Raw genomic sequence first — 57,671 nt, forward strand, 5'->3', positions numbered from 1 at the left:
CAAAAATCTTATTAAATTTAAAGTATAAAGAAATCGGGGTTCATCTGGGTTAACGTGCTGAAAGATTTGTACACCCCAACATTTGACTTAGAACCTTTTTTCTTCATAATCTGCGCTTGACAGCGGCAGCGTCAATTATGCAAAGGCGAAAATGATGGAATTATTACAACTCTTCGTCATCAAGGCCAAGCATTTCATCATACGCAATTTTTACTGCTTCATAAACAAAAAGGGCAGCAATAGCATGTGGCACGACTATGCGCTTGCCTAAATCGTTTGGTAATAAACCACCGCGCATGCGTGTTGAAATATACGTATACGCTAAATCTGCTAGTGGGTTTTCGGAATTAACAACTTCGCTAGCAACTGCTGCAAATGGAATAAACTGATTATTTAATTGCAGTGCTAAGGCTAATGCATCCTCATCGTGTGCACTACGTGTAAAAATGCATACACGATCAGCTTCCGTAATCACTGTATCTTTTGTCCAAGGGACTAACTTCGTAAAACGTTCCACAGCTTGGCATGCATTTAATTCGACAACTTGCATTTCGCCAAAACATGCGAAATAGACATTGCCTTCACCAATACCCGCTTGTGCAAGTAATCGCGCTGTTTCTTCAATAGCTTCCTCTTCATTTTGTGTTATTCTTTGTAATAATCCACTTAATTGTGTTGTTAGAATTTTTGACATGATCCCACCTCAATCAATATTATAGGTATGAAAAGAGCATAAAGCAAAAGCAGATAATTTATAATACTAGAAGGTATTAAGAGGTTAAAGGAGAATAATACATAATATAGGAAGTTTTTCTGTAAGAATAATAACTCAAAAAGGGCGGAATGAATGTGAAACGATTACTAATTGTCGATGATCAACCAGGAATTCGTTTACTTTTAAATGAAGTGTTGAAAAAGGAAGGTTATGTTACATATTTAGCTGCAAATGGTATGGAAGCACTGAAATATGCTGAGGAGGAAATGGATTGTGTCCTATTAGACATGAAAATTCCAGGGATGGATGGCATAGAAATTTTAAAGCGCTTAAAAGAGAAGTGGCCACAACTCCCAGTATTCATGATGACTGCATATGGTGAATTGGACGTTGTACAGGAGGCATTAGATTTAGGAGCAATTCGATATTTTACTAAGCCTTTTGATATTTTTGAAGTGCGAGATGAAGTTAATAAAACATTAAAAGTTTAGATGAACAGGCAGTGGTCAACACCGCCTGTTTTTTATGGTTATTATTCGATTTGAAGTAATGTTCTATCGTTTCATATTCATTTTGCTTCCGAAATATAAGGCTCATCATAACGTGAGGTTTAATTTCCGCTCCTACTCGGCGCTTTGTTGTTGTTGTTGCTGTCGCTACGCTTTCGCACAGTGCAAAGCTTCCTTGGGGCGTCCGATGAGCTGCAGTTTTGAGATTTATCGAGAACTTTTGATTGTTTATCACCCAACTTTCGAAAAATATCGACATCTACCTTCATGCAACACTATCTGACCGCACTGATAATTTGCGCCGCTTATGACATAAGCATATTTTTTTACGCAAAATTTAACATCAAAAAAGCACAAGAAATCAACGTTTCTAAATTGATTTCTCGCGCTTTTTAAGGTTTTGACGAGTTTTGTCCCAGCAACTAGAACCTTCGTTTCGTTTCACTGTACTGCGGTTTGACGCTGTCGCTCGCTTTCGTGTAGAAAATAACAGCCCCTGCTTTTCAGGGGCTAAACCTTCGTTCCGTTGCACTCCATTGCGGTTGGCACTGTCGCTCCGTTGCACTTCGCTTTCGTGCAGAAAACAAAGTAACCTGAAATGCTTTTCAGGTTACTTTGTTTTTGCTATGATTGAATAGCATATCTATGTAAAAGAATAGTCCTAAGAGGAGGATTTTTAGTATGGCATTAGTATCTATGAAAGAGATGTTAATTAAAGCAAAAGCAGAAGGTTATGCGGTTGGTCAGTTCAACATCAACAACCTTGAGTGGACTCAAGCAATTTTACAAGCAGCACAAGAAGAAAAATCTCCAGTTATTCTAGGCGTTTCTGAAGGCGCAGGTAAATATATGGGCGGATTCATCTCCGTTGTACACATGGTAAAAGGTTTGATGGAATCTTATGGCACTACAGTACCTGTAGCTATTCATCTTGACCATGGTTCAAGCTTTGAAAAATGTAAAGAAGCAATTGATGCAGGATTTACTTCGGTTATGATTGATGCATCTCATCATCCATTCGAGGAAAATGTTGCGACTACTTCAAAAGTAGTTGAGTACGCTCATGCGAAAGGTGTTTCTGTTGAAGCGGAGCTTGGCACAGTAGGCGGTGACGAGGATGGCGTTATCGGTGGTATTATGTACGCTGATCCAGAGGAATGCCGTAAAATGGTTGAGTTAACAGATATCGATTGCTTAGCGCCAGCACTAGGCTCTGTACATGGTCCTTACAAAGGAGAACCAAATTTAGGTTTTAAAGAAATGGAAGAAATCTCTAAATTAGCAGATTTACCATTAGTATTACATGGTGGTACAGGAATTCCAACAAAAGATATCCAACGCTCAATTTCATTAGGTACAGCAAAAATTAACGTCAATACTGAAAATCAAATTGCTGCTACTAAAGTAATCCGTGAAGTTCTTGATAAAGATAAAGTTGTTTATGACCCTCGTAAATTCCTTGCTCCAGCACGTGAAGCGATTAAAACAACAGTTATCGGGAAAATCCGTGAATTTGGTAGTGCGCAAAAAGCATAATTTTTGTATCTAAAAGTACAAAAGATCAGATGAATACACAAAATAAGAGAAGTGTTGATGCTGTTATCGACCTTCTCTTGTTTTTGAAATGATAAATTTTTGGCGAAAATTTAAATATGGGGTTCATCACCAAAAGTTGGGGATGGCATTTGTGTTAAAACGAATGTAATGTATAATAGTTGATTTCCGATTCAACTGAACGGCCCTAGTAAAGCGCCCAATCGGAACGAAAATCAACCCAGTTATGGTAATGAACCAAACAGTGATCAGGAGGGAATATAATGAAATTTTTCATTGATACAGCAAACTTTGAAGAGATTAAAGAAGCACACGCATGGGGTATTTTATCAGGTGTTACGACAAACCCATCGTTAGTTGCTAAAGAAGAGAACGTTTCTTTCCATGATCGACTTCGTGAAATCACAGAGCTTGTAGATGGCTCAGTGAGTGGGGAAGTAATTGCTCTAGATGCGGAAGGTATGATTAAAGAAGGCTTAGAATTGGCTGAAATTGCTCCAAATATTACAGTTAAACTGCCAATGACTCCAGCTGGCTTAGAGGCATGTCGCTTCTTTGCAGACAAAGGTATTAAAACGAACGTAACATTAATCTTTAGTGCCAACCAAGCATTAATGGCTGCTCGTGCAGGTGCTACATATGTATCACCATTTATCGGTCGTCTAGATGATATGGGGCAAAACGGTGTAGAACTAATTGAAACGATTGCAGATATTTTCACAATCCATAATATCGATACGCAAATTATCGCTGCATCTATTCGTCATCCACAGCACGTAACAGCGGCAGCACTTGCTGGTGCACATATTGCAACTACTCCTTTTAAAGTATTAAAGCAACTTTTCCATCATCCATTAACGGAAAAAGGAATTGAAGGATTTTTAACGGATTGGAATAAGAGAAAAGGCAAATAATAAGATTATATAGTGAGCCAATTGCAGAAAAATTACTTTCCAATCATGAGGGAGAACGCGAAATGGATGTTTATAAAATTACAGGCGAAAATCGTCTAAAGGGTACAATAAAAGTTAGTGGTGCAAAAAATAGTGCAGTCGCCTTAATTCCAGCATCAATTTTGGCGAACTCTCCAGTGACAATTGGAGGGATACCAGAAATTTCTGATGCATGGACGTTAAAGGCATTATTAGAGGAAATCGGTGGAGAAGTGTCATTTGAGGATGGCATAATGACCATAGATCCGACAGAAATGATTGCATTGCCATTACCAAACGGCAACGTGAAAAAGCTTCGTGCCTCCTATTACTTAATGGGAGCAATGCTAGGCCGCTTTAAAAAAGCTGTGATTGGTTTACCAGGAGGCTGTTTCTTAGGGCCGCGTCCTATTGACCAACATATAAAAGGCTTTGAGGCATTAGGTGCGAAAATCACTAATGAGCATGGAGCAATTTATTTACGTGCTGATGAATTAATTGGCGCAAAAATATATTTAGACGTTGCCAGTGTTGGTGCAACAATTAATATTATGTTAGCTGCAGTCCTTGCGAAGGGACGTACGGTTATTGAAAATGCAGCAAAAGAACCGGAAATTATTGATGTAGCTACTCTTCTCACTAACATGGGAGCTAATATTAAAGGTGCAGGTACAAGTGTTATCCGTATTGAAGGCGTAGAGGAACTTCATGGTACGGAGCATACGATTATTCCAGATCGTATTGAAGCTGCTACATTTATGATTATGGCTGCCGCTTTAGGTGAAGGCATTACAATTGATAATGTTATTCCATTGCATTTAGAGGCGATTATTGCAAAGCTTCGTGAAATGGGTGTGAAAATTGAAATCGGTGAAGAAAGTATTTTTGTGCCAAAAACGGATCTCTCCACATTGCAAGCCGTTGATGTGAAAACATTAGTGTATCCTGGATTCCCAACTGATATTCAGCAACCACTTTCTGTTTTAATGTCTCAAGCATTTGGTTCCTCAAAGATAACAGATACAATCTATACAGCTCGATTTAAGCATATTGATGAACTTCGTCGTTTGAATTCCAATGCACGCGTTGAAGGCAATACAGCTATTATTACAGGGCCTAGTAAATTACATGGTTCAACTGTAACTGCTACCGATCTTCGTGCTGGTGCCGCATTAGTATTAGCAGGCCTGTTAGCTGAAGGTGAAACGGAAATTCATGATATCTATCATATTGAGCGTGGTTATAGCTCACTTATTGAGAAATTACGTGATTTAGGCGCTGATATTCGACGTGAAACAATAATGGCCCGCGTAGCAGAGGCAAAGGAATAATGAGAGCTAAAAGTTTTGAACTAACTATGTTACAATAGAGGTAATTTGAATGTTTCGGCGATTAAAAATGCCGATAACGGGAGGCAAATAAAACAATGGAACGTAGTTTATCGATGGAAGTAGTACGAGTAACAGAGGCAGCAGCAATCGCATCCGGGAAATGGATGGGTCGCGGTTTGAAAATTGAGGCAGATGATGCAGCGACGACAGCGATGCGTGTAATGTTCGATACAATTCCAATGCATGCTACAGTGGTGATTGGTGAAGGCGAAATGGATGAAGCACCAATGCTTTATATTGGTGAAGAGCTTGGCCTACGTAATGGAGGTCCTCAAGTAGATATCGCAGTTGACCCATTAGAAGGTACAAATATTGTAGCGAAGGGTACAAATGGTGCAATGACAGTTCTTGCTATTGCAGATAAAGGTAATCTGTTAAACGCACCTGATATGTACATGGAAAAAATTGCAGTAGGACCAGAGGCAGCAGGTAAGGTAGATATTAACGCTTCTGTTACGTATAATTTATTACAGGTAGCAAAAGCTAAAAATAAAGATATTTCAGACGTAGTAGCTACACTTTTAGATCGACCACGTCACCAAGCAATTGTTGATGAAATCCGAGAAGCTGGGGCACGTATTAAATTTATTCAAGACGGCGACGTTGGAGCAGCTATCAATACTGCTTTTGATGAAACTGGCATTGATATTATGTTTGGTACAGGTGGTGCACCAGAGGGTGTAATTTCAGCTGTTGCATTAAAATGTCTAGGTGGAGACTTCCAAGCGAAGCTAGTCCCAGAAGATGAGGAACAGTTAGAACGTTGCAAAAAAATGGGTGTAGATGTAGAGAAAGTTCTTTATTTAGATGACCTAGTTAAAGGTGACGATGCTATTTTTGCAGCGACTGCTGTAACAGATTGTGAGCTTTTAAAAGGTGTGCAGTATAAAGGAGCCTATGCATTAACACATTCAGTTGTTATGCGAGCTAAATCTGGAACTGTGCGTTTTGTAGAAGGTCGTCACGCTCTTGATAAAAAACCTAGCTATTAATAAAAATTTCTTCTAAAATATACCTAGTGCATCTTTTTGCGCTAGGTACCTTCTTCTAAATTTTCAACCATCCCATAGTTTTATAAGGCTATATTATGCTTCATTGTTTTGCATAGTTAATTCAAGTACCTATCGCTCTGATTCAAGCTGACAGGTACGAATAGACTACAGAGCCTATCGTAAAAAAAACTTCTTTGTTAACCCCAAAAACAGCAATTATATTTTGAAAAAGACTGGAGTTGTGCATATGTCTGCATTGACAATCGCTCAATTAGAAAACATGACGTTAAAAGAGCTTTACGCCCTTGCACGCCAATACAAAATTTCATATTATAGCAAGCTAACGAAAAAAGAATTAATATTTGCTATTTTGAAAACACGTTCGGAGCAAGAGGGCTATTTCTTTATGGAAGGTGTACTAGAAATTGTTTCGCAAGAGGGCTTTGGCTTCCTTCGACCAATTAACTATTCTCCAAGTAAAGAAGATATTTATATTTCTGCGTCTCAAATTCGTCGCTTTGACTTACGAAATGGGGACAAGGTATCTGGTAAAGTACGTCCACCTAAAGAAAACGAACGCTATTATGGACTACTACAGGTGGATGCTGTTAACGGCGAAGACCCAGAAGTAGCAAAGGAACGTGTGCATTTTCCTGCATTAACGCCTTTATATCCTGATCGCCAAATTAAGCTTGAAACAACACAACGTAATTTATCGACTCGTATTATGGATTTAGTGGCACCTGTAGGCTTTGGGCAACGTGGATTGATCGTTGCACCACCAAAGGCAGGGAAAACTTCATTATTAAAAGAAATCGCGAATGCTATTACAACAAATTATCCGGATGCAGAGTTAATTGTCTTACTTATTGACGAACGCCCTGAGGAAGTAACTGATATCGAACGTTCTGTGAATGCAGATGTAGTGAGCTCGACTTTCGATGAGGTTCCAGAAAATCATGTGAAAGTTGCAGAAATTGTATTAGAACGTGCACGACGCTTAGTTGAGCATAAGCGTGATGTTATTATTTTAATGGACTCTATTACACGTTTAGCTCGAGCGTATAACTTAGTTATTCCTCCGAGCGGTCGTACGCTTTCAGGCGGTATTGATCCTGCTGCCTTCCATAGACCAAAACGATTCTTCGGTTCTGCACGTAATATTGAAGAAGGCGGTAGCTTAACAATTTTAGCAACAGCTTTAGTGGATACAGGATCTCGCATGGATGAGGTCATTTATGAAGAATTTAAAGGAACAGGTAATTTAGAGCTTCACCTTGATCGCCAATTAGCAGAGCGTCGTATTTTCCCTGCGCTTGATATCCGCCGTTCAGGTACACGTAAGGAAGAGCTTCTGCTTGAGCCTGAGCAACTTGAAAAGCTATGGGCAATTCGTAAAACATTCTCGGACGCACCTGATTTCGCGGAGCGCTTCATGAAAAAATTACGTACGACAAATTCAAATGAAGAATTCTTTGAAAAGTTAAATGAAGATATGAAAAAAGCTACTAAAGGTAAGGGCTTACTATAAACATGAATCACCGTTGACTAGCAATAGTCGATGGTGATTTTTTTGATGTTCTATTTGTTAGTTTGAAATTATAAGAAATCTATTCCCAGTCGGAACAGAAATGACCACACATTAAAGTGCTGAGCTGATTATAATCATAATAATTTAATCTATTATTTCATAAATTTGTATAGTATAATTTTGTTACAATATACAGGGGATTATGCTCAGTAATGGGATTTTATGAAAAATGAAGGGAGTAAAAAGTGGAGAAGTATTATTTTGTATAAACTGTGGTAATTACTCTACAAAAAAATCTGAGGAAAATGAACCGAAATAAATCCTCAGCATCATCAAGAAATAGCCCCTCGATAAATCCCCAGCTACTACAGTTCTACTAATTATGAACGTAAAAGAAATAGGTCTTTTCGTATGATTGTTGATTTAGATACGAAAAAGACAAAATTATAATGAGGTGTGTTTATGAAAGACTGTATAACATGTGGTCATTCACAGGAAGAAGGAAAATTCTGTGGGAAATGTGGGACTCCATTTGAAAATGCTGCACGTGAACAAGCAGCAACAATGGATAGCATGAGTGATGATGATCAGACTGTTCAGGGAACTACGCAAAATAATGAGCAAATGGAATTAATTAAAAAGAATTCTAAGTTATACTTTAATTATTTTTTAGAACAATTAAAAATGCCATCCGCAAATTTTAATGTAGAAGCTACTTGGAAAAATAGTCTTGCTAGTATGATTATCTATGTTGTATTAACAGCAATATCAGTATACTTATTAACGAAAAATTTCTTTTCTGGAGGATTTGGTTTCTTCGAAAGCTTTAGTCCATCTTTTATTCAAGTATTCTTTTATATGTCATTATTAATATCTTTACTAATAGCAATAAGTGTCTTAGGTATATTCTTAACCTCAAAGCTATTTTCAGAAAGTCAAAGTTTTACAAATGTTATTAGTAAAATAGGAAACTATTATACACTACCTATAGCCTTTGCGGTTTTAAGTATTTTATTTGGGTTATTTAAATCATTTAAGTATTCAATAATGATGATATACGGTGGGGTTGCATTAGTTATTGGAATCATCCCTATTTTTGTCATTATTAAGTTGTTAAGTAATAAATCTAAAACTATTGATAGTTTTTATGGTTTTATTTTCTATTTAGTAGTAGCAGGTATTTTATCTAAAATTATTTTCTCTTTTATTATTGACTCTGCAATAGGGCGATATTTAAATTATTTGTTATAAAAAACTAATCATTAACTATTGTCAAATGTATATTTTATATGATAATATAGCAAAGTATGCAACGTGTACATATGTAGCCGACATATTCGGGCTATGTAAGGTACAGTTCGATAATACTCTGTTCCAGATGGTTCAGGGCGAGAGGAGAAAACGAATATGAAACAAGGAATTCATCCAGATTACAAAGAAGCAACAGTAACTTGCTCTTGCGGTAATTCTTTCAAAACTGGTTCAGTAAAAGAAAACATCGTTGTCGAGTTCTGCAACGAATGTCACCCATTCTATACTGGCCGTCAAAAATTCGCGTCTGCTGATGGTCGCGTGGATCGTTTCAACAAAAAATACGGTCTTAAAAACTAATGTTAGTTTAATACCTGCCAAGCATGTGCTTGGCAGGTATTTTTTTCAGTATAATCAATTATGCCTCGGCATAATTGCGTCCGATATCGGCTTTGTGCTTGCACAAAGAACTCCTTTCCGATTCCGTGACATCCGCCGGAGGCTTTAACTTCTTTCAGGGGGCATTTGGACACCCGTTGAAAAGTAGATTAAATCCGTATTCATCTCAACATCTATAGAGGTGGGAGACTTCTGATGAAAGAAGTTAAGAAACCCTGATGCGAGTCTTTTCAGTATCCAGATCGACATGAAGAAAGGGAGAAGACAAAATGGCACAGCTATATTTTAAACACGGTGCAATGAATAGTGGTAAATCTATAGAAATTCTAAAAGTTGCGCATAACTATGAAGAACAACAAAAACCTGTAATGATGTTTACACCAGGCATAGATACGCGAGATGAAGTAGGCTTTATCTCAAGTCGAGTAGGCTTACGTCAACAAGCCATTCCTGTTAATGATGATACAAATATTTTTGAGCTAGTAAAAAACAATGCTGTAAAACCATATTGCGTACTTGTTGATGAAGTACAATTTCTAAAAAAAGAGCATGTTTTGCAGTTAGCCTATATCGTAGATGAGTTAGATATTCCAGTCATGGGCTTCGGTCTAAAAAACGATTTCCAAAATGAGTTATTTGAAGGCAGTCAGTACATGCTTACATATGCAGATAAAATTGAGGAAATGAAGACGATTTGCTGGTTCTGTCATAAAAAAGCGACAATGAATTTACGTGTTGATGAAAGTGGAAAGCCTGTTTATACAGGTGATCAAATTCAAATTGGAGGAAATGATTCCTACTATCCGGTTTGTCGAAAATGTCACACGCATCCGCCGCTATAATGCACAAAGATTCAGTTGATAGACCTAAGAAAAAGTAGCATACATGCGGAAATTTCCTTATACTAAGTAGTGGGAATGAAAAATGTTCAAAAAATATTCTTACGCGCTTAGCGTAATTCTAATTTAAAGTTTCTCTGCAATTACTAAAGAGCAAACTTCATAAAAACTTAATAGAGGTGAAATCCATGTTCGATCGATTACAAGCAGTGGAGGATCGTTACGAAAGGCTAACAGAGCTTTTGAGTGATCCAGATATTGTGAATGATAGTAAAAAACTACGTGAATATTCTAAAGAACAATCAGATATCCAGGAAACTGTAGATGCTTATCGTGAATATAAAAATGTAAAAGAGCAATTAGCTGAAACACGTGAAATGCTAGATAGTGAAAAAGATCCTGATATGCACGAGATGGTGAAAGAAGAATTCAATCTACTAAAAGAACAGCAAGAAGAGTTAGAAGAACGTTTACGCATTCTATTAATTCCGAAAGACCCTAATGATAATAAAAACGTTATTATGGAGATTCGTGGAGCAGCAGGTGGAGACGAGGCGAATATTTTCGCTGGTGATTTGTTCCGTATGTACTCTCGTTACGCAGAGACACAAGGCTGGAAAATTGACATAATGGAAGCGACGCCAAACGCAATGGGCGGCTATAAAGAAGTTATTGTTATGATTAACGGTCAAGGTGCATATTCAAAATTCAAATTTGAAAATGGTGCGCACCGTGTACAACGTGTACCTGCAACAGAATCTCAAGGCCGTATTCATACATCGACAGCGACAGTAGCTTGCTTACCTGAGGTTGAAGAAGTAGATGTTGAAATCCATGAAAAAGATATCCGAGTTGATACTTTTGCATCTTCTGGTGCCGGTGGTCAGTCGGTAAATACTACGATGTCAGCTGTCCGTATGACTCACTTACCGACAGGTGTTGTTGTTTCGATGCAGGATGAACGATCACAAATTAAAAACCGTGAAAAGGCAATGAAAATTCTACGTGCTCGTGTTGCTGATATGTATTTGCAAGAAGCGCAAAAGGAAATCGATGCCACACGTAAATCAGCTGTAGGTTCAGGCGATCGCTCTGAGCGTATTCGCACATACAATTATCCACAAAACCGTGTAACAGACCACCGTATTGGTTTAACGATTCAAAAACTAGATCAAATCGTCGAAGGTAGACTAGGCGAAATTATTGATGCGCTCATTTTAGAGGAGCAAGCATCAAAGCTAGAGCGATTAAATGATGACCTATAATAGTGTAATGGAGGCCCTTCAATGGGCTTCTTCTTTTTTAGTGGATAATGATCGTGAGGAAACGGCAGCACGTATTGTCATGCAGCATATACTTGGCACTAGCTATTCAGAAGTAATGTTACACCTTCAAGATAAATTAACGGCTGAACAAAAAGAAAAATTTAAAGAACTCATCGAAGAGCATGTAAGTGGACGACCTGTACAGTATTGCCTCGGTAGTGAAGAATTTTATGGCCGTTCATTTATTGTCGATGAGTCAGTACTTATTCCAAGGCCCGAGACCGAAGAATTAGTGCTTGGAACAATTAATCGTATGAACAAAATATTTAATGATCAAGCAGTGAAGCTTGCAGACATCGGAACTGGTAGTGGTGCAATTGCTATTTCTATGAAGCTAGAATGTCCAGAGCTAACAGTCGTAGCTACTGATTTATCCGAAGCTGCTTTAACTACAGCACAAAGAAATGCACAAAGATTAGCAGCGGATATTGATTTTCGACTAGGGGATTTAACGAAACCTCTGGCAGGTGAGAAATTTGATATCGTGTTATCGAATCCACCGTATATTGCTTTTGATGAGGCGAAAGAGATGTCGAGTACCGTGCTAGAGCATGAACCGCATAGTGCTCTTTTTGCAGAAGAAGACGGACTTATTTTATATAGAAAGTTGGCTGAGCAGCTTCCGTCCCTTATGAATAAACCCGCGCTCATTGGTCTTGAAATCGGTTATACACAAGGAGAGCAGGTGGCTCAATTCTTTAAAAATAGTTTTCCGCAGGCTACAGTTTCGATAGAAAAAGATATAAATGGTAAGCCTCGAATGATTTTTTGTGAAATTCATGTATAAAGTATCTACTTCTTGCCAACAATGTTGAGCAAGGAGGGATTTTTATGTTAAACGAATACAAGATTATTAGATTACCTAAACGAAATATCATTCTAGCTTTTGCAAGATTAGTATTTATTGCGATTGCTTTACAATTATGTGTTTTATATATTCCAACATTAGTAGGTTTTGCGAAAGCGTCTATCAATCATGAGCAAGAAAATGATTTTCGTATACGCGTTATTGCCAATAGCAATACGAATCAGGATCAGCTTGAAAAAGAACAGCTTGTCAAAAATTTAAAGCCCTATTTTACACAAGTAGTAGCTAGTGCTGGAGCTAAAACTGTGGATAATGAGCAAATGCTTTTATTAAAACAAGAAATTGAAGCGGAAATAAAAGAAAATTATCCACAGCTGGATACACAAGTTGTACTTGGGGATAACTTATTTCCACCAAAGAGAAAGGACGCTGTACTTTATCCACAAAATTTGTATCATTCGATTGTCGTGAAAATCGGTGATGCACGTGGTGATAACTGGTGGTGTAGCGTATTCCCATCAATTTGTGAGCCTGATAAAGTAGAAGCGAAAGAAGAAGTAAAAGAAGAAGTGAAAGAAGAGAAGGAACACGTTACATTTTTTATATGGGAATGGATTAAAGGTCTTTTTGAATGAATTGTTCACGAATTCAGACAACTTATGCACAATTTTTCATAAGTTATAAACATTATGTGGATAATTCAGTAAAAACGAATAATTGAAGGAAGGTTTTAATTATGGAAACCGTTTGCAAGATTGTGGACAGTAATGTGAATAGTCGGACAAATTATACACAAGCTGTGGATATCTTAAATGCAGGTGAGGTCGTGGCATTTCCAACAGAAACGGTTTATGGCCTAGGAGCTGTTGCAACAAATGACACGGCAGTCAAAAAGATATTTGAAGCAAAAGGTCGTCCTTCTGACAATCCGCTAATTGTCCACATTGGCACGCAAGAGGAAGCTGAACTTTATATAGAGCATATTTCTGAAGTAGCCAAAAAATGCATGGATTTATTTTGGCCGGGTCCACTAACACTTGTAATGCCCGTTAAGCCAAATGTGCTGGCGGACAGTGTGACAGCTGGTCTATCGACTGTCGGCATTCGTATGCCGGATCATCCAGTTGCGCTTGCCTTACTTCAACAATTAAAAAAGCCACTTGCTGCGCCGAGTGCTAATCGTAGTGGAAAGCCAAGTCCTACAGAAGCAATACATGTTCAAGATGATTTGGGAGGGTACATACCTTATATTTTAGATGGAGGCTCTACTGGGATTGGACTTGAATCCACAGTGTTAGATGTTACACACGAACCTCCAGTAATTTTGCGTCCAGGCGGAATTACGAAGGAAATGTTAGAGGCTAAGATTGGTCAAGTACTGCAACCTTCAAAAATAGAGCAAAAATTAGAGGCTACTCCAAAAGCCCCTGGTATGAAATATACACACTATGCTCCTAACGCCCCTGTGCTATTAATCGATTGTGATTTGGAGAAAGTCCATGAGGCTGTACATCAATTACAAAAACAAGGGCATAGAGTAGCGTTACTTGCACCAGCTAGCTTTGCTGATAGCAAGGCTGATTTTTATTTCTCAGTAGGAGAGGCCGGTAGTAAAGAAGAAATGGGTGCAACATTGTATCATGCTCTAAGAGCTTGCGATAAAACAACAGCTACAATTATCCTGGCGACTACTACATCGACTGAAGGTGTAGGAGCTGCAATTATGAATCGTCTTGAGAAAGCAGCCGGAGGAAAATGGTATACTCGTTAATAAAATACCTATAAAAATAGTATGCTAGAAGTAACTTCTGGCATGCTATTTTTGTATTCAAGATAAAGGAAACGTTAACATCAACCCCGCTGATCATTAGTCTTCACCAATCGGGCTTTACGGGCAGTAAATTTCTCTGCATGTGTGAGGTGGGAGTCTTGTACCTGACGCTTCCCTTTCGGTACAGGTCAATTACTGCCCGTTAATGCGGGATAAAAATCTGCATAGACCTTGATCTATAGCTTTAAAAAGCCTAGCAAGTTTTTACTATAAATGAAGGTGATTGTTCATTGTTGGAGTGACTTTTAACACTTAGATGTAAGGAAAATGTATTATGATAATACTGTATTTCCGAGCATAAGATGATAAAATATTAGAGAGCGAAGGAGTGCTTTCTTGCAGGGGATTCTTGCAGGTATATTAACGTCTGTAGATGTGATTGGTTTATATGTATTAATACCAAATGTTAGATATCGATTTTTTTTATCAGTTTGGACAGCTGCTTTGCATATGCTTTTCCCGTTACTAGGTTTCGAATTAGGACACTTTTTAGTGCATTTCTTCTTAGAGTGGGGACAATGGATTTCAAGTATTTTATTATTTTGCATGGGCTTACATTTACTATTATTTTCGCGAAAAGATGAAAAGGTTACTATTTCACCAATACTTTTAGCTGTGACTGCAAGCCTAGATACCTTTTCAGTAAGTGTTTCTTTTGGTATGCTACACTTAGAGAAAACAGTATTTATTATAAGTGCAGGTGTAAGTGCGCTTATTTGCTCTTATGGGTCATTAGTCATTGCACGAAGAAGTCAGGTCTTACTTGGCAATAAATTTCAAATCATTACAGGGATTTTTTTTATCATTATGAGTGTACTAGCTATCCGGCAATAGAGAAAATAATGGAGGGTGATAAGTATGAAAATACTATTTGTTTGCACCGGAAATACTTGTCGCAGTCCCATGGCAGAGGTTATTTTAAAACATAAACAAACTGACAATGTTGAGGTCCGTTCAGCGGGCATTTATGCCATGCCAAATGCGGGGATGTCTGCACATGCACAACAAGTATTATATGAAGCAAATATGACGCATCAGCATTTAGCAACACAATTATCAATAACTGAAATGGAGTGGGCTGATTTAATTTTAACAATGACAACAGCTCACAAAGACACAATAATCGCTAATTATCCAAATGCACAACAAAAAGTCTTTACTTTAAAAGAGTATACAAGCGAAGGTAGCGTAGGAAATGTTGTAGATCCTTACGGTGGTAGTAAAGAAATATATATAGAAACATTTGCAGAATTAACAGAATTGGTAGAACGATTAGTAAAAAAAATTGAAGAGAATTGAGGGTCTCTATGAAAAAACAGTTTGGCTTACGACTTAAACTAGTATTATTTGTCGGTATTCTTGCACTAATCACATACAGTATTAGTTTTATATTTATCGAATATTTACAACCTACCTTCTTCCCAGAGACTAATCGTAAACTGTTTGAAATTTTCACTTATGTGTCAGGGATTGCGTGGTCAGGTATTTTGGCTGCAGTTTTCAGCGTAATCTTAATTAAACCTTTACAGAAGCTCGAAAATTCAGCTTCCCGTGTAGCAGAAGGGAAAATTGGCCAAGATGTAGAAATGCCGAAAACAAGTGATGAGATTCGTTCTGTTGCAGAGGCATTCCAACAAATGGTGTTGAATTTAAGAGGAATGGTGGAAAGTATAGATAATAACTTCCAGCAAACCAATCAATCCATTATCCAACTATCTGATGAAGCAGCTGTTGCAACAAAAAAAGCAGAGAATATTGCTTCTACAGTAAAGCATATTTCTTCTGGTGCAGAGACATCAGCAACGGCAGTCCAAGATACAGCTGAAGCAATTGAAGATGTACGAGCTCTCGCGACAGAAGTTAATAGTAGAGCAGAGGCATCAGCAACGCAATCTAAAGAGATTTTACATAATTTAACGACAACAACAACAGCGATCGAAACATTAGTGAATAGTATTCAGCAAATCGCGGCTGGCAATACTGAGGCATTAGAAAGCATTCATCTATTAGAGGAAAATGCTGGACAGGTAGAGCGCATCATTAGCTTAGTTGGTGATATTGCAGCACAAACAAATTTACTAGCTTTAAACGCTTCAATCGAAGCAGCGCGTGCTGGTGAACATGGCAAAGGTTTTGCCGTTGTAGCTGAAGAAGTTCGTAGTTTAGCGGATGAAAGTGCGAAGGCGGTACAGGGCATTACTTCCCTTATTCAATCCATGCAACAAAACGTTGAAATTGTTGTAAAACAAATGAACCAACAGGTGACATTTGCGACAAAAGAAGCCGCACGTGTATCAGAAACAACAACAGCAGTTGAAGGGATGTCTTCAAGTGTACATGAAATGGCGACAGCGATTGTAGAAATTTCTACACTTATTGAGCAGCAAATGCATAATATTGAAACAACTGCTCGTCAATCTCAAGAGGTTGCAGCCATTGCTCAAGAAACGTCAGCAGGTGCACAAGAAGTTCGCAGTGCAGCAGAAGAACAAGCATACGCAATTGAACAAATAGGAAAACTAGCAGAAGGTTTAAAGAAACAATCAGAAGAGCTGCATAAAATGATTCAACAATTTGATAGACAAGCATAAATGGTGAAGGTTTTAGACTGTAGATAAACTCGAATGAGGTTCGAGTTTGCTACAGTTTTTTTTATGTTGTATGAGGTTGTTTATGGTGCCCCCAGAGGTGATAGTGGCTGATAGATGAGGCGAAGTGACGGATAGAATTCGAAGCGACGGAAAGAAGAGCAACAACGACGGAAAGAACTGCCGAAGCGACGGATGAAACGATTAGAACGACGGAAAGAAGAGTAGAAGTGACGGATAGAATTCGAAGCGACGGAAAGAACAGCTGAAGCGACGGATGAAGCGACCAGAACGACGGAAAAAAGAGCAGGAGTGACGGATAGAACTTTAAGAGACGGAAAGAAGAGCAGCGATGACGGAAAGAACTGCAAAGCGACGGATAGAGCGATCAGAACGACGGAAAGAAGAGTCGAAGTGACGGATAGAATTTGAAGCGACGGAAAGAAGAGCCGAAACGACGGATGAAGCGACTAGGACGATGGAAAGAAGAGCAGGAGTGACGGATAGAATTCGAAGCGACGGAAAGAAGAGCAGCAACGACGGAAAGAACAGCTGAAGCGACGGATGAAGCGATCAGAACGACGGAAAGAACAGCCGAAGCGACGAATGAAACGATCAGAACGACGAAAAGAAGAGTTGAAGTGACGGATAGAATTCGAAGCGACGGAAAGAAGAGCAGCAACGACGGAAAGAACTGCCGAAGTGACGGATGAAGCAATCAGAACGACGGAAAGAAGAGTTGAAGTGACGGATCGAATTCGAAGCGACGGAAAGAAGATCAGCAACGACGGAAAGAACAGCTGAAGCGACGGATGAAGCGACCAAAACGACGGAAAGAAGAGTTGAAGTGACGAACAAAACTCGAAGCGACGGATAGTACATCAAACTAAGAAAGTTCACATCAATTACGCCACGCTCGCATTTTATATAGAATCCCTCTATAGTGCTAACTACTGAAAAAATATTGATATAGCATGTCCACTGCAATTGCAAAGGTAAAAAAACTTTAGAAGATAGAACATTGCAACAAAAGACTGTTATCCGAATTTATCAACATGATATTCACAATATCCACAGAAAAAGGACTTTAAAAGTGAATGTTTTGATGATTGATTACAAGAAATGTTCGTCTTTTAGGAGAAATCAGCATAAAAACGCAAGAAAAATCATGTTATTCTTGAGATAGAAGTGGTACACTAGTGTTGACTATAATTTCGAAAAGAGGGAACCCAGTGAGAATAGCAATTTCTTCTGATCACGGAGGCAATAACTTACGTCGTGAGATTATGCAGCTGTTAGATGAGCTACATATTAGCTACGAAGATTTTGGTCCACAATCTGCGGATTCAGTAGACTATCCTGATTATGCAAAACCAGTTACTGAAGGTGTTGCTAGCGGGGAATTTGATAAAGGTATTTTAATTTGTGGTACAGGCATTGGTATGTCTATTGCTGCAAATAAAATTAAGGGGATTCGCTGTGCTTTAGTGCATGATTTATTTAGTGCGAAAGCAACGCGTTGCCACAACGATTCTAATATTTTAGCAATGGGTGAGCGTGTTATTGGGCCAGGCCTTGCGCGTGAAATCGCTAAAGTATGGCTTGAGACAGATTTTGAAGGTGGCCGTCATACGCGCCGCATTGAAAAAATCGCTGAGCTTGAGCAGTAAGAAAAGCAATTTAGTTTGTTAATATATGTCCCTAAGCTAAAAAGTGTCATCAAAGAAATTGGAGTGCTTTTTAGCTATGTGACATAAATAATTTAGAATAAGGGGCTGAGCATAGTGGTTGTTCAACAAATACGAACACATTTGACTCAGTTACTCAGTGAATTTGAAGAGCAGGTAACTCTACGACCAAATACTATTTTTGTTGTAGGCTGCTCGACATCTGAAGTGATTGGTCAGAAAATTGGCACAGCGGGCGCGCTTGAAATTGGAGAAGCAATTTTTGAGCCGTTGCAGGCATTTGCAAAGAAACATCAACTACATCTAGCGTTCCAAGGATGTGAGCATATTAATCGTGCTATTACAATGGAAGCAACAACAGCAGACCAATTTGGTTATGAACCAGTAACAGTTGTACCAGTTCGTACAGCAGGCGGCTCGATGTCTGCTTATGCGTTTACACAATTTACAAATCCAGTTGTTGTGGAAGCTGTGCAAGCAAATGCAGGTATTGACATTGGTCAAACACTTATAGGTATGCATTTAAAGGCAGTAGCTGTTCCAGTTCGTACTTCTGTGCGAATGGTAGGAGAAGCGGTTGTGACAATTGCAACAACACGTCCAAAGCTGATTGGCGGAGAGCGTGCAGTATATAAATAAAATTACCTCTGAAATCAGTGGTATACAAAGAACGATTATACTTAGGAGGCTTTTTCAAACATGGCATACGAAAAATTAGCAGTACAAGACAAAGCAGTATTAGACGGAATTCTTGCGGAAAAAAAACGTCAACAAGCAAATATTGAGTTAATCGCATCAGAAAACTTTGTATCTGAAGCAGTAATGGAAGCACAAGGTTCTGTTCTAACTAATAAATATGCTGAAGGTTATCCAGGTAAACGCTACTATGGCGGCTGTGAACACGTAGATGTTGTGGAAGATATCGCACGTGATCGTGTGAAAGAAATCTTTGGTGCAGAATATGCAAACGTACAACCACACTCTGGTGCACAAGCAAACATGGCTGTATACCACACGATTTTAGAACCAGGCGATACTGTACTTGGGATGAATCTATCTCATGGCGGTCACTTAACACATGGATCTCCTGTAAACTTCTCAGGTATTCTATATAACTTCGTTGAATATGGCGTAACGGAAGATACTCAAGTAATCAATTATGAAGATGTACGTCAAAAAGCGTTAGAACATAAGCCCAAACTAATTGTTGCAGGTGCATCTGCATACCCACGAGAAATCGATTTTGCTAAATTCCGTGAAATCGCTGATGAAGTAGGAGCATATTTCATGGTGGATATGGCGCATATCGCTGGTCTTGTAGCTGCTGGTGAGCACCAATCACCAGTGCCATACGCTGATTTTGTGACATCTACAACACATAAAACATTACGTGGCCCACGTGGTGGTTTAATCCTTGCTTCGAAAGAATGGGAGCAAAAGCTTAACAAATCTGTATTCCCAGGTATCCAAGGTGGACCATTAATGCACGTAATCGCTGCAAAAGCTGTAGCATTCGGTGAAGCATTACAACCAGAATTCAAAGAGTATGCAAAACAAATTAAAGCTAATGCGAAAGCTTTAGCAGAAGTATTAATTGCAGAAGGTGTTGAAATTGTATCTGGTGGTACGGATAACCACTTGTTACTTCTTAATGTGAAATCTCTAGGCCTAACAGGAAAAGTAGCAGAGCACGCACTTGATGAAGTAGGTATTACAACAAATAAAAATACAATTCCTTACGATACAGAATCTCCATTCGTAACTTCTGGTATCCGTATTGGTACACCGGCAGTAACATCTCGTGGCTTCAATGAAGAGGACATGAAAGAAGTAGGTGCCATTATTGCTACGGTTCTTAGAAATCCAGAAGATGAAGCAGTAAAAGCTGAAGCAAAAGCTCGCGTAAAAGCATTAACTGATAAACATCCATTATACGTATAATTTAACTTCTTTCAGCATAAGCCTCTGGCGGATGTCACGGAATCGAGACGGAATTCTTTATGCAAGCACAAAGCCGATTCCAGACGCAATTATGCAGAGGTATAATTGATTAGATAAAGCTGTGGTTAAAGTGATAAATGCACTTTAACCACAGCTTTTTTGCAATTGTCTGCAGTGCAAGCTAGACGATTTCTTGAGGATTAGCGTCAAGGACGAGCCATGGAGCGGGGGGCAATATCCTGTAATAATTCCTCATAACCCACTTCTTATTGTTGCTGTCGCTACGCTTTCGCACAGAAATATATTATCCAAAGTGGAACGAAAATCGACCATACGTTTCGGTGAAGAGCTATTTTTTGCTAATTTGGAAATAAAATACTCTCATTTTTGAATTTATTTACATAAACTTAGTAGGAAAGGATATATTATATAGTAGAGAGAGACAGATAATGTCCAGAATTGTTTTTATAAAAGTGACAATTTATTGAATGTTTATATACAATGTAAGAGAGATTTAACTTCTTTCGGCAATTATTTTCTGTACCGAAAGCGTAGCGACAGCGAAACGTCAGCTACAATTATGCCGAGTAATATTGATAGAGATAAAGGGAGGAGGGGCTGAATGGTTACTAAAACAATGATCAAAGAACATGAAATGCTATTAAATACAATTCGTAGGTTAGGTGATAATTCTAAAGAAAGTTACGTTATTTTTGATGCAACAAATAACCATGGCATATTAGAATGTAATGATTCTTTTTGTACACTTACAAATACTACTCGTTCGCAAATAATAAATAACGATTATTTTTCATTGATGTCAAACGAAGAACAGACAACTATTGAAATGATTAAAGATAAAATACATAGCGGAGCCATAGTACAAGCAAAATTGCACCATAGTTGCTTCGACAAATCTCCTTTTTGGGCAGAGATACAAGCACTCCCATTTCAAAATAATAAAAATGAAACATTATTTGTACTAGTAGTTATGAAGGATGTTACTTACTATCATACCGAAGAATTTTTAATGCGCCTTGAGAAAACTATGTACGAAGCGATTGAAAAGGACTATTCTTTTGATAAAAAGATGAGTGTTATTTGCAGTAGTCTAGATGAATTTTTTATGCCCAAAATATCAAGCATGGTGCTTGTCAAAACAGAGGCAGATCAATTACGGATTTTTAAAGGGAATGACAAAATAAAAGATTTGCCGGAGTGTTGTGATAACAAAGAATTTTTTAAAAGAGTAATGCAAGAGGAAACATCTATTCTAGTTAAGAGTTTGGATGAAATCGATATTCCAATAGAACATAAAATGTTTGCTAATGCATCTGAAATGCCATTTGGATGGTTTATGCCGATTTACAATCAACAACATCAAGCAATTGGATTGTTCGCAATTTTTTTAAGGCAACATTTTTGTGCTGAGCAAATGTCTTTTGAATGCATGTTCCGAAAAATCGGTGCTCTTGTTGCATTGGCATACTCATATGCAAAAACACAAAAAAAGATATGGGATTTAGCCTATATCGATATCACAACGGGGCTGCCTAATCGACATGGTTTTTTAAACAAGGTAGAAAAAGAATACGGTCAAAATGGGAATATCAAAATCTTAAAGCCAAGCGAATTCCATCAAATTGTCGAGTTATATGGTCGTGAAGCGGGAGATGAACTTTTAAGACAAATTGCTAAACGTCTAAATGAAGAGAAGCATGATCATAAAGAATATATTGCTAGATTTACAAGCTCTAGTTTAATCATTGCAAATGCGACATCCGATGAAGATTTCTTCTATTATAAAAGGCGGATAAAAGAGATTATTCGTCAACCCTTTATTGTGGGTGGGAAGCAAATTTATATTACACTGAAGACTGGAATTGCTTTATACAACAATGAGATAAAAATTGCTGATGCGATTCGCTTTGCGGATAATGCTGTATCCTTTGCGGCCAATAAACCAGGTACTCATATGGAAATATTCACACTAGAAAGAAATGATGTGCTTGAGCAGCAAATGACAGTGTTAAACCATTTGGCACAAGCAATAAAAAATAAAGAAATCTCGGTAAATTTACAGCCAAAGGTTGATTTACGGACAGGTGAAATTCAAAGTATTGAAGCGCTTGCCCGCTGGATTTCTCCAAAACTCGGTTTCGTGTCACCGGCAATTTTTATTCCAGTGGCAGAAAGTGTAGGAAAGGTACGAGAAATCGATAATCAAATATTAGAGATTGTTCTTTCCTGGCTAGCAGAGCGCAAAAAATTAGGGAAAAAATTAGTGAAGGTAGCAGTAAATATTTCGCCTGATCATTTTTACTATGCTAATTTTGTACAGGATACACTGGAGCTCGTTCGGAAATACGATATTGATCCGAAATATATCATTTTAGAAGTAACAGAAAATATTGGGCTAGTTGATTTTCAGACTGCTTTTTCTATTATCCAGGAATTAAAAGAGTACGGCTTTAAAACTTCGGTGGACGATTTTGGAACAGGTTTTTCATCACTAAGTTATTTACAAAGACTGCCGTTTACTGAATTGAAAATAGACCGAAGCTTTATTAATGATATTCATGATGCTGCGACACTTGCTATTGTCCGATCCATTATTCAATTAGCATTAAACTTAGGAATGACTTCAGTCGCAGAAGGTATTGAAAATAAAGAGCAGGTTGAAATTTTGCGTGCACTCGGCTGTACAGTAGGACAAGGTTATTTCTATTACAAGCCGATGACAATAGAACAGTTAGATGCAATACTCGATAAATAATCGCTATTATATGTAGCAAACATTCTTGAAAAGGAGTTGTCCCAAATTTATTTTTGAGACGACTCCTTTTTTCTGTTATACTAGGTGAGATAAAAATGAAATCCGAACGGTTAGGAGAGAATCCCTTTGAGCAAAGTATACGTATTTGATCATCCACTAATCCAACACAAGTTAACTTATATTCGTGATAAGAAAACAGGAACAAAAGAATTTCGTGAGCTAGTAGACGAAGTTGCAACATTAATGGCATTCGAAATTACACGTGATATGCCAGTAGAGGAAATTGAAATTGAGACACCTGTTACAGTTGCTAAAACAAAAGTACTTTCTGGTAAGAAAATTGCGATTGTACCGATTTTACGTGCAGGTATTGGCATGGTAGATGGCGTATTAAATCTAATTCCAGCTGCTAAAGTTGGTCATATCGGTCTTTATCGTGATCCAGAAACTTTAAAACCTGTAGAATACTATGCAAAACTTCCTGCAGATGTTGAAGAACGTGATTTCATCATTGTAGACCCAATGCTTGCAACAGGTGGATCAGCAGTGGAAGCGATCAACTCACTGAAAAAACGTGGTGCGAAAAGCATTAAATTTATGTGCTTAATCGCTGCGCCAGAGGGTGTAAAAGAAATTCAAGAACAACATCCAGATGTAGATATTTATATTGCTGCACTTGATGAAAAACTAAATGACCATGGCTACATTGTCCCTGGTTTAGGTGATGCAGGCGACCGCCTATTCGGTACAAAATAATACTGAACAATATTCAATGGTATTAACAAAATTCACCAACGGAAAATAGGGATGACATTTTGTTAAAACGTATATCATGATGATAAGTTGATTGGAGTGGAGACTGGGCGACTCCTCGGGGATCAGCGTTACAGATGAGACCCTGCAGCGAAGCGAAGCGGCTCATCGGACGCCCCCAGGAAAGCGCCCAGTCGGAACGGAAATCAACCTCACGTTATGATGATAAGCCAATGAAAAATAGATTTAGTATGTAATTTTTAGGAAACTTAAAATTTTTGGGAGCGTCCTTCAATATTGAAGGACGTTTCATAGTATGTTAGGCGAATTACTTCTCTTGAAGTTCGACACTTGCTTCATATGATGACGATCAATGGGGGTAACCACTTTTCATACAAATAAAACAAAGGACGGTGCAAATCGTTTTGACGAAAAAATGGAAAGTAATGACGATTTTCGGTACGAGACCAGAGGCTATCAAAATGGCTCCACTTGTATTGGAATTACAAAAGTATCCTGAGCAAATAGAATCGGTTGTGACGGTAACAGCACAACATCGCCAAATGCTCGACCAAGTTTTAGAAACATTTAAAATTACACCAGACTACGATTTAAATATTATGAAGGATCGTCAAACATTAATTGATGTGACGACTAATGCATTACAAGGCTTAGACAAAGTCATGAAAGAAGCGAAACCGGATATTGTTTTAGTACATGGCGATACAGCAACAACTTTCATTGCAAGTCTAGCTGCATTTTATAACCAAATTGCAATCGGGCATGTAGAAGCAGGTCTTCGAACTTGGAATAAGTATTCACCATACCCAGAGGAAATGAACCGCCAGTTAACAGGTGTTATGGCTGACCTTCATTTCGCACCAACGGAAGTATCAAAGAAAAACCTTTTAGATGAAAATAAAAATCCTGACACTATTTTTGTTACGGGTAACACAGCTATCGACGCATTAGCTACAACAGTAAGTGAACATTACACACACCCTGTGTTAGAAAAAATAGGGTCAGATCGTATGATTCTATTAACAGCACATCGTCGTGAAAATCTAGGTGAGCCTATGCGTCATATGTTTAGAGCAATTACTAGAATTTTAGCAGAGCATGAGGATGTACAAGTTGTTTATCCAGTTCATATGAACCCAGCTGTAAGAGAAATAGCGAATGAAATTTTAGGAGATCATAAGCGTGTACATTTAATTGAACCTCTTGAGGTCTTCGATTTCCATAATTTTGCGGCTAATTCTTATATGATTTTAACTGATTCTGGTGGCGTTCAAGAAGAAGCCCCTTCATTAGGTAAACCAGTTTTAGTACTTAGAGATACAACAGAGCGTCCAGAAGGTATTGCAGCAGGGACTCTTAAGCTAGCAGGAACAGAAGAAGAAACAATCTACTCTTTAGCTAAGCAATTAATAGAAGATGAAAATGCCTATGAAGCAATGGCAAAAGCATCAAACCCTTATGGTGATGGACATGCTTCTGAACGTATTGTGAAGACCCTTCTAGGATTTTTACAAAAAAGCAAGTAATATCCCCTTTTTAAAACAAAAAATGAGCCTAATGTACTAATTGTGATGGGTGGGCTAATTTACGAGCATATATGCGTCGTAAATTAGCTTTTTTTTGCACAAACGTGAACCATGATTTTGAAGCTATGAATTTTCATACACAAATTTGTCAACAATTTGACAAGAGTATAGTGGCTGTGAAGTTTTTCTCCTTTACTAATTGACTTCAAATATCTCCTATTGTATGCTTACAAAGGGTAATAATGATAAGGGTTTCTAATCGTAAATATAGGTTGAAACACTTGTTACATCAAGTTTCTACTAAATTGACAGTTCAAACCAAAAACTGTCGATTTGCAACGTTTTGTGCGTTTCGGGGTGTAAGATATTTTTTGGGATTTACACCTGTAATTTCAAATTAACGCTCTCCCGTTACTATTCCGCTGTGAGTAGTGTTTTTCACTGCTCTTTTCTGATTTCACATAGTGGTCAGCAAACGTTTCTTTACTCGAAAAAATGATTCAGGAGATTATAAACCAATGCTAGATTTGCATCACATTTTTGCTGTGCAGAAGAGAGCGTTATTTTTTTTGCTCGCACTCTGTGCATTAGGCTGGGGATTTACACCCTATCAGACGGTTTTTGCAGGCATCGCAATCGGTGCATTCTTTGGTACGTATAATTTTTGGATTTTAGTTCGCCGTATGGAGAAGTTTGATCGATCCATTAGTGAAGGGAAGAAAGTAGGCTCACTTGGTACAGCGCTTCGCTTTGCATCAGGTGTAGCGGCAGTCGCTTTAGCCATTTCGTTGCCAAACTATTTTCACTTAATTAGCACGGTCATAGGGCTAATGATTCCGTACGTTTTTCTCTTTGTCGAGAGAATAGTGTCACATGTAAGGAACCGCTAATGTGCTTTAAATTAGAAAGAGAGGTGAAAAATAACAATGAATCATGAAGCTCCATTAAAAGTAGTTGATTTTGGTTTGTTCAAGCTAACGTTCAACCTTTCAACTGTTATGATGTTACTAGTTGCGGCCGTAATCGTTTTCTTAATCGCTTTTATTTCAACTAGAAGCCTAAAGTTAAAACCTACAGGTATGCAAAACTTTATGGAATGGATTATGGATTTCGTAAAGAACATCATAAAAAGCAATATGGACTGGAAAACTGGTGGGCGATTCCACGTATTAGGTATCACACTAATTATGTTTATCGCTGTATCTAACTTATTAGGTCTTCCATTCTCGATCGCCTATAACGGCGAACTTTGGTGGAAATCTCCTACAGCTGACCCAACTGTTACAATGACGCTTGCAGCAATGATTTTAGCCTTAACACATTTCTATGGTATTAAAATGAAGGGGACAGGCCATTATGTTGGTACATTCTTCAAACCAATGTCATTCATGTTCCCGCTAAAAATCGTTGAAGAATTTGCGAACACTTTAACATTAGGTCTTCGTCTTTACGGTAACATTTATGCAGGTGAGATTCTACTTGGCTTAATCGCAGGTTTAGCATCATCTGGTGCTGTTGGATTCATCGGAGCAATTGTTCCAATGATGGCATGGCAAGGTTTCTCAATTTTCATCGGCTTTATCCAAGCCTTTATCTTCACAATGTTAACAATGGTTTACATGGCTCATAAAGTGAGCGATGACCATTAATATAAAGCATACACCTTATGCTTGAACCCAAAAAAAAACAAACAATTCCAAGGAGGAAATTTTCAAATGACAGGTTCATTAGGTTTATTAGCAGCAGCAATCGCAATCGGTTTAGGTGCACTTGGTGCAGGTATCGGTAACGGTCTTATCGTTTCAAAAACAGTAGAAGGTATCGCTCGTCAACCAGAAGCTCGTGGCGTTCTTCAAACTACAATGTTCATCGGGGTTGCATTAGTTGAAGCCCTACCAATCATCGCAGTAGTAATCGCATTCATCGTAATGAACAAATAATTCAGTTGTACACTGAATTCTAGTGGCGAAGCAGGAATCTCCAGATGAAACTTCGCCATTCATTTTGGAACTGATAAAAGCTATGTGTAAATATAGCTTTTTAAAATAGGTAGTTTTTCAAGTAATTAATTTATTATGTTGAAGTCAAAGCTCTTGAAGGGAGTGAAACAATCGTGTTTTTAGATAATCTTGTACTAGGCAATGCTAGTCCTGGTTTCAATAGTGGTGATATCGCCGCAACATTAGTTATCTTCTTATTACTAATGCTATTACTTAAAAAGTTCGCTTGGGGTCCACTTATGGGCATCATGCAACAACGTGAAGAATTAGTAGCTAGTGAAATCGAAGCAGCTGAAAAAGCGCGCAAAGATTCGCATCAATATTTAGAAGAACAAAAGAGCCTTCTTAAAGAAGCTCGTACGGAAGCACAATCGATTGTTGAAGGCGCTAAGAAGCAAGGCGAAGTGCAAAAAGAAGAAATTCTTACTGCAGCTCGCAATGAAGCAAACCGCTTAAAAGAATCGGCTTTACGTGAAATTGAGTCTGAAAAAGAAAAAGCTATTGCAGCTGTACGTGATGAAGTCGTTTCATTATCTGTACTTGCAGCATCTAAAGTCCTTAGCAAAGAGATTTCTGAGGCAGACAACCGTGCTCTAATTGAAGAGACGATTGCGAAGGCAGGGGAAGCTCGATGAGTAATTCAACTGTAGCAAAACGTTACGCACAAGCGCTTTTTGAATTAGCGCAACAAAAAAACATTCTTGCTGAAGTTGGAGCAGACTTAAACGAGCTAACAAAAGTAGTCAAAGAATCTCCTGATTTTTTAACACTTTTAAATGCTCCTAAGTTCTCTATCGAACGTAAGAAACAAATGGTAGCTGAAATCTTTGCAGGTGCAACTCCAGATGTTTTACACACAGTTCAACTACTTGTTGAGAAAAAACGTGTAAACGAAGTGAAGCTTATTGCGAACGCATATGCTGAGCTTGCTGCACAGGCACAAGGTACTGCAGATGCAACAGTATTCTCTACACGTGCACTTTCTGCTGAAGAAAGCGCTAATATTTCTACAACATTTGCGAAACTTGTAGGGAAACAATCATTAAACATTACAAACGAAATTGATCCATCGCTTCTTGGTGGTATTCGTGTTCAAATCGGTAATCATATTTATGATAGCTCAGTAGCGAACAAGCTTGAGCGCCTAAAACGTGAATTAATCGGTTAATAATTTAGAAATGTGAGAGGTGACATACATGGGCATCAAGGCTGAAGAAATCAGCAGTCTGATTAAACAACAGATTGAGAATTATGAATCTGAACTTAAAGTAAGCGAAGTTGGTACAGTTATCCGTATTGGTGACGGTATCGCTCTTGCTCATGGCCTCGACAACGCCATGGCTGGAGAACTTCTAGAGTTCTCTAACGGTGTTATGGGTATGGCTCAAAACCTAGAAGAAGGTAACGTTGGTATCGTAATCTTAGGTCCATACGCTGACATCAAAGAAGGCGATGAAGTTCGTCGTACAGGTCGTATCATGGAAGTACCAGTTGGTGAAGAACTAATTGGCCGTGTTGTAAACCCACTTGGTCAACCAGTGGATGGACAAGGTCCAATCAACACAACAAAATCTCGTCCAATCGAAAGTCCAGCTTTCGGTGTAATGGCTCGTAAATCAGTACACGAACCACTACAAACTGGTATCAAAGCGATTGACGCTTTAGTACCAATCGGTCGTGGTCAACGTGAGTTAATCATCGGTGACCGTCAAACTGGTAAAACATCAGTAGCAATCGATACAATCTTAAACCAAACTGGTGAAAATATGATTTGTATCTATGTTGCTATCGGTCAAAAAGAATCAACTGTACGTGGTGTAGTTGAAACGTTACGTAAGCACGGTGCATTAGATTATACAATCGTTGTAACTGCTGCTGCGTCTCAACCAGCTCCATTACTATACTTAGCACCATTTGCTGGTGTTTCTATGGCAGAAGAATTCATGTTACAAGGTAAGCACGTATTAATCGTGTATGATGATCTTTCTAAACAAGCATCAGCTTACCGTGAACTTTCACTTCTTCTACGCCGTCCTCCAGGTCGTGAAGCATACCCTGGTGACGTGTTCTACTTACACAGCCGCTTACTTGAACGTGCTGCGAAGTTAAATGAAACATATCAAAATGGTTCTATTACAGCTCTTCCATTCGTTGAGACACAAGCTGGGGATATCTCTGCATACATCCCAACTAACGTAATCTCAATTACTGATGGACAAATTTTCTTACAATCTGACTTATTCAACTCAGGTGTACGTCCAGCGATTAACGCCGGTCTTTCTGTATCACGTGTAGGTGGATCTGCTCAAATTAAAGCGATGAAAAAAGTTGCGGGTACTCTACGTCTTGACTTAGCTGCATTCCGTGAGCTTGAATCATTTGCTCAATTCGGTTCAGATTTAGATAAAATCACACTTGCTAAACTTGAGCGTGGTAAACGTACGGTTGAAGTGCTTAAACAAGACCTAAACAAACCACTTAAAGTTGAAAAGCAAGTTGCTATCCTTTATGCATTAACTAAAGGTCACTTAGATGATATTCCAGTACAAGATATCGTTCGCTTTGAAGGTGAATTCTTAAGCTGGTTAGAAACAAACCACACAAACGTTTTAGATCACGTTCGTACTACAAAAGAACTTGCTCCTGATGCGGATTACGTAGCAGCTTTAACTGAGTTCAAAAAAACTTTCGCTAAATCAGAATAAGTTCGAGCTAGTCACTTGATTAAAAAACAAAAGGTGGTGAAATACCAGTGGTAAACTTACGCGAAATAAAAGGTCGTATTAATTCTACAAAGAGTACGAAACAAATTACGAAAGCGATGCAGATGGTTTCTTCTTCCAAGTTACGTCGTGCAGAGCAAAATGCTAAAGCGTACGTTCCTTACATGGAAAAAATCCAGGACGTAGTAGGCGCAATCGCTTCAGGAACAAAAGACAGTGGACATCCAATGTTAACTGCTCGTCCTGTTAAGAAAACAGCTTACTTAGTCATTGGTTCTGACCGTGGGCTTGCAGGTGCTTACAACTCAAGTATCCTACGTCAAGTACAACGTACAATTGACGAGCGTCATAAATCAAAAGACGAATACGTTATTTTAGCAGTAGGTCGTGTTGTTCGTGACTACTTTGTGAAACGTGATCATAATGTCATCAGCGATGTTATCGGTCTTCCGGACCAACCAACATTTGCTGATATTAAAGAAATCGCTCGTAAAGCTGTTGGTATGTTCACTGATGGTACGTATGATGAACTTTATATGTACTACAATCACTTTGTCAGCGCTATTGCTAGCGAAGTGACAGAGAAAAAACTTCTTCCATTAACGGATCTTGCACCTGCTAGCAGTAATGCTTCTTACGAATTCGAGCCATCTGGTGAAGCAATTCTAGAAGTATTACTTCCACAATACGCGGAAAGCTTAGTTTACGGCGCATTATTAGATGGAAAAGCAAGTGAACATGCTTCTCGTATGACGGCTATGAAAAATGCAACTGATAACGCATCTGATCTTATTTCAGACCTTTCATTGCAATATAACCGTGCACGTCAAGCGGCGATTACACAAGAAATTACAGAAATCGTTGGTGGAGCTGCAGCCTTAGAATAGGCCCAGCTTCCCAATGTCGTATAAGAATACGATAGGAGGATACACAGTAATGAATAAAGGACATGTTATTCAAGTAATGGGTCCAGTTGTTGACGTAAAATTTAACAATGGCCAATTACCAGCAATCTATAACTCATTAACAGTTAAGATTGAACGTCCTAATGAAGAACCAACAATTCTTGCATTAGAAGTTGCTCTTCATTTAGGTGATGATTCTGTTCGTACAATTGCAATGTCATCTACTGATGGCTTACAACGTGGAGCAGAAGTAACAGACTCAGGAAAAGCTATCTCAGTACCAGTTGGTGAAGTTACTTTAGGTCGTGTATTCAACGTACTTGGAGAAGTAATCGACTTAGGTGAAGAGATTCCAGCTGACGTTCGTCGTGATTCAATTCACCGCGAAGCACCATCTTTCGATGAACTTTCAACTACAGTTGAAATTCTTGAAACAGGTATCAAAGTAGTAGACTTATTAGCACCATATATCAAAGGTGGTAAAATCGGTCTATTCGGTGGTGCCGGTGTAGGTAAAACTGTATTAATCCAAGAATTAATCAACAACATCGCACAAGAGCACTCAGGTATCTCTGTATTCGCTGGTGTAGGTGAGCGTACTCGTGAAGGGAACGACTTATTCTTCGAGATGAGCGATTCAGGCGTTATCAAGCAAACAGCGATGGTATTCGGTCAAATGAACGAGCCACCAGGTGCACGTATGCGTGTAGCTTTAACTGGTCTTACAATGGCAGAATACTTCCGTGATGAGCAAGGTGCTGACGTACTTTTATTCATCGACAATATCTTCCGTTTCACACAAGCAGGTTCTGAGGTTTCTGCCCTATTAGGTCGTATGCCTTCTGCGGTAGGTTACCAACCAACACTTGCAACTGAAATGGGTAAATTACAAGAACGTATCACATCTACTAACAAAGGTTCTGTAACTTCTATTCAAGCGATCTATGTACCAGCCGATGACTATACTGACCCGGCTCCAGCTACAACTTTCGCCCACTTAGATGCGACTACTAACCTTGAGCGTAAATTATCAGAAATGGGTATCTACCCTGCGGTTGACCCATTAGCTTCGACTTCTCGTGCTTTATCACCAGAAATCGTAGGCGCTGAGCACTACGCAATTGCTACTGGTGTACAACGTACAATCCAACGTTACCGTGAATTACAAGATATCATTGCTATCTTAGGTATGGATGAATTATCTGATGAAGATAAACAAACAGTAGAACGTGCTCGTCGTATTCAATTCTTCTTATCTCAAAACTTCCACGTTGCGGAACAATTTACTGGTCAAAAAGGTTCTTATGTACCTGTCAAAGAAACTGTTCGCTCATTCAAGGAAATCCTTGATGGCAAATGGGATCATCTACCAGAAGATGCTTTCCGTCTAGTTGGATCTATTGATGAAGTAGTTGAAAAAGCGAAAAGCATGGGCGTAGAGGTTTAATACTAGGGACGAGGAGGAAAAAATATGAAGACAGTTCTAGTCAATATTGTCACTCCCGACGGCCCAGTATACGATTCTGAAGTATCAATGGTAATCGCTAAAACAACTTCAGGTGAAATCGGTGTTCTTGCAGGCCATATTCCTATGGTTGCTCCACTTGCAATTGGTGCAGTGAAGCTTAAAAAAGAAGACGGTTCAACTGAACTAGTTGCCTTAAGCGGTGGTTTCATTGAAGTTCGCCCTGAAAAAATCTCAATTTTAGCGCCATCTGCTGAAATTGCTGAAAGCATCGATGTTAAACGTGCTAAAGAAGCCGTTAAACGTGCTGAAGGTCGTCTTCAAGATAAACAAGATAACATTGATTTCAAACGTGCTGACCTAGCATTAAAACGTGCGTTGAATCGTATCAACGTTCATGAGGGTAATATCTAATTCAAATTTTAACGGGCAGATTCAACATCTGTCCGTTTTTTAACATTATGCTACCGTTTGAACGTATCGCTAAAGGAATTAATATGGAGGAACCGACATGGAAATATATGAGGCAATAGGGCAGGAAGCTTTAATAGGGATTTTATCGCATATATTTTTTATCGCTATTACTTTTTATGCACTACAAGCGTTTATACTAGAAAAAATCTTTAAGAAGAATAAAGTTTTTCAAATCCAATTAATTTATATTTTATTAAGTATTGCGATAGGATCAGCCGTTTCTAATTTCTTTCTGCAAATTTCAAACTGGTCAGGGAAGCTTCCGTATTTATTTTAATAGCCCCTTATTACTATCTTTACGTTAGTAATTGAACTACATATTTCACAGGGCTTTATAACATAATTTATGCGGTCCTTTGAAATATGTAAATATTAGTTTAACTTTTTTTAACGGATGTCTTTTGTACTGAAAGCAACGTAGCGACAGGTACAGAATTCTCCCATCTCTTAAGGTGATGAGATGAATTCGGACGCAATTATTCCTTGGAATAATTGATATAAATCCATTAGATTTGGTTTTTGTTCACAAATCTTTGGGTAGATATTAGAAATTAACGCTTTTCTTCCGTGTTATTGGTCATTCACAAAAAAAAAAATCATGCGTACAATAAATAAATAGCAAAATATCAATAAATGACGTAAAATAGTGATTTGGATGCTTGAACGAGCGTAAGAAAAGTTGTACTATAGAGTTGTTTGTTTACTGATTATGACATTATACTTCTTTTTAAAATAAAATTTTGATAGATTATTAGATTGAATTCGGAGGGACATAGGGTGGAAAAAATAATAGTGACTGGCGGCCAAAAGCTACAGGGAAAAGTGCGCGTAGAGGGCGCAAAAAATGCGGTGTTACCAATCCTAGCAGCGGCTTTACTTGCTTCTAAAGGAGAAAATGTAATTAAAGAAGTCCCTAACTTAGCAGATGTCTTTACTATAAATGAAGTACTTAAAAGTCTAAATGCGGCAGTTACATATATACCTGAGGATAATACAGTATATATAGATACAACAAAAGAACTTTCTAGTGAAGCTCAATTTGAATTTGTCAGTAAAATGCGTGCATCAATTTTAGTGATGGGTTCCTTACTTGCTCGAAATGGCTATGCTCGTGTTGCTTTACCAGGGGGCTGTGCAATCGGTTCCCGTCCAATTGAGTTACATTTAAAGGGCTTTGAAGCTATGGGAGCAAAAATTTCTTTTGGCCATGGATATGTAGAGGCGAAGGCAGAAGGACGTTTAAAAGGCGCAAACGTGTATTTGGACTTCCCTAGCGTTGGGGCAACTGAAAATATTATGACAGCTGCAGCCTTAGCGCAAGGAACAACTGTAATTGAAAATGCTGCAAAAGAACCTGAAATTGTAGATCTTGCAAACTTCATTAATAGTATGGGTGGTCGTGTCATCGGTGCAGGTACGAATACGATTCGTATCGAAGGAGTCGATACATTATATGGAACAGAACATCATATTATTCCTGACCGTATTGAAGCTGGTACATTTATGGTTGCAGCAGCAATTACAAAAGGGGATGTAACGATTGAAAATGCTGTTCCTGAACATATGACAGCATTAATCGCAAAGATGCGTGAAATGGGTGTAGAAATAACTGAGCTAGATGAAGGAATCCGTGTACGTGCTCCTAAAACATTAAAAGCTGTTGATATTAAAACTATGCCACATCCAGGCTTCCCGACAGATATGCAATCTCAAATGATGGCATTAATGTTAACTGCTGAAGGTACGAGTATTATTACGGAAACGGTATTTGAAAATCGTTTTATGCATGTTGAGGAGTTCCGTCGCATGAATGCCGGTGCTAAAATAGAAGGACGTTCTGTGTTTATCGAAGGGCCTGTAAATCTTCAGGGTGCTGAAGTAATGGCGACTGATTTACGAGCTGCGGCTGCACTAATTTTAGCAGGCCTTGTATCTGAAGGTGTGACTAGAGTGACAAAGCTTCATCATTTAGATCGCGGTTATGTTGATTTCCATGGCAAGCTAGCTTCACTTGGCGCACAAATTGAACGCGTACCAGTTGAGGAAGTTATCATTAAAGAAAAAGCAACTGTTGAATTACCAACAAACTAAATAAATTTATAAACCCTTTGCTTACGAGCAGAGGGTTTTTTCTTCGTTAAGCGCTTTGCTACATTCGTTCAGTTTTATCGGAACGATTCTAAGATTTTTCGGATTGATTTTTGTTTGTATCGGAACAATTACCTTCTGCTTACCTCGCCAACGTCCACATATTTTCAAGAATTCTAGCATATTATTCCTTATGAAAAAATGGATAATGAGTATAGGCATAATTTGTTTGATTGGAGCATTATATATGCTTCCTGTGGCATTTGGTGAAAGACTTACGGTTAAGAATTCGCCTGCAACAACAGAGCAAGCTTGTGAAATATTCATAGAAGTGGAGGGACAACAAGAGAAAATCCCTTTAGAAACTTACGTAACTGGTGTGGTAGCTGCAGAAATGCCTGTTTCATTTAAAAAAGAAGCTTTAAAGGCACAAGCTATTGCAGCAAGGACATACGCGTTGAAATCGACAAATTACGGTAAAATAGCTATCGCTCCTACTGTTGCTAGACAAGTTTTTTACAATAAGGAGCAAAGAAAAGCGAATTGGACTAGCAATTTCCCGGGGAATGAAAAGAAAATTGTCGAGGCTATTAATGAAACGAAAGGACAAGTTCTTCTATATAATAATGAATTAATTACGGCAATGTTTCATTCTACGAGCAATGGGAAAACAGAAAGTGCCTACGATTTTAGTGGCAATGATGTCCCTTATTTACAAAGTGTTGCGAGTAATTCGGATCTATCATCACCAAAGTTTTCAGCGATGAAAGAATGGACATTAGCTGAATGGAATGCGCTTTGGCCTGTTAAATGGCAGGTAAGTGACTTCAACCGTGTACAGTTTTTTGTAAATGATTCAGGACGTGTTGAGCGCATGCAGTTAGGTAAGAATGTATGGTCAGGACGAGAAGTGCGAACACTTTTAGAAATATCATCAACGGATTTTAAAATTGCCTATAATTCTGCCGCTGGAAAAGTACAAGTGAGTACGAAAGGATACGGGCATGGGGTAGGAATGAGTCAATATGGAGCAGAGGCTATGGCAAGTGATGGGAAAACTGCTGACGAAATTTTACACTATTATTATCAAGATATTGAAATAAAAAAGATAGACGCATGTTTAAAATAACTTCTAGTTGTTCACACTGCAACTAGAGGTGATGAAAATGAGAGAGGATAAAAATAGTAAAACTTCTCAAAATCAACAAGATGAAAAAGTTCAATTACAGAAGAAACCATGGTTTTGGCCAGCAGTTTACGCTGGTGGGGCTCTAATGCTAGCAGGTTTGCTACTTGGTTACAATAGTCTTGTATCCAAAGTAGAAGAAGCTCCGTCACCAAACGTAGCAGAAGTAGATTCAGGTCCTGTAGTTGAAACAAATGCAAAAACAGAAACAATGAAGTACCCGTTCAAAGAGGCGAATCTTAGTAAGATGCAAGTTTCGCAAGAGTTTTATGAAGTAGAAGCTAATGCAGAGTCGCGTGAAAAAGCACTAATGGTATTTAATCAAACATTTACGACATCTTCCGGTATTACTCTTTCTATGAATGGTGAAGAATTTGAAGTACTTGCTGCTCTTAGTGGTAAAGTAAAACAAGTAAAACTTGATGCATTTACAGGCAATAAAATTGTTATCGAGCATGCAGATGGTAAGGAAACACATTATAGCTCTGTAAAAGACATTGCTGTCAAGGAAGGCGATGAGGTAACTCAAGGTCAAGTACTTGGAAAAGCAACTGACAATGAGTGGAACCAAACAGCTGGTGTTAGCTTGCATTTTGAAGTACTAGAAAACGGAAAATATATTAATCCGAAAAAATTACTAGCCTTTTAATTTATTTCAATGCTAGGACAAAAAGAAAAATGTTAGACCTAGATATAATAGGTCCAACATTTTTTTTGTTAGTGTTACATCATATTTTTCGAAATTTATATCATTTAGTTAAATGATATCACTATTTTGTCGATATTTTACAGGATAACTAAAATTGAGGAGGGATAATTGTATTTTACACGATATCGTTTTCTCCTCTTATTTAATACTGAATTTTTTCGAAAAAAGAATTCTATGAATGCTTAAGACCAGCGAAAACACGGCTCGGAAAAGAAGGTATAAGTTGTTTTCATAACATTACGAATAGTATATTCACACAGGATTAATCGATACAACAGTTATCTGCTCAAGTTCTTGGGTTTGAATAAATTTGTATAGCAAAAAAATATAAGATAATCAGTTATGAAAGATACAGAGAGGTGATTTTGATGGAAAGTGATCTTCAAGATATTCGCAAAGAATCGAGGCCAATAATCTTTACGCTTATATTAGTCATAGCTACTTTTGCAGTTTTCTTTATTAGTCGTTTCGTGAATGAACCATACCTAACTATTTGTTTATGGCTATTCGCATTAATAGATATTGGATTTATTGTTTCAATGGTGATGGGGATTAGAACTAAAAAAACAAATATTATAATTTTAAGTGTCTTTGTCAATAGTCTATGTTTTGTAATTTTGACTATATTTTTATTATTAGTTAGCTTTGGGATAGGATTTTCTGAAGCATAATAAAAAAGTATGAAAAAAATTTTTACAATAGCAGTTCTAGGTATATTGTCCATTTCAATGTTGTTTACGGGGACAGATGCTAAAGCATTCAAATGAAATTAAAAATGAATTCCTGAAGAATCAGCTTTTAGAAAACATTAAAGTCGAGTACCCAAGTGCACAATATATTGATTTGACTGAGGAAGAATTACAAAAATAATCAGAGCTTCAGCTCCATCGTTGAATTATTTAGAAGTTTACGCTACTTATGAATATTTTAGCCCAAGTCAGTTGTCTTCGGTTTATGATCATGGAGGGAACGAACTTTATATAGTTACAGTGGAACTAGGATATGGCCACATTAGATATGCTAAATTTAATGGTCTTAATTTGAAAGAATATATGAGAGAGTCTATAAGACTTAGATGGCGATAATATTGTTGATGGATGGTATATATGGTGGGATGCTAGTGGTAATGATAATGGTACGTTTTTATCAAAACACTTCAGCGAATTTTCAGGGAATACAATGTTCGATTATATTTTTATTAAATAAAAACGTGGCGGAAAGTGGGATTATATGAATGTGAATTCTATTGTACCTCATCAATTAACATCATTCTATTCTAAAAATATTAGTGTGAAATCGGAAGAGAGATCTGTATTCCTCTTAGTGAAACGGTAGAGAATAGGGAGCAAAAAGATTCTTCTGCTATTTATAAAGAACTTTCGGGTAGATATGATGTCAGATATGCTACCTTTGAAGAAATCATCGAAATGTCCGAAGCGTTATATGGAGTTGGAAAAATATCTTTAAAGGAGCATGCTGCTTTAACATTTGATTATGACAAAGCCACTAACAATTTAAAACGGCGTGCACCAGGATATATTGCAGCAGATTTTGATATGTATGAAACGTTTGTTAATAGTGATGGGCAAAGAGACTGGATTGCGGAGTTTGACACAAGAGCATCGAAAGATTTTAAGTATGGTAATTTAATTGGTTATCAAAGTAAGATGAAGGTTCTTGATATTGTTGGAAAAAAAGAGTAGCGAGTGCTGCTCTTTTTTGGTTTGGTGGTAACTGGAGGGAGAAGGTAAAACGTGGCGGATGAAGAATGCATAAAAAATCGGTATTTTATCGTGAAAATGTAAAATGTGTTCTGAACAGCTTTGTCCTCACATAAGGTGAAGAAATGCGCAGACGTGCATCTGATGCCATTTGTGAAATTGTGTGGAAAGGACGAAGAACGTGCACGAGCACATTCGGAAGCGCTGCATACGCCTCGGTGAATTATTGATTGAGACGCGTGAAACTGTGCGTGTCCTCGCGAAAATGACAGGTTATTCAAAAAGTACGGTGCACAAAGATTTAACAGAGCGACTGCCAACAATTCATGAAGGATTAGCTGAGCAAGTAAAGGAAATACTCGCCTACCATAAGGCCGTACGTCATATTCGTGGAGGAGAGGCAACGAAAAACAAGTGGAAGGAAAGAACGAGTCAAGATTGATTCGTTCTTTTTTGATGCAAAGGACAAGCTTCCTTACAGACTCAGCACAAAATTGGGATAACATTGTTACATGTATATTAGTAGTGAAGACTTGGTGACTCCTTGGAGATCAGCGTAACAGATGGGACCCTGAAGCGTGTCGGGGAACGAAGGCTAAAAGCATTACGTCCTGTGATAACACCTTCGTGATCAACATCCTGCTGTTGTTGCTGACGCTACGCTTTCGCACAGACAAAAGACGTTGTTGCTGACGCTACGCTTTTGCACAAAAAACACCTGTTGCCTCGAACCCCCAGGAAAGCACCCAGTCGGAACGGAAATCAACCCCACGTTAGGCGATGAGTCAAAAAAATGCTGAAACGATTTCTTCTTTTCAATAAGTGTTCATATAATTGAAAGAATGTAGTTCAGTTAACTAAAATTAGGTGTAATTACCAGTTCGATATGATAAAATATTCTAGATAAACAGATAAAAATGAACGTTATGTAGTTGGAAATGGCGGGAAGGAGAAATTATAAAATATGTTTTCGAAAGATATTGGCATTGACTTAGGAACTGCGAACGTATTAATCCACGTTAAAGGTAAAGGAATCGTCTTAAATGAACCATCAGTTGTGGCGATTGATAAAAAAACAAATAAAGTATTAGCGGTGGGAGAAGAGGCTCGCCAAATGGTAGGGCGTACACCAGGCAATATTACTGCAATTCGACCACTACGAGATGGTGTCATTGCAGATTTTGACGTTACAGAAGCGATGCTAAAACATTTCATCAACAAATTAAACGTCAAAGGATTTTTAGCTAAACCACGTATTTTAATTTGCTGTCCAACAAACATTACTAGTGTTGAACAAAAAGCTATTCGTGAAGCTGCTGAAAAATCAGGTGGAAAAAAAGTATACTTAGAAGAAGAACCAAAAGTGGCAGCTATTGGAGCAGGCATGGACATATTCCAACCTAGTGGCAATATGGTAGTTGATATTGGTGGCGGGACAACAGATATTGCAGTCCTATCAATGGGTGATATTGTAACGAGTGAGTCCATTAAAGTGGCAGGAGATATTTTTGATAATGATATTTTACAATATATTAAAAAAGAATATAAATTGCTAATTGGTGAACGTACTGCAGAAGCCATAAAAATTACTATCGGTACAGTGTTTAAAGGTAGCCGAAACGATTCAATGGACATTCGTGGTCGAGACATGGTGACAGGTTTACCACGTACAATAACGATTCACTCAGAAGAAATTGAACGTGCATTACATGAATCGGTTGCTATGATCGTCCAATCTGCAAAAAATGTTTTAGAAAAAACACCACCAGAGTTATCGGCTGATATAATTGATCGTGGGGTCATTATTACTGGCGGTGGTGCATTATTACATGGTATGGACCAGCTATTAATCGAAGAGCTAAAAGTACCTGTGTTCATTGCAGAGCAACCTATGGATTGTGTAGCAATTGGTACAGGCATTATGCTTGAAAACATTGATCGAGTGCCCGCATCCTTATAAAAACATAATGAGGTGATTCCTTTGTTTAAAGGGTTTTATACAGTTGCAACTGGTATGATTGCACAACAAAGACGAACAGAATTACTTACCAACAATTTATCAAATGCGAATACACCAGGATTTAAAGCAGACCAATCAACAATCCGCTCATTTCCTGACATGCTCATGTCAAGTGTAGGAAAAACGAATGCACCTGCTAACCAGCAAGCAGGCTCTCAATATATGAGCCAAGTTGGCGCATTAAATACAGGGATTTATATGCAAGAAACATTACCAAATTACATACAAGGCCAAATCTATAGCACTGATTTCACAACAGATATGGCTTTGATTGATGGAAACTTACCGCAAAATGAAGATGGTACTTCTGGATCTATTTTCTTCCGTTTAGCACATCCAGATGGGGGCGAAGCATATACACGTAACGGGAATTTTACATTAGATGGCCAAGGCTATTTAGTAAATCCACAGGGACTGTATGTGCTATCAGACAGAGGTCAGCGTATCCAGCTACCGAATGATGATTTCCGCCTAGATGAGAACGGAGCAATTTATGTTAATAATCAGCAAGTAGCTCGTGTTGGAGTATCATTTTCAGCGAATCCGAACATGCTAAGTAAACAGGATAATGGCTTAATGCGAACAGAAAATGGTCAGAACTTACCGACAGCTTACGGTGCCAATGGCGTAGCCTTTACACTGAGTCAAAATTATCTAGAGGGCTCAAACGTAGACTCTAGTCGTACAATGACTGATTTAATGACAGCATATCGCGCTTTCGAAGCTAATCAAAAAGTGTTACAGGCTTACGATCGCAGTATGGAAAAGGCTGCAAATGAAATCGGGAAAGTATAATAGGCAAACTGGAGGCGTTTGAACATGCTACGTACAATGATGACAGCAACAAACACGATGGGGCAATTACAAAATAAACTAGATACTATTAGTAATAACATTGCCAATAGCAATACAGTCGGTTATAAAACGCAAGAAGCTACATTTAATGAACTGCTGTATCAGCAATTTAATAATGATAAGCAAGACCGTGCTGACCGACAATCACCTGTTGGTATCCGTTATGGCTCAGGTGCAATGCTTGGACAAATCCAATCAAATCAAAAGCAAGGCTCTTTACAAACAACAAATCGCGATCTTGATTTAGCTTTTACTAAACCAAAGCAATATTTCAATGTTTTGATGCCAGAAGGTGAAAATGGCACAAAAACAGTGTATACTCGTCAAGGTGACTTTTATTTATCACCATTAAATAATGGAACAGTAATGGTTGTAACTGCAGATGGATATCCATTGGCAAACTCAGCAGGACAAGCTATTACATTACCGGATAATGTAAAAAGTTTTGCTATTAGTAATGGGGGCGTATTAGAGGCATCCTATCCAAATGGAGATATTATTCGTACTGATTTAGCAGTGACAGAGTTCCAAAAGCCACAGCTAATGGAGAAAATCTCTGGTTCCTATGTTGGATTGCCGAATAACTTAGCGCAGCTTGGATATACACAAGCTGAAGTTGTCACTGAATTACAAGGAGCAAATCGTCAGCAAATTGGCATGCAGAGCGGTTCGCTAGAAATGTCGAATGTAGATCTTTCAAAGGAAATGACGGATTTAATTCAGACGCAGCGTTCTTATCAATTCAATGCAAGAGCTGTAACTTTAGCAGACCAAATGCTTGGGCTCATTAATGGTATTCGATAGTAAATCCGTTATTACTGTTTAGTAAGTAATGAAGAGGAGTACAATCTATGACAAACGATTCAAGTCGAGGTTCTATGCAAACAAAAGAAACCGATACGCCACCAGAAGAGAAGGAACACGGCTCAAATGGAGAGCAACGAGAGGTTCGCTGGGTGCAAATACGGCTGATTCCGATTTGGCTTCGCGTTGTACTTATTATCATCTTAGTTGTTATTGCCGCAGTTGTAGGTGCAATGTTTGGCTATAGTGTAATTGGACAAGGTAAAGCCATGGACGTTTTCAAACCAGAAACATGGCAGCATATATTTGATATTATGAATGGTAAAGAATAAAATTATTCTTTACCATACTTTGTGTTTACATAAAATATCTTCATTCAGTAAGTGTCCAACACCTACTAAATGAAGATATAGCCTCTGGCGGATGCAATTACGCCAAGGCGAAATAGATATTAAGGGGGAAAAGAAAATGTTAACAGCAGAACAAATTCAAGCAATTTTACCGCATCGTTATCCTTTTTTATTCGTTGATCGTATCGTTGAATTAGAAGAAGGCAAGCGTGCAGTTGGTTTAAAAAATGTCTCTATGAACGAAGACTTTTTTAATGGGCATTTCCCTGGCTACCCAGTAATGCCTGGGGTTTTAATAGTAGAGGCGCTAGCACAAGTTGGTGGTGTAGCGTTATTAAACGCAGATGAATTCAAAGGTCGTTTAGCTTTCTTGACGGGTATTGATAATTGTCGTTTCAAGCGCCAAGTAGTACCGGGAGATCAACTTCGATTAGAGGTAGAGTTCGTGAAACTGCGTGGAGCAATGGGCAAAGGTCACGGTGTGGCCACAGTCGATGGAGAATTAGTATGTGAAGCGGATATTTTATTCGCTATTGGGCCAGAGCAACCAAAACAGCCTTAATTTGCAATTATAGGCTTAAAGATATAAAATAATGATGTCGAATAATGTCTTTACTGTTAATCCTTTTAATAGATTATTACTTTCAGTGACATGAATGCAGTTAAAGATATCACGGATTGAAATGTTTTATAAAAATGCAATGGCGTATAGTGATTGTGAATTGAAATACATGTAATTTTAGTTTTGTTTTTAAAACGTAGGAGGATTATATAGATGTATAAGGAATTGTCTTCAGGGGTTAAAATTAGCATTACGCGTTCGATTTCAACATCTTTTGAATCATACTTAGCAAGTATTGATTGGAAAGAAGAGCGTTTTTCTATGGAAGACTTTATTGCTAGCTGGCAAACTTATTTTCAAGTAAATGCCGCATGGATCGAAAAAATCCCAGCAGATGTTTTGATGAGTACTGAATTCCATGAAGAGATGGCGCAAAAAATTGATGAAGTAATTGCAAAAATTTTAAATGAAGAACCAACAGCTAAGCAAATTGAAACAATCGAGGCCATGCAAAAAGAGCTAGGTACAAATTATAGCTTCAACTGTAAAGCAGAAGCAGCATACGTTGAACACCTATTAAAAGAAAAACAAAAATAGTTTGTACAAAAATCGGATAGTTCCCTCCTTTCCCGGGCAATCTATGTAGGATCACAAATACACACAATTGTATTTGTTGACATAGCATCGAGAAAGGAGGATTTTTCTATGTGGAGAATGTCATTTTTGGCAATTATTCTTGCTGCTTTATTCCTTGGAGGTTGTAACTGGGGAAACAGAGCTGTTGAAACAAGACCAGCGGAGAATGTTAAACACGACGTTCGCCGAGGTGTTGAGAAAGTAGAAGACGTTGTAGAGCCGTCTCGAAGAAATGACGTTTACAATCGTGACGTAAATGGTGTTAACCGTAACACTGTTCTTCCTGAAGCTACAGCACCAGGTACTACTACACCAAGAACTACAACACCAGGTACAACAACAGTACCAGGAACTACAGTACCAGGAACTACAGTACCAGGAACTACTACAACGCCAGGAACAAATGCTGATTTAAATGGTACAAACACCGTACCAAATGCAAACGGCGTTGTTAAAGAAAAAATCGTCGAAGAGAAAGTAACGCGATAATATAAAAAAGAGTGTTCCTAACTAATGGAACACTCTTTTTTCGTTTTCGTGTGGGAGAAATACACGAATGGAAGAGGGCAATATCCGCAATATTTGCGGGAGAGAAGTGAATACTCGCGGGGGAGAAGTGAATACTCGCGAAGAGAAGTGAACACCGCGAAGAGAGAGTGAATACCCGCGGAGAGAAGTGAATACTCGCGGGAGAGAAGTGAATACTCGCGGAAGAGAAGTGAACACCGCGAAGAGAGTGAATACTCGCGGGAGAGAAGTGAACACCGCGAAGAGAGTGTGAATACTCGCGGGAGAGAAGAGAATACTCGCGGAAGAGAAGTGAACACCGCGAAGAAAGTGAATACTCGCGGGAGAGAAGTGAACATCGCGAAGAGAGTGAATACTCGCGGAAGAGAAGTAAATACTCGCGAAGAGAAGTGAAATACCCGCGGAAGAGAAGTGAATACTCGCGGAAGAGGAGTGAATACTCGCGAAGAGAAGTGAATACCCGCGGAAGAGAAGTGAACACCGCGAAGAGAGTGAATACCCGCGGAGAGAAGTGAACACCGCGAAGAGAGTGAATACTCGCGAAGAGAAGTGAATACCCGCGAAGAGAGCGAATACTCGCGGGCAAGATGGAAATACCCGCGCAAAGGTGAAAAACCTACTAAATATCCTCAGGAAGAGCGGAAAAATGGCTTCATATATTCCACTAAATTTTCGGGTAATTGGTAAACACTATTTTTATAAGAACCTGTATAGGGAAATTGAAATTTTCTAAGTAAACGATTTGCCGCATCAATGGAATGAATACCGAAAAATTCACGTAGCTGTTTATTGGTAATTGTTGATCCAACTAAGTATCGATAATCTTGTAAAGCTTCAGCAAAAATTTCTTCGCTTGCAAATTGACAGTACGAACATTTCCAAATCCCGCGAGCATAGTGCATTTGGGATTTGTATTGGCATTGCGGACAAAGTACACCTTGGTGATATCTTGAGGAATCAATAAAAGCCGTAATTTTCGGTGGCTGATGTCTGCAAAGGAATTGTTGAGCTATTTGAGTTAACTGTTCATCGCTTAAAATGGGTTGTGTATATTTTTTAAAAAGGGAATGAAGATGTTTTTGAAGTCCTGAAACATGGAAAATCGGAATTGTATTTGGATGACTGGCAATAATCGCAGAGGGGTTGGCGATGATAACCGCACCCTCAATGGGGAGAGAATAGTTTTTGGAAATAACTTTAAGAAATTGCATATGTCGCTGGATCTGAGTAATTGCATTGGGAAATCCTTCGACAGTTCCATCTGGCTTCGTTCGAATACATTGATGTGTAATGTCGTCAAAATCAAGACGTCCGTTAATATTTTTTATTTCAACAACTAGCACAAAATTACTGCAAATAAAAAGCGTATCGAGTTGATGTGAATGCTGAGCAGAATTCATCAGAATTAAATTATGTAACACTAAAAAAGTATAGGGACATACTAATTCAAGCAATTCACGGTCAACTTTCCTTTCACCAGCAAAGCCAGCATCGAATCTTCGAAATTGCTCATTATAATAGCTAAAATCAGGGTCCTCTTCGAATAACCGCCTCTTTAAAGCCTCAAGCCACGATAATTTTAATGGCTTTTCCCTAACAGCAATAGTCAAGTGTAGTTACCTCCTATAAATTTTACATCGTATTGTACCTTAAAATCTCTACCTGTCCAATAAAAAAATAACGATGCAAATTTTTGCATCGTTAAATCGAGTTCAATCATTTTTGAGTTTTGGTCGTTCTTTCATACCGTGTGAGAAGCGGTCCAATAGCTTATCTAACGTAACTCCCTCAGCTAGTAATTCGGCTAGTAATTGCTCGGCATATTTCGAGCGTTTTGTCTTTAGCGTCCCTTTTAAAAGGACAGAGATGTGCTCGCCAATTTCTTGAACTGTATGTACGACAACCTGGAAAGGAGCAGGCTCATTATCTGGAAATGAAATAACCGCACGTACATTAAAGACAGTAGCATTTGTTAAAAGTTCATCAAAAATTGAACGATATTGCCGGTCCATAAACAGTTCGAGAATCCAAGATTGATGGCTGTTCTCCTGGTTAATAATAATACCATCGACTAAAGGGAAAGGTTGCATGCCATCTTTTGTGACAAGGTCAAAGGAAAGCATCTTAAATGTTTTCATTATGTAAAATCCTCCTAAGTCGGTCATCCTTTTTAGTATAACATATTCAATTAGCCCTGTTTAACTTCATTCAGCAAGTGTTTTGGTAGCGAAAGCGAAGCGTTAGGTACAGATGTCTCCCGCCTCTAAAGGGGAGGGACTCACTCTAAGAACGCCATGTCCTGTGGCATTACCGAAATGACCGACATCGAGGCCAAAGCTCAAAAGCCGATTTCGGATGCTACGCCGAAGCATAATTGATGATAGGGTCAATACTGTGTTTTCGCACAATTTGCAAAAACAGCGAAATTGTATATTTTAACGATTAGCATTTGCTATTACAGCGAAAAGCATTCAGCCTAAAAAATCTTTCAATAACTGAAAAGTAAAAGCCTCAATATACCCAATTTATGATTAAAAATTAAGGAAAATGTTAAAAATCGACTTTTGCCAATGTTGGATTAATTTTTGTAAGATGAGGGCAATCAAAAGCAAAGGAGGTGAATCAATGAACCAAGTCGGACTGGTCGGAAGGTTAACAAAGGATCCAGTGTTACGACACTTATCTGGAAATCGCGTGCAAGCACATTTTACTCTAGCCATTAATCGCAATTACAAAAACAGTCGTGGGGAAGTGGATGCTGACTTTATTCTCTGTACAGTATGGGGAAGGCTTGCAGAGCATATCGTCAAATATTGCGGAAAAGGCTCATTAATTGGGGTGAATGGTCGTATTCAATCAAGATCATTTTTAAATGAAGAAAGCACAAAGGTTTTTATAACGGAAGTAGTCGTAGAAGATGTCCGATTTTATCGGCTTAAGCCAAGGGATAGCGATGGGGCATTTGTGCCTCCAAAGCCACCAGATGAGCAGGAAGGCTTAAAGGATTTTGTGCTACCTGAGGCAGAAGTACAATTGCCAGCAATATAGCAGTTCTAGTGGGTACATACGGGGCAAGTGCCAAGTTGTCTGATCCGCCATTCTCCTTCTATTGCTTGCGCCGTAATCATTTTAGAAAGGAATGATGTCTACATTTCATAACGTAGTTCATTGCTGAAGACCGCACAGCAATGAGCGGATTAAACACAACTAAATATAAATATGAAGTAAGTAGGGGAAGAAGTAACAGTAAGATCCACTGAAATAAAAGAGCGCCAAGAACGTTGTGCTCTTGGCGCATCTCACATCTCACATCTTTAAAAATCGAGCTTCATTAAATCACGAAGTTCGTCATCTTCTAATTCAGTTAACCATTGGCTTGATTGAATTAGTTCTTCTGATAGTGCAGACTTTTGGGCTAGCATTTTATCGATTTTCTCTTCGATAGTACCAATTGTAACAAACTTATGCACTTGTACAAATTGTGTTTGGCCAATTCGATATGCACGGTCTGTCGCTTGATTTTCAACGGCAGGATTCCACCAGCGATCTGCGTGTAATACATGATTTGCCGCTGTTAAATTGAGCCCTGTTCCACCCGCTTTTAAGGAAAGGATAAATATAGGGAAATCTCCTGCCTGGAAAGTCTCTACTAAGCGGTCACGCTGCTGCTTAGGCATTGCACCTGTTAAGAAAGGTGCATCAATATTATATAGTTCACTAAAACAATGCTGTAGTAATTGCCCCATTCCAATATATTGTGTGAAAATGAGGCACTGCTCGCCGTTGTCCACGATTTCTGTAGCCATTTGCACGATACGTTCTAATTTCGTAGAACGAGTAAGCATTGATTCGGCATCCTCGAAAGGTTCTTTTAAATACAAGGCAGGATGATTACATAATTGCTTTAACTTACTGAGCATCTTTAAGACGCGTCCCTTTTTCTGAAAGCCTGTTAATTGCTCCAGCTGATCGAGCGTCTCTAATATATATCCTTCGTATAGAGATGCTTGCTCAGTTGTTAATGGACAGTACTCATGAGACTCTTGTTTATCTGGTAAGTTAAGTTGTAAGTGTGGGTCGCGCTTTGTACGACGAAGTAAAAACGCTTGAATTTTTGCACGTAACTTCTGTTTATGTGACTCAGACTCATCTCGTTCTATCGGTAAAATAAATTCTTCATTAAAGCGACCGAAGCTACCTAAATAGCCTTTATGGATAAAGTCAAAAATTGCCCATAGCTCCGATAAACGGTTTTCCACTGGTGTACCCGTTAAAGCAATATGATGCGTCCCTTGTAATTTACGAATAGCCCTTGATTGTAGCGTTTGCATATTTTTAATATTTTGAGCCTCGTCTAGCACAACGGTTGCCCATTCTACTTCCTGTAAAAACTCTGCATCCTGTGATACCGTGCCATAGGTAGATAAAATCACATGTGGTTTTTCACTTCCTATTAGCTGTTTGAAAGCGTCCTCCTTTGCTCGATTCGCTTGATAATGCGTATGCACACTCAAGGAAGGAGCAAAACGAGCAAGTTCCTTTTGCCAGTTGCCTAGTACAGACGTAGGGCAAATAATGATGGATGGTTTTGTATCCTCAATTGTTTCATAAAGATGAAGTAAATATGAAATAAGCTGTACCGTTTTACCAAGACCCATATCATCAGCTAGACATGCACCAAAGCCTTGTTCTCGCATGAAGACAAGCCATTCAAAGCCCTCATGCTGATAAGGACGTAATTCTGCCTGCAAAGATGTAGGAACCTGTACAGTAGGGAGTCCTTTTTTCTCCTGAAGCTGCTCCATATAGGATTTAAGCGATTTTTGCAATTCAAATGCAAAAATCGGGTCATCTCTCATTGCATCATCGGCATCTTCTTCTTCGAGAGGTAAGGATAAATCCTCTGGTAGCTCACGGAATAGTAATTCACGAACGGTCCAGCTTTCATCTTCTGCTTGCTGCATCAATGCACGCATTTCTTGCATCCAGTTCGCATCAACTCGGAACCATTCAGTACCAATACGAATGAATTCGCGTTTCTCATCTACAAGTTTTTTAAATTGCTCAGGTGAAATGGACTGTCCATTCATAGAAAATTGCCATTTGAACGTTAAAATATCATCTAGTCCAGCAACCTTCTTTGTCGCTACATTGCCAGTACTTACGCGAACACGCATTTTTGACTGTTTTAAATCCTTTAGCCAAGCCGGTAATACAACGTCAAAGCCGAGAGCTTGTAATCTTGCTAAATCTTCACGTAAAAATGTTCGAACTTGTAAATCGTCAAGCATAATACGGATAAAAATATCGCTACGTAAATCTTCAATAGAAAGAAGATCTACAATTTGTCCTTGTTGTTGTTCAATAGCATCAGCATACATTTGCCATTTTGTCGGTAGAGCATCAGCAATTGGTAGTGACTGCTTTCGCATAGCTGGCGTCCAATAGTTTTTGGCTGTAGCCGTACTAAGTACTGTTTCTAAAAGCCAAACATCTGAATCTTCCTCAGGCTCGCCTAAGCGTAGGGAGACAGTAACTGTACCTGCCTGTCGTTCCTGCTCTAGTGGCCAGCCACCACGCAAGAAAAATGGCATTAGCTTTGGTAAATCAGACAGTACAAGACCTGTTTGAGCAAGCTTTTGCTGCACTGCCGTTTCTAATAAAGCTGTATCTTCACCGTCTATAGAGAATGTTAGTGCGGAAAAATCATCTGCAATCACTGCGTGTGACCAGAGCGAAGGCTCCTGCCAATACGTCTGTAAAGCAGACGCTTTTTCTAGCCACACCTGACTTTCTGCGTCTGCACCTTGCCAGTTAATAAAAGGATGCAGATAGCGCTGTGAAAAAATATCAAGGAGCTCAGAGGTTGAAACTTCAATCGTACGTTCTGAACGATTGGTTAATAAACCATAGACATTCGCTTCATAGTTAAAAAATAATGAAGAAATGAGTGAGTCTGCTTCCATTGCTGCACCATCAGCAGTAAATCCCTGTAACGTATAATATCCTTCCTGTGCTGCATGAATACGAAGCTGTTGCTTTTTTGAAAACGGGGAAGGAGCATTTATAGTCATCATACTAAGTTTCCTTTCTCAATTTCTTCCTGTAATGCACGAAGTCGTTTATACTCTGCACGAATTGTTTGCATATATGACTCAAAATAAGCAGTTTTACCAGCACGTTTTGCTGCACTGCGCATACTTTTCCAGATTCGTACAGCCTGCTTATAGTTCATACGTGATTTTTGTGTAATTTCAGTCATGGCATATAGATGATATAAGGGCAACACTGTTGCAGGCGCAACCTGAAGCACATCTTTCAATCCACACATTTCTAAATAAGAAAGGGAGGAGAGATTTAACTGATGGAGGGCTGCCCATTCACGATAACGTCCTTTTTTAATAAGAAGGAACGAAAACGGTTGAAGCCCATAAACACCAAATGCACTATATAATGTAACTTCCTGTTCTTCCGTAAGCTGTATGTCTTCGTATAAAAGCTGAAATTGCCTTACATATTGAGCACGCTTTACAACTGGCACTGTTTGCTGTAAAAAGACTTCAGTAAATGGTAGCATCGCAAGTAAAATAATGGATTGTGCATGTGATTCGCCAGCACGTTTTGCAAAAGTAGCCAGCTCAAATAGGTCCTGCATATGTTGTCCATCAATATGTGCAATGCTTTCCTGCAATAAACTTTCTTTTTGTAGCAGTACATAAAATAGCAGTTTTAATGACTGCAAGGAAATCTCATGTGAAGGATTCTCAAGGTTATTTATAAGTGCTAATTCCTGTTCACGACGCGGCTTTTCATAAAAAAGCACTGCCCAAAGTAGCATATATATTTGTAGTCGATCAGCAAATGATCCTTGTCGTTCCAATAAAAACTCTCGAACTAACTCCTGAATCGCATCATAAAATGGATCAGTGGCAAAAAGTCGTGATCGACCCGTTAGCTCTGTCAGTATACTTTCGAATGATTGAACACTTTGATCAATAAAATATTTCATATAAGGAGAATCCAAAGAATGTCCTTTTGTTTCATTTAAATGGCGCCATATTGTATTAAAGATGGATAGCTCCATAAAAAGCTTATAAAGTGGCTGCCACTCACGTTCGAAAGGCATATGCCGTTGAAGTCGCTCCAATGCATCTGTTCGTATAGCAGAAAGGCCATACCCTTCTAGAATTCGCCCAGGTGGCAATAAACGTTTCATGACTTCATCGACCATCAATCTCCAGCTTTCCGGACTTCGTTCATCTGCTAATGATTTTAATTGCACTGATTTTTGCGCGCGCCAAGCACTTGACCAATTTTGTACTGAATCAAAATATTGATAAAGAGCAAGCAATGCACCAACCTGATGTCTACACCATTTCAGCTGGGGACAGTTACAGTGCAGCTCCTCTTTGGCAAAATCAATTTCTACAGTAGCAGGTCTTACATCCTGTACGCTTGCATATAATGTAGAACTCGCTCCATTAAAACGTTCAAAGACAACTGATCTATTCCGCACTGAAAAAACAGCACGACGCACTAGCTCTTCGTCTTCAGTAGAGGAAGGATGTAACGCCTGTTCAGCTTCCTGTAATTTGGTAAGGATAAATTCTTGGTGTTCCTTAGCTAATTGGGCAATAGACAATGCCATAACCTCACTCCTTTCAAAATGTATAGCTAGTGAGCATGTGTAAATATGAAGGAAAAAAGACTGTCCTTCCATTATACGATTAAAATGCGTACATGATAAGCTGAATGATTTGAAATAAAAAAATCAAGGAGAAGATAGTTAACAAGATAATCGATATGTGTTAAAATCTGAATAATCAGAATAAACAAGGAGGGATAAGGATGATGCAAGTTCAATATATGAAGCCATTTTACACAAAAATCACGGGAGACAAACTACGTCTCGTGTTTGCTTATCAATATTTCTCTATTTTAAAAGAGAATGAGATTTTCCATTTCATTCCCATCGAAGGTAAAGAGATGATTATCAACTTGAATACACAACAAATTGAAAATATATCCGAGGTATTTGTTTTCCAGAAAGGGAATCGTTTTATCCGACTGCCATTATATCAATTATTATTAATTACAAATGTTCATGAGCATCTAGCACCGATTCTTGAAAGCGCTACTCCAAAGCCTCAGTTACCACTTGTATCTTCAGTGACTGTTGGCGAAGTAGATCAGCTCATTACAGAATTGGAGCAGCAAAACATTGATTATTTAATCGACCAGGCATTACTAGATTATGATAAAGATCTCTTTTTTGAACTACTACAACAAAAGAACCATCAACTCGGAGGTTTCGAAAATTGAATACACGGTATTGCAATTAAGCACCTACTTTTCATATGTGAAAAGCAGGTGCTTTTATATATTAGTGGGTCTAAAGTCCAGAATGTGAAAATGAACTAAAAGTTATTACTATATAGAACCTACTAAATTAGAATACATTACCAAAAAAAGTTTAAATGAATTTAACACAGACCGATATACATAACAATAGGGGGTGGTGAAATGATGCTTGGTAAATGGTCAGCAACGGGGATGTCCATTTTAAATAATATGAATAGACATTACGGTGCAATGAGCAAGGCAATGCTTCGAATTTCTACAGGCTACCGCATCAATAGTGCTGCGGATGATCCAGCGGGACTTGCGATTTCCGAAAAAATGCGTGCGCAAATTCGCGGCTTGAACATGGCAGCGAAAAATATCCAAGACGGTATTTCACTTGTTCAAACAGCGGAGGGTGCACTAAATGAAGTACATGATATGATTCAGCGCATGCGCGAGCTCGCAGTCCAGGCGAGCAATGATACTTTAACAGATAGTGATCGGGAGAACCTCGATAAGGAATTCCAAGAATTGAAAAAAGAAATTCAACGCATCTCGAAAGACACTGAGTTTAACACCAAGACATTACTAGATGGGGATTATGCTACAAACGGTATTAAAATTCAAGCAGGTGCCAACGCAGGCCAAAGTATCGAGCTGTTTATTGGCAATATGGGTGCTGGAGCACTTGGCTTGGACGATAAGACATCCATCGCAACTCAAGAGGACGCAAACAAAGCAATTTCCACAATGGACGAGGCTATAAAGCATGTATCAAGCGAGCGCTCAAGACTAGGTGCCTACCAAAATCGCCTAGAACACGCCTATAATGCGACCGTAAACACTGCAGAAAACCTACAAGATGCCGAATCCCGCATTCGCGATGCCGATATCGCAAAAGAAATGATGAACATGGTAAAAGCACAAATCCTAATGCAAGCAAGCCAATATGTACTAGCAATGCACATGCAACAAGCACAATCAATTCTAAAACTACTCGAAAGCGGAACAACGAGGAATCCCTGACACTAAAGGAGATTCCTTTTTTAGTTGGAGTTAGATATCAGAGGTGAAAATGAAAACCGCTGATAAAAGGACAGCAATCGCTGATAAAAAGTGAGGACTGCTGATAAGAGCGAGACAATCGCTGATAAAAAGGTGAGGACCGCTGATAAGAGTGAAACAATCGCTGATAAAAAGGTGAACATCGCTGATAAGAGTGAGATAATCGCTGATAAAAAGGTAAACATCGCTGATAAGAATGAGATAATCGCTGAAAAAAAGTGAGGATCACTGATAAGAGTAAGACAATCGCTGATAAAAAGGTGAACATCGCTGATAAGAGTGAGATAATCGCTGAAAAAAAGTGAAAACCGCTGATAGACATGCTATAATCGCTGAAAGGATCCTAAACTAGCTGATAAACCTATTAAATTTTAAATAGAAAAGGAGAGAGTTGATTGATCGTAAAACCCTTCGCACCATCTCCATTGACAAAAGGACTCCAAGCTCTTGTGACTCGGATGCAGCCCACGCACCCACAATATCAAAATTTTCAGCAGGAACTTAAAAATAAAGAAGCTGGTGATTTTGGTGAGCAATATGTTATGAAGGAACTACAGCAAATAGCACTGCTCAATGATTGCTACATTTTCCACAATGTAATACTTCCCTCTGTTCTTCCCATGCAAATTGATATTTTACTCATTGTCCCCAACGCTATTATTCTATTAGAAATAAAAAATATTCGAGGAACTGTCCATTTTAAAAGTGACCCACGCCAGCTCATTCGTACATCGGAATCTGGAGAGGTCCACGTTTTTACGCATCCGGAAATTCAGCTTGAACAGTATATTCAAAGTATGAAACATTTCTTAGACACCCAACATGTATCTATCCCCATTTATGGAGCTGTTGTCTTCCCATTTAATAATGTAAATATTCATCGAGAAGACGGACGATTGCCAATTTTAATGGCAAAAGAGTTACCGATATTCCTGCATAAACATTTAGAGAAAAACAAAGAGACAGCAACAATGACAGAAATCAAAAACATTATTTTGTCACATTTGCAGCACAGAACGCCATTTCCACTTTGCCAGTACTATCAAATTGATGCCTCTGCTTTGCGACGGGGTGTTTATTGTGAAAACTGTGGGGAGTTTGGGATGGAGAAATTGAAAATAGGTTGGCAGTGCCAGATGTGCCAACATCGGTGTCGCGATGCACATATTCAGGCGCTAAAAGATTATTATATGCTTGTTGGAGAAACGATAACGAATCGTGAATGTCGCGATTTTTTGATGATTGAAAGCGAGCATATAGCAAAACGTATATTACAAAAATTACAATTACCACGAAGCGGATCTAATAAATACTCGAGTTACAAATTGTTTGGTTTATAGATGAATCGCTGATAAACTCCTGAACATCGCTGATAGAACCGGCATAATCGCTGATAAACCCCTGAAAATCGCTGATAAAACTAATATAATCGCTGATAAAACTCAAAAAACCGCTGATAAACGCGCCAAACCGCCACAAACAGACAAAACTTTTGCTAATTGGACACAGAAAACAGCTTCAAAATAACAAATTAATTCACACTTTCATTGGAAAGATGTATACTATAATGCAGAACAAAATGCATCACGCATTTATAGAACATATAACATAACTACTCGTTTTTGAAAACGGAAGGAAGAATAGAGAATGACTAAATCAATTTGTGTCGTTGGACTTGGCTACATCGGTTTACCAACGGCTGTAATGTTTGCCAACCACGGCATAAAAGTACATGGGGTGGACGTAAACCCGGCAGCAGTAAAAAGTATTCAAGAGAAAAAACTGCATATTGAAGAAAATGGATTGCAGGAGCGCCTGAACAAAGCAGTAGATGAAGGTTTCTTAACGGCGTCAACAACACCACAGGAAGCGGACGTATTCATCGTTGCAGTTCCGTCGCCAATTAATCCTGATAATACAGCGAATTTAGAATATGTGCGTCAAGCTACGGCTTCAATCGTGCCATTCTTGAAAAAAGGTGACCTTGTCATTCTTGAATCGACAGTACCACCGAAAACTGTAGAGCATATTATGCTACCAGAATTAATCAAAGCAAATCTTGAATTTGGTATCGATTTATTTGTAGCACATTCACCAGAGCGTGTTATTCCTGGTCGTATTTTTGAAGAATTAGTGAACAACGACCGTATCGTTGGTGGGATTGATGACAAGTCTGCACAAATGACAAAAGAGCTTTATCAAACATTTGTGAATGGTACAATCCACCTTACAGATGCAACTACAGCTGAGTTAGTAAAAGTAATGGAAAATACTTACCGTGATGTAAACATTGCTTTTGCCAATGAGCTTGCAAAATTAGCGGAGAAGTTAGACGTAAACATTTGGGAAGCGATTAAATTTGCGAACTATCACCCACGTGTAAATGTTCACTTCCCAGGTCCTGGTGTAGGTGGTCACTGTATCGCGGTTGACCCTTGGTTCCTAGTTGAGCTAGGTGGCGAGACAGCACAAATTATTCACTTATCTCGTAATACAAATGATAGTATGCCAAGCTTTACAGCACAAAAAACACAAGCAATCTTAAATCAAAACAAAATTGCTGGTGGCAAAGTAGCTGTACTTGGACTAGCCTTCAAAGGTAACGTAGATGATATGCGCGAAAGTCCATCTACAATCGTTATTGACGAGTTACAAAATCTTGGATTAGAAGTTATTTCATACGATCCACACATTAAAGAAAACAAACATGCTACACAAACACAAAGCTTAGAAGAAGCTACAAAAGATGCAGATATCATCGTTGTTCTAACGGATCATAATGAATTCAAAGCATTAGACACTGCTGAAGTTACAGCGAAGTCAAAAATCGTCTTTGATACGAAAAACTGTTTAAAACGCGATAAATGGGAAGAAGCAGGCTTCCAGTTCCACCTTTTAGGAGATGCGAAAAACCGATGAAAGAAACAGTACTTGGCATCAATGTCAATACGGAAGGCTACGATGAATTAATGGAAATGGCATTCGGGCGTATTGAAAAAAAGCAAAAGGCGCTCGTTGTTGCCATCAATCCGGAAAAGATTATCAAGGCAAAAGAGGACCCTGCTTTAAAGAAGCTGCTTAACGAAGCGGAATTTCAAATTCCAGATGGCATTGGTGTTATTCTTGCTTCGAAAATTCAAAAAGGGCAAATTCGTGAACGTGTTACAGGCGTCGATATGATGATGAAGCTTTGCGAGGAAGCGGCAAAACGTGGCAAGCCTATTTTCCTTTACGGAGGGAAACCGGGTGTTGCAGATGCGGCAAAAGCAAAGCTAGAATCATTATTCCCTTCTATTAAAATAGTCGGCACACAGGACGGCTATGAAAAGGACGAACAGAAGGTACTTGACCGCATTAATGAAGCACAACCCGATTTACTTTTTGTAGCGATGGGCAGTCCAAAGCAAGAAAACTGGATTAATGCAAATCGCGATCAATTGCACCCAACCATTTATCAAGGCGTGGGTGGATCATTCGATGTGCTGGCGGGTACAGTTAAACGTGCACCAGAGATTTTCCAAAAATTTGGTCTTGAATGGTTTTATCGATTAATGAAAGAACCGAAGCGTATCAAGCGTCAAATCGCACTTCCATTATTTTTATTGGAAGTGGCAAGGCAGAAACGTCAATAATTTTTAAAAATTGGTATTGTCGTTTTAAATTGAAAGTGTTAGACTGTATTTGTATAGGAATTTCCTCTATGAAATAAATAGAATTCCCTGCAAGGAAACAACGGTTGGTAGCCCAAGCGAAAAAAGCTCAAGCATTTATATGCTTGAGCTTTTTTCGTGTCTAGAAATATAATTCTACAGATGCATTATCCAAAGATCCCACAAAAACATTCACCGAAACGTCTTCTTTTTTTAC

57 protein-coding genes are annotated in these 57,671 nt (G+C 38.5%); 52 read left to right on the forward strand and 5 right to left on the reverse strand.

The genetic code is table 11. The annotated features are described in order from the left end of the window. Window positions 1-163: 163 nt before the first annotated feature. Window positions 164-694, reverse strand: a complete 531-nt coding sequence (locus ACIQ7T_RS17635) for a DUF2529 family protein (RefSeq protein WP_370083034.1) — start codon at window positions 692-694, stop codon at window positions 164-166. A gap of 155 nt (window positions 695-849) precedes the next feature. Between ACIQ7T_RS17635 and ACIQ7T_RS17640 the strand changes: the two genes are divergently transcribed. From ACIQ7T_RS17640 to ACIQ7T_RS17865, 46 genes are all read left to right on the forward strand, one after another. Then, on the forward strand, window positions 850-1,206 hold the full coding sequence (locus ACIQ7T_RS17640) for a response regulator (protein WP_132360320.1): 357 nt from the start codon (window positions 850-852) through the stop codon (window positions 1,204-1,206). A 699-nt stretch (window positions 1,207-1,905) separates the two neighbouring features. Beyond that, window positions 1,906-2,760, forward strand: coding sequence for a class II fructose-bisphosphate aldolase (locus ACIQ7T_RS17645; RefSeq protein WP_370083032.1), 855 nt, complete (start codon window positions 1,906-1,908; stop codon window positions 2,758-2,760). Between the two features lie 281 nt (window positions 2,761-3,041). Then, a complete protein-coding gene (fsa, locus tag ACIQ7T_RS17650) occupies window positions 3,042-3,692 on the forward strand; it encodes a fructose-6-phosphate aldolase (RefSeq protein WP_370083030.1) in 651 nt (216 codons plus the stop codon). A gap of 62 nt (window positions 3,693-3,754) precedes the next feature. Then, window positions 3,755-5,041, forward strand: a complete 1,287-nt coding sequence (locus tag ACIQ7T_RS17655; protein ID WP_370083028.1) for a UDP-N-acetylglucosamine 1-carboxyvinyltransferase — start codon at window positions 3,755-3,757, stop codon at window positions 5,039-5,041. Between the two features lie 95 nt (window positions 5,042-5,136). After that, window positions 5,137-6,093: a class II fructose-bisphosphatase gene (gene glpX, locus ACIQ7T_RS17660; RefSeq protein ID WP_370083026.1), complete on the forward strand. Its 957-nt coding sequence runs from the start codon at window positions 5,137-5,139 to the stop codon at window positions 6,091-6,093. A gap of 247 nt (window positions 6,094-6,340) precedes the next feature. Continuing rightward, a complete protein-coding gene (gene rho, locus ACIQ7T_RS17665; protein WP_370083024.1) occupies window positions 6,341-7,624 on the forward strand; it encodes a transcription termination factor Rho in 1,284 nt (427 codons plus the stop codon). A gap of 462 nt (window positions 7,625-8,086) precedes the next feature. After that, entirely contained in the window at window positions 8,087-8,875 is a 789-nt protein-coding gene (locus tag ACIQ7T_RS17670) for a hypothetical protein (RefSeq protein ID WP_370083022.1), read from the forward strand. A gap of 156 nt (window positions 8,876-9,031) precedes the next feature. Continuing rightward, the gene (gene rpmE / locus ACIQ7T_RS17675) at window positions 9,032-9,235 is read left to right on the forward strand and encodes a 50S ribosomal protein L31 (RefSeq protein WP_100543414.1); all 204 of its coding nucleotides are present in this window, start codon (window positions 9,032-9,034) and stop codon (window positions 9,233-9,235) included. 308 nt (window positions 9,236-9,543) lie between these two features. Beyond that, window positions 9,544-10,116, forward strand: a complete 573-nt coding sequence (locus ACIQ7T_RS17680; RefSeq protein ID WP_249075164.1) for a thymidine kinase — start codon at window positions 9,544-9,546, stop codon at window positions 10,114-10,116. Between the two features lie 185 nt (window positions 10,117-10,301). Continuing rightward, a complete protein-coding gene (gene prfA / locus ACIQ7T_RS17685) occupies window positions 10,302-11,378 on the forward strand; it encodes a peptide chain release factor 1 (RefSeq protein WP_370083019.1) in 1,077 nt (358 codons plus the stop codon). Continuing rightward, window positions 11,365-12,225, forward strand: a complete 861-nt coding sequence (gene prmC, locus ACIQ7T_RS17690) for a peptide chain release factor N(5)-glutamine methyltransferase (RefSeq protein WP_402872088.1) — start codon at window positions 11,365-11,367, stop codon at window positions 12,223-12,225. Before prfA ends, prmC begins: the two co-directional genes overlap by 14 nt. Window positions 12,226-12,269: 44 nt before the next feature. Beyond that, on the forward strand, window positions 12,270-12,881 hold the full coding sequence (locus ACIQ7T_RS17695) for a stage II sporulation protein R (protein WP_402872091.1): 612 nt from the start codon (window positions 12,270-12,272) through the stop codon (window positions 12,879-12,881). Between the two features lie 101 nt (window positions 12,882-12,982). Continuing rightward, window positions 12,983-14,017, forward strand: a complete 1,035-nt coding sequence (locus ACIQ7T_RS17700) for an L-threonylcarbamoyladenylate synthase (protein WP_370083013.1) — start codon at window positions 12,983-12,985, stop codon at window positions 14,015-14,017. 396 nt (window positions 14,018-14,413) lie between these two features. Then, on the forward strand, window positions 14,414-14,911 hold the full coding sequence (locus ACIQ7T_RS17705) for a manganese efflux pump MntP (RefSeq protein WP_370083011.1): 498 nt from the start codon (window positions 14,414-14,416) through the stop codon (window positions 14,909-14,911). Window positions 14,912-14,935: 24 nt separating this feature from the next. Beyond that, window positions 14,936-15,376, forward strand: coding sequence for a low molecular weight protein arginine phosphatase (locus ACIQ7T_RS17710; RefSeq protein WP_370083009.1), 441 nt, complete (start codon window positions 14,936-14,938; stop codon window positions 15,374-15,376). Between the two features lie 8 nt (window positions 15,377-15,384). Then, window positions 15,385-16,668, forward strand: a complete 1,284-nt coding sequence (locus ACIQ7T_RS17715) for a methyl-accepting chemotaxis protein (RefSeq protein WP_370083007.1) — start codon at window positions 15,385-15,387, stop codon at window positions 16,666-16,668. 1,229 nt (window positions 16,669-17,897) lie between these two features. After that, the gene (gene rpiB / locus ACIQ7T_RS17720; RefSeq protein ID WP_132360346.1) at window positions 17,898-18,335 is read left to right on the forward strand and encodes a ribose 5-phosphate isomerase B; all 438 of its coding nucleotides are present in this window, start codon (window positions 17,898-17,900) and stop codon (window positions 18,333-18,335) included. 114 nt (window positions 18,336-18,449) lie between these two features. After that, complete coding sequence (locus tag ACIQ7T_RS17725) at window positions 18,450-18,992, forward strand: TIGR01440 family protein (RefSeq protein WP_402872096.1); 543 nt, start codon at window positions 18,450-18,452, stop codon at window positions 18,990-18,992. A gap of 60 nt (window positions 18,993-19,052) precedes the next feature. Beyond that, window positions 19,053-20,294 carry a serine hydroxymethyltransferase gene (glyA, locus tag ACIQ7T_RS17730; RefSeq protein WP_370082999.1) on the forward strand — a complete coding sequence of 414 codons (1,242 nt, stop codon included), beginning with the start codon at window positions 19,053-19,055 and terminating at the stop codon, window positions 20,292-20,294. 622 nt (window positions 20,295-20,916) lie between these two features. Further along, window positions 20,917-23,070: an EAL domain-containing protein gene (locus tag ACIQ7T_RS17735; protein WP_402872099.1), complete on the forward strand. Its 2,154-nt coding sequence runs from the start codon at window positions 20,917-20,919 to the stop codon at window positions 23,068-23,070. A 126-nt stretch (window positions 23,071-23,196) separates the two neighbouring features. Then, window positions 23,197-23,826: a uracil phosphoribosyltransferase gene (gene upp, locus ACIQ7T_RS17740; RefSeq protein ID WP_370078481.1), complete on the forward strand. Its 630-nt coding sequence runs from the start codon at window positions 23,197-23,199 to the stop codon at window positions 23,824-23,826. A gap of 422 nt (window positions 23,827-24,248) precedes the next feature. Beyond that, entirely contained in the window at window positions 24,249-25,370 is a 1,122-nt protein-coding gene (gene wecB, locus ACIQ7T_RS17745; protein ID WP_402872102.1) for a non-hydrolyzing UDP-N-acetylglucosamine 2-epimerase, read from the forward strand. A gap of 518 nt (window positions 25,371-25,888) precedes the next feature. Continuing rightward, entirely contained in the window at window positions 25,889-26,260 is a 372-nt protein-coding gene (locus ACIQ7T_RS17750; RefSeq protein ID WP_249075151.1) for an ATP synthase subunit I, read from the forward strand. Window positions 26,261-26,296: 36 nt separating this feature from the next. Then, complete coding sequence (gene atpB / locus ACIQ7T_RS17755; protein ID WP_370078477.1) at window positions 26,297-27,019, forward strand: F0F1 ATP synthase subunit A; 723 nt, start codon at window positions 26,297-26,299, stop codon at window positions 27,017-27,019. Between the two features lie 66 nt (window positions 27,020-27,085). Then, the gene (gene atpE, locus ACIQ7T_RS17760) at window positions 27,086-27,310 is read left to right on the forward strand and encodes a F0F1 ATP synthase subunit C (RefSeq protein WP_132360362.1); all 225 of its coding nucleotides are present in this window, start codon (window positions 27,086-27,088) and stop codon (window positions 27,308-27,310) included. A 173-nt stretch (window positions 27,311-27,483) separates the two neighbouring features. Next, a complete protein-coding gene (gene atpF / locus ACIQ7T_RS17765; protein ID WP_370078475.1) occupies window positions 27,484-28,005 on the forward strand; it encodes a F0F1 ATP synthase subunit B in 522 nt (173 codons plus the stop codon). Further along, a complete protein-coding gene (locus tag ACIQ7T_RS17770) occupies window positions 28,002-28,538 on the forward strand; it encodes a F0F1 ATP synthase subunit delta (RefSeq protein WP_370078473.1) in 537 nt (178 codons plus the stop codon). Before atpF ends, ACIQ7T_RS17770 begins: the two co-directional genes overlap by 4 nt. 28 nt (window positions 28,539-28,566) lie before the next feature. After that, window positions 28,567-30,075 carry a F0F1 ATP synthase subunit alpha gene (atpA, locus tag ACIQ7T_RS17775; protein ID WP_053596444.1) on the forward strand — a complete coding sequence of 503 codons (1,509 nt, stop codon included), beginning with the start codon at window positions 28,567-28,569 and terminating at the stop codon, window positions 30,073-30,075. Between the two features lie 47 nt (window positions 30,076-30,122). Continuing rightward, the gene (gene atpG / locus ACIQ7T_RS17780) at window positions 30,123-30,980 is read left to right on the forward strand and encodes an ATP synthase F1 subunit gamma (protein WP_370078471.1); all 858 of its coding nucleotides are present in this window, start codon (window positions 30,123-30,125) and stop codon (window positions 30,978-30,980) included. Window positions 30,981-31,029: 49 nt separating this feature from the next. Beyond that, complete coding sequence (gene atpD / locus ACIQ7T_RS17785) at window positions 31,030-32,445, forward strand: F0F1 ATP synthase subunit beta (RefSeq protein ID WP_079559414.1); 1,416 nt, start codon at window positions 31,030-31,032, stop codon at window positions 32,443-32,445. A 24-nt stretch (window positions 32,446-32,469) separates the two neighbouring features. After that, on the forward strand, window positions 32,470-32,877 hold the full coding sequence (locus ACIQ7T_RS17790) for a F0F1 ATP synthase subunit epsilon (RefSeq protein WP_370078469.1): 408 nt from the start codon (window positions 32,470-32,472) through the stop codon (window positions 32,875-32,877). Window positions 32,878-32,974: 97 nt separating this feature from the next. Beyond that, on the forward strand, window positions 32,975-33,214 hold the full coding sequence (locus tag ACIQ7T_RS17795; RefSeq protein ID WP_370078467.1) for a DUF1146 family protein: 240 nt from the start codon (window positions 32,975-32,977) through the stop codon (window positions 33,212-33,214). A gap of 500 nt (window positions 33,215-33,714) precedes the next feature. Continuing rightward, window positions 33,715-35,028 (forward strand): UDP-N-acetylglucosamine 1-carboxyvinyltransferase, encoded by a 1,314-nt coding sequence (murA, locus tag ACIQ7T_RS17800; protein ID WP_370078465.1) that lies wholly within the window; start codon window positions 33,715-33,717, stop codon window positions 35,026-35,028. A 244-nt stretch (window positions 35,029-35,272) separates the two neighbouring features. Continuing rightward, on the forward strand, window positions 35,273-36,154 hold the full coding sequence (gene spoIID / locus ACIQ7T_RS17805; protein ID WP_402872111.1) for a stage II sporulation protein D: 882 nt from the start codon (window positions 35,273-35,275) through the stop codon (window positions 36,152-36,154). A 37-nt stretch (window positions 36,155-36,191) separates the two neighbouring features. Further along, a complete protein-coding gene (locus tag ACIQ7T_RS17810; protein ID WP_402872114.1) occupies window positions 36,192-36,860 on the forward strand; it encodes a peptidoglycan DD-metalloendopeptidase family protein in 669 nt (222 codons plus the stop codon). A 428-nt stretch (window positions 36,861-37,288) separates the two neighbouring features. Beyond that, a complete protein-coding gene (locus ACIQ7T_RS17815) occupies window positions 37,289-37,591 on the forward strand; it encodes a hypothetical protein (RefSeq protein WP_370078459.1) in 303 nt (100 codons plus the stop codon). A 198-nt stretch (window positions 37,592-37,789) separates the two neighbouring features. Beyond that, window positions 37,790-38,005, forward strand: a complete 216-nt coding sequence (locus ACIQ7T_RS17820) for a DUF4879 domain-containing protein (protein ID WP_402872254.1) — start codon at window positions 37,790-37,792, stop codon at window positions 38,003-38,005. A 342-nt stretch (window positions 38,006-38,347) separates the two neighbouring features. Continuing rightward, window positions 38,348-38,623, forward strand: coding sequence for a hypothetical protein (locus tag ACIQ7T_RS17825; protein ID WP_402872117.1), 276 nt, complete (start codon window positions 38,348-38,350; stop codon window positions 38,621-38,623). Window positions 38,624-38,822: 199 nt separating this feature from the next. After that, on the forward strand, window positions 38,823-39,083 hold the full coding sequence (locus ACIQ7T_RS17830; RefSeq protein WP_049668034.1) for a sporulation transcriptional regulator SpoIIID: 261 nt from the start codon (window positions 38,823-38,825) through the stop codon (window positions 39,081-39,083). Window positions 39,084-39,605: 522 nt separating this feature from the next. Continuing rightward, window positions 39,606-40,601 (forward strand): rod shape-determining protein, encoded by a 996-nt coding sequence (gene mreB, locus ACIQ7T_RS17835; protein ID WP_053484433.1) that lies wholly within the window; start codon window positions 39,606-39,608, stop codon window positions 40,599-40,601. Window positions 40,602-40,622: 21 nt separating this feature from the next. Further along, window positions 40,623-41,456, forward strand: a complete 834-nt coding sequence (locus ACIQ7T_RS17840) for a flagellar hook-basal body protein (RefSeq protein ID WP_370078453.1) — start codon at window positions 40,623-40,625, stop codon at window positions 41,454-41,456. A gap of 24 nt (window positions 41,457-41,480) precedes the next feature. Continuing rightward, window positions 41,481-42,320: a flagellar hook-basal body protein gene (locus ACIQ7T_RS17845; RefSeq protein WP_387083852.1), complete on the forward strand. Its 840-nt coding sequence runs from the start codon at window positions 41,481-41,483 to the stop codon at window positions 42,318-42,320. 47 nt (window positions 42,321-42,367) lie between these two features. Then, complete coding sequence (locus ACIQ7T_RS17850) at window positions 42,368-42,652, forward strand: DNA-directed RNA polymerase subunit beta (RefSeq protein ID WP_370078449.1); 285 nt, start codon at window positions 42,368-42,370, stop codon at window positions 42,650-42,652. A 136-nt stretch (window positions 42,653-42,788) separates the two neighbouring features. Then, window positions 42,789-43,232, forward strand: coding sequence for a 3-hydroxyacyl-ACP dehydratase FabZ (fabZ, locus tag ACIQ7T_RS17855; protein WP_402872123.1), 444 nt, complete (start codon window positions 42,789-42,791; stop codon window positions 43,230-43,232). 213 nt (window positions 43,233-43,445) lie between these two features. After that, complete coding sequence (locus ACIQ7T_RS17860) at window positions 43,446-43,829, forward strand: hypothetical protein (RefSeq protein ID WP_370078445.1); 384 nt, start codon at window positions 43,446-43,448, stop codon at window positions 43,827-43,829. Between the two features lie 108 nt (window positions 43,830-43,937). Further along, entirely contained in the window at window positions 43,938-44,357 is a 420-nt protein-coding gene (locus ACIQ7T_RS17865) for a hypothetical protein (RefSeq protein ID WP_402872126.1), read from the forward strand. A gap of 668 nt (window positions 44,358-45,025) precedes the next feature. Here ACIQ7T_RS17865 and ACIQ7T_RS17870 read toward each other — a convergent pair. Then, window positions 45,026-46,006 (reverse strand): nuclease-related domain-containing protein, encoded by a 981-nt coding sequence (locus tag ACIQ7T_RS17870; RefSeq protein ID WP_402872129.1) that lies wholly within the window; start codon window positions 46,004-46,006, stop codon window positions 45,026-45,028. A gap of 102 nt (window positions 46,007-46,108) precedes the next feature. Then, window positions 46,109-46,534 (reverse strand): YwpF family protein, encoded by a 426-nt coding sequence (locus ACIQ7T_RS17875; protein WP_370078439.1) that lies wholly within the window; start codon window positions 46,532-46,534, stop codon window positions 46,109-46,111. 487 nt (window positions 46,535-47,021) lie between these two features. Between ACIQ7T_RS17875 and ACIQ7T_RS17880 the strand changes: the two genes are divergently transcribed. After that, window positions 47,022-47,444 (forward strand): single-stranded DNA-binding protein, encoded by a 423-nt coding sequence (locus ACIQ7T_RS17880; RefSeq protein ID WP_402872132.1) that lies wholly within the window; start codon window positions 47,022-47,024, stop codon window positions 47,442-47,444. Window positions 47,445-47,710: 266 nt separating this feature from the next. Here the strand turns inward: ACIQ7T_RS17880 and ACIQ7T_RS17885 are convergent, their stop codons facing one another. Both ACIQ7T_RS17885 and ACIQ7T_RS17890 read right to left on the reverse strand, forming a co-directional pair. After that, entirely contained in the window at window positions 47,711-50,473 is a 2,763-nt protein-coding gene (locus ACIQ7T_RS17885; RefSeq protein ID WP_402872135.1) for a DEAD/DEAH box helicase, read from the reverse strand. Continuing rightward, window positions 50,470-52,044 (reverse strand): hypothetical protein, encoded by a 1,575-nt coding sequence (locus ACIQ7T_RS17890; RefSeq protein WP_402872138.1) that lies wholly within the window; start codon window positions 52,042-52,044, stop codon window positions 50,470-50,472. Before ACIQ7T_RS17890 ends, ACIQ7T_RS17885 begins: the two co-directional genes overlap by 4 nt. Window positions 52,045-52,244: 200 nt before the next feature. Between ACIQ7T_RS17890 and ACIQ7T_RS17895 the strand changes: the two genes are divergently transcribed. The 5 genes from ACIQ7T_RS17895 (at window position 52,245) to ACIQ7T_RS17915 (ending at window position 57,436) form a co-directional block, all read left to right on the forward strand. Then, window positions 52,245-52,718, forward strand: a complete 474-nt coding sequence (locus ACIQ7T_RS17895; protein ID WP_402872141.1) for a transcriptional regulator — start codon at window positions 52,245-52,247, stop codon at window positions 52,716-52,718. A 204-nt stretch (window positions 52,719-52,922) separates the two neighbouring features. After that, the gene (locus ACIQ7T_RS17900) at window positions 52,923-53,765 is read left to right on the forward strand and encodes a flagellin N-terminal helical domain-containing protein (protein ID WP_402872144.1); all 843 of its coding nucleotides are present in this window, start codon (window positions 52,923-52,925) and stop codon (window positions 53,763-53,765) included. Window positions 53,766-54,199: 434 nt separating this feature from the next. Further along, entirely contained in the window at window positions 54,200-55,144 is a 945-nt protein-coding gene (locus tag ACIQ7T_RS17905) for a nuclease-related domain-containing protein (RefSeq protein WP_402872147.1), read from the forward strand. Between the two features lie 307 nt (window positions 55,145-55,451). After that, window positions 55,452-56,723, forward strand: coding sequence for a nucleotide sugar dehydrogenase (locus ACIQ7T_RS17910; RefSeq protein WP_402872150.1), 1,272 nt, complete (start codon window positions 55,452-55,454; stop codon window positions 56,721-56,723). Next, window positions 56,720-57,436, forward strand: a complete 717-nt coding sequence (locus tag ACIQ7T_RS17915; RefSeq protein ID WP_402872153.1) for a WecB/TagA/CpsF family glycosyltransferase — start codon at window positions 56,720-56,722, stop codon at window positions 57,434-57,436. The genes ACIQ7T_RS17910 and ACIQ7T_RS17915 overlap by 4 nt, the downstream gene beginning before the upstream one ends. The last annotated feature ends 235 nt before the right edge of the window (window positions 57,437-57,671 follow it).

The sequence above is a fragment of the Lysinibacillus sp. NPDC096212 genome (genome assembly GCF_044763105.1).
Classification (GTDB): domain Bacteria; phylum Bacillota; class Bacilli; order Bacillales_A; family Planococcaceae; genus Lysinibacillus.

Excerpts from the sequence above, each read along its gene's own strand:
- ACIQ7T_RS17635 (WP_370083034.1), bottom strand. The coding sequence starts at position 694 with ATGTCAAAAATTCTAACAACACAATTAAGTGGATTATTACAAAGAATA.
- ACIQ7T_RS17645 (WP_370083032.1), top strand. The coding sequence starts at position 1,906 with ATGGCATTAGTATCTATGAAAGAGATGTTAATTAAAGCAAAAGCAGAA.
- fsa (WP_370083030.1), top strand. The coding sequence starts at position 3,042 with ATGAAATTTTTCATTGATACAGCAAACTTTGAAGAGATTAAAGAAGCA.
- ACIQ7T_RS17655 (WP_370083028.1), top strand. The coding sequence starts at position 3,755 with ATGGATGTTTATAAAATTACAGGCGAAAATCGTCTAAAGGGTACAATA.
- glpX (WP_370083026.1), top strand. The coding sequence starts at position 5,137 with ATGGAACGTAGTTTATCGATGGAAGTAGTACGAGTAACAGAGGCAGCA.
- rho (WP_370083024.1), top strand. The coding sequence starts at position 6,341 with ATGTCTGCATTGACAATCGCTCAATTAGAAAACATGACGTTAAAAGAG.
- ACIQ7T_RS17670 (WP_370083022.1), top strand. The coding sequence starts at position 8,087 with ATGAAAGACTGTATAACATGTGGTCATTCACAGGAAGAAGGAAAATTC.
- rpmE (WP_100543414.1), top strand. The coding sequence starts at position 9,032 with ATGAAACAAGGAATTCATCCAGATTACAAAGAAGCAACAGTAACTTGC.
- ACIQ7T_RS17680 (WP_249075164.1), top strand. The coding sequence starts at position 9,544 with ATGGCACAGCTATATTTTAAACACGGTGCAATGAATAGTGGTAAATCT.
- prfA (WP_370083019.1), top strand. The coding sequence starts at position 10,302 with ATGTTCGATCGATTACAAGCAGTGGAGGATCGTTACGAAAGGCTAACA.
- prmC (WP_402872088.1), top strand. The coding sequence starts at position 11,365 with ATGATGACCTATAATAGTGTAATGGAGGCCCTTCAATGGGCTTCTTCT.
- ACIQ7T_RS17695 (WP_402872091.1), top strand. The coding sequence starts at position 12,270 with ATGTTAAACGAATACAAGATTATTAGATTACCTAAACGAAATATCATT.
- ACIQ7T_RS17700 (WP_370083013.1), top strand. The coding sequence starts at position 12,983 with ATGGAAACCGTTTGCAAGATTGTGGACAGTAATGTGAATAGTCGGACA.
- ACIQ7T_RS17710 (WP_370083009.1), top strand. The coding sequence starts at position 14,936 with ATGAAAATACTATTTGTTTGCACCGGAAATACTTGTCGCAGTCCCATG.
- ACIQ7T_RS17715 (WP_370083007.1), top strand. The coding sequence starts at position 15,385 with ATGAAAAAACAGTTTGGCTTACGACTTAAACTAGTATTATTTGTCGGT.
- glyA (WP_370082999.1), top strand. The coding sequence starts at position 19,053 with ATGGCATACGAAAAATTAGCAGTACAAGACAAAGCAGTATTAGACGGA.
- ACIQ7T_RS17735 (WP_402872099.1), top strand. The coding sequence starts at position 20,917 with ATGGTTACTAAAACAATGATCAAAGAACATGAAATGCTATTAAATACA.
- ACIQ7T_RS17750 (WP_249075151.1), top strand. The coding sequence starts at position 25,889 with ATGCTAGATTTGCATCACATTTTTGCTGTGCAGAAGAGAGCGTTATTT.
- atpB (WP_370078477.1), top strand. The coding sequence starts at position 26,297 with ATGAATCATGAAGCTCCATTAAAAGTAGTTGATTTTGGTTTGTTCAAG.
- atpE (WP_132360362.1), top strand. The coding sequence starts at position 27,086 with ATGACAGGTTCATTAGGTTTATTAGCAGCAGCAATCGCAATCGGTTTA.
- ACIQ7T_RS17770 (WP_370078473.1), top strand. The coding sequence starts at position 28,002 with ATGAGTAATTCAACTGTAGCAAAACGTTACGCACAAGCGCTTTTTGAA.
- atpA (WP_053596444.1), top strand. The coding sequence starts at position 28,567 with ATGGGCATCAAGGCTGAAGAAATCAGCAGTCTGATTAAACAACAGATT.
- atpD (WP_079559414.1), top strand. The coding sequence starts at position 31,030 with ATGAATAAAGGACATGTTATTCAAGTAATGGGTCCAGTTGTTGACGTA.
- ACIQ7T_RS17790 (WP_370078469.1), top strand. The coding sequence starts at position 32,470 with ATGAAGACAGTTCTAGTCAATATTGTCACTCCCGACGGCCCAGTATAC.
- ACIQ7T_RS17795 (WP_370078467.1), top strand. The coding sequence starts at position 32,975 with ATGGAAATATATGAGGCAATAGGGCAGGAAGCTTTAATAGGGATTTTA.
- spoIID (WP_402872111.1), top strand. The coding sequence starts at position 35,273 with ATGCTTCCTGTGGCATTTGGTGAAAGACTTACGGTTAAGAATTCGCCT.
- ACIQ7T_RS17810 (WP_402872114.1), top strand. The coding sequence starts at position 36,192 with ATGAGAGAGGATAAAAATAGTAAAACTTCTCAAAATCAACAAGATGAA.
- ACIQ7T_RS17815 (WP_370078459.1), top strand. The coding sequence starts at position 37,289 with ATGGAAAGTGATCTTCAAGATATTCGCAAAGAATCGAGGCCAATAATC.
- ACIQ7T_RS17825 (WP_402872117.1), top strand. The coding sequence starts at position 38,348 with ATGTCCGAAGCGTTATATGGAGTTGGAAAAATATCTTTAAAGGAGCAT.
- mreB (WP_053484433.1), top strand. The coding sequence starts at position 39,606 with ATGTTTTCGAAAGATATTGGCATTGACTTAGGAACTGCGAACGTATTA.
- ACIQ7T_RS17845 (WP_387083852.1), top strand. The coding sequence starts at position 41,481 with ATGCTACGTACAATGATGACAGCAACAAACACGATGGGGCAATTACAA.
- ACIQ7T_RS17850 (WP_370078449.1), top strand. The coding sequence starts at position 42,368 with ATGACAAACGATTCAAGTCGAGGTTCTATGCAAACAAAAGAAACCGAT.
- fabZ (WP_402872123.1), top strand. The coding sequence starts at position 42,789 with ATGTTAACAGCAGAACAAATTCAAGCAATTTTACCGCATCGTTATCCT.
- ACIQ7T_RS17860 (WP_370078445.1), top strand. The coding sequence starts at position 43,446 with ATGTATAAGGAATTGTCTTCAGGGGTTAAAATTAGCATTACGCGTTCG.
- ACIQ7T_RS17865 (WP_402872126.1), top strand. The coding sequence starts at position 43,938 with ATGTGGAGAATGTCATTTTTGGCAATTATTCTTGCTGCTTTATTCCTT.
- ACIQ7T_RS17875 (WP_370078439.1), bottom strand. The coding sequence starts at position 46,534 with ATGAAAACATTTAAGATGCTTTCCTTTGACCTTGTCACAAAAGATGGC.
- ACIQ7T_RS17880 (WP_402872132.1), top strand. The coding sequence starts at position 47,022 with ATGAACCAAGTCGGACTGGTCGGAAGGTTAACAAAGGATCCAGTGTTA.
- ACIQ7T_RS17885 (WP_402872135.1), bottom strand. The coding sequence starts at position 50,473 with ATGATGACTATAAATGCTCCTTCCCCGTTTTCAAAAAAGCAACAGCTT.
- ACIQ7T_RS17890 (WP_402872138.1), bottom strand. The coding sequence starts at position 52,044 with ATGGCATTGTCTATTGCCCAATTAGCTAAGGAACACCAAGAATTTATC.
- ACIQ7T_RS17895 (WP_402872141.1), top strand. The coding sequence starts at position 52,245 with ATGATGCAAGTTCAATATATGAAGCCATTTTACACAAAAATCACGGGA.
- ACIQ7T_RS17900 (WP_402872144.1), top strand. The coding sequence starts at position 52,923 with ATGCTTGGTAAATGGTCAGCAACGGGGATGTCCATTTTAAATAATATG.
- ACIQ7T_RS17910 (WP_402872150.1), top strand. The coding sequence starts at position 55,452 with ATGACTAAATCAATTTGTGTCGTTGGACTTGGCTACATCGGTTTACCA.
- ACIQ7T_RS17915 (WP_402872153.1), top strand. The coding sequence starts at position 56,720 with ATGAAAGAAACAGTACTTGGCATCAATGTCAATACGGAAGGCTACGAT.